General features: G+C 63.5%; 60 protein-coding genes and 1 pseudogene (1 of these 61 running past the window's edge). 19 read left to right on the top strand and 42 right to left on the bottom strand.

Going from position 1 to position 53,168, the window contains the following annotated elements; translation table 11 throughout:
- The 11 genes and pseudogenes from AC1DYC_RS17360 to coxB all read right to left on the bottom strand — a co-directional run.
- Positions 1-774, bottom strand: the 5' portion of a protein-coding gene (locus AC1DYC_RS17360; RefSeq protein WP_477408440.1) for a homoserine kinase. It extends 189 nt beyond the left edge of the window; only the first 774 of its 963 coding nucleotides appear in the window; its start codon is at positions 772-774; its stop codon lies off the left edge, out of view.
- 7 nt (positions 775-781) lie between these two features.
- Complete coding sequence (gene ispH / locus AC1DYC_RS17355) at positions 782-1,792, bottom strand: 4-hydroxy-3-methylbut-2-enyl diphosphate reductase (protein ID WP_477408438.1); 1,011 nt, start codon at positions 1,790-1,792, stop codon at positions 782-784.
- A 73-nt stretch (positions 1,793-1,865) separates the two neighbouring features.
- A complete protein-coding gene (locus AC1DYC_RS17350) occupies positions 1,866-2,618 on the bottom strand; it encodes an SURF1 family protein (protein WP_477408436.1) in 753 nt (250 codons plus the stop codon).
- Positions 2,615-3,001, bottom strand: a complete 387-nt coding sequence (locus AC1DYC_RS17345) for a DUF983 domain-containing protein (RefSeq protein ID WP_477302787.1) — start codon at positions 2,999-3,001, stop codon at positions 2,615-2,617. The genes AC1DYC_RS17350 and AC1DYC_RS17345 overlap by 4 nt, the downstream gene beginning before the upstream one ends.
- Before the next feature lie 3 nt (positions 3,002-3,004).
- Positions 3,005-3,121 (bottom strand): annotated as a pseudogene (locus tag AC1DYC_RS17340) (L,D-transpeptidase family protein); the annotation flags it as partial.
- A gap of 84 nt (positions 3,122-3,205) precedes the next feature.
- Positions 3,206-4,087, bottom strand: coding sequence for a cytochrome c oxidase subunit 3 (locus AC1DYC_RS17335; RefSeq protein WP_477408434.1), 882 nt, complete (start codon positions 4,085-4,087; stop codon positions 3,206-3,208).
- 1 nt (position 4,088) lies between these two features.
- On the bottom strand, positions 4,089-4,715 hold the full coding sequence (locus tag AC1DYC_RS17330) for a cytochrome c oxidase assembly protein (RefSeq protein WP_477302790.1): 627 nt from the start codon (positions 4,713-4,715) through the stop codon (positions 4,089-4,091).
- Positions 4,716-4,723: 8 nt separating this feature from the next.
- Positions 4,724-4,879 (bottom strand): hypothetical protein, encoded by a 156-nt coding sequence (locus AC1DYC_RS17325; protein ID WP_477289353.1) that lies wholly within the window; start codon positions 4,877-4,879, stop codon positions 4,724-4,726.
- Between the two features lie 2 nt (positions 4,880-4,881).
- Positions 4,882-5,826 (bottom strand): heme o synthase, encoded by a 945-nt coding sequence (locus tag AC1DYC_RS17320; RefSeq protein ID WP_477408432.1) that lies wholly within the window; start codon positions 5,824-5,826, stop codon positions 4,882-4,884.
- A gap of 70 nt (positions 5,827-5,896) precedes the next feature.
- Positions 5,897-7,549: a cytochrome c oxidase subunit I gene (ctaD, locus tag AC1DYC_RS17315; RefSeq protein ID WP_352584617.1), complete on the bottom strand. Its 1,653-nt coding sequence runs from the start codon at positions 7,547-7,549 to the stop codon at positions 5,897-5,899.
- Positions 7,550-7,587: 38 nt separating this feature from the next.
- Entirely contained in the window at positions 7,588-8,484 is an 897-nt protein-coding gene (gene coxB / locus AC1DYC_RS17310; RefSeq protein ID WP_477408430.1) for a cytochrome c oxidase subunit II, read from the bottom strand.
- 363 nt (positions 8,485-8,847) lie between these two features.
- Between coxB and AC1DYC_RS17305 the strand changes: the two genes are divergently transcribed.
- From AC1DYC_RS17305 to AC1DYC_RS17285, 5 genes are all read left to right on the top strand, one after another.
- A complete protein-coding gene (locus AC1DYC_RS17305; protein WP_477302796.1) occupies positions 8,848-9,396 on the top strand; it encodes an invasion associated locus B family protein in 549 nt (182 codons plus the stop codon).
- A 73-nt stretch (positions 9,397-9,469) separates the two neighbouring features.
- Positions 9,470-9,937, top strand: a complete 468-nt coding sequence (locus AC1DYC_RS17300; RefSeq protein ID WP_477408428.1) for a YbjN domain-containing protein — start codon at positions 9,470-9,472, stop codon at positions 9,935-9,937.
- A 105-nt stretch (positions 9,938-10,042) separates the two neighbouring features.
- Complete coding sequence (gene tldD / locus AC1DYC_RS17295; RefSeq protein WP_477408426.1) at positions 10,043-11,455, top strand: metalloprotease TldD; 1,413 nt, start codon at positions 10,043-10,045, stop codon at positions 11,453-11,455.
- A 66-nt stretch (positions 11,456-11,521) separates the two neighbouring features.
- Positions 11,522-12,223: an NAD-dependent deacylase gene (locus AC1DYC_RS17290; RefSeq protein WP_477408424.1), complete on the top strand. Its 702-nt coding sequence runs from the start codon at positions 11,522-11,524 to the stop codon at positions 12,221-12,223.
- Positions 12,224-12,367: 144 nt separating this feature from the next.
- A complete protein-coding gene (locus tag AC1DYC_RS17285; RefSeq protein WP_477408422.1) occupies positions 12,368-13,021 on the top strand; it encodes a transglutaminase-like cysteine peptidase in 654 nt (217 codons plus the stop codon).
- Between the two features lie 82 nt (positions 13,022-13,103).
- Here AC1DYC_RS17285 and AC1DYC_RS17280 read toward each other — a convergent pair whose 3' ends face one another.
- Positions 13,104-14,339 carry a class I SAM-dependent RNA methyltransferase gene (locus tag AC1DYC_RS17280; RefSeq protein WP_477408420.1) on the bottom strand — a complete coding sequence of 412 codons (1,236 nt, stop codon included), beginning with the start codon at positions 14,337-14,339 and terminating at the stop codon, positions 13,104-13,106.
- Positions 14,336-15,100 carry a TlyA family RNA methyltransferase gene (locus AC1DYC_RS17275; RefSeq protein WP_477408418.1) on the bottom strand — a complete coding sequence of 255 codons (765 nt, stop codon included), beginning with the start codon at positions 15,098-15,100 and terminating at the stop codon, positions 14,336-14,338. The genes AC1DYC_RS17280 and AC1DYC_RS17275 overlap by 4 nt, the downstream gene beginning before the upstream one ends.
- Positions 15,101-15,241: 141 nt before the next feature.
- Between AC1DYC_RS17275 and AC1DYC_RS17270 the strand changes: the two genes are divergently transcribed.
- Positions 15,242-15,643 (top strand): GFA family protein, encoded by a 402-nt coding sequence (locus AC1DYC_RS17270; protein WP_477408416.1) that lies wholly within the window; start codon positions 15,242-15,244, stop codon positions 15,641-15,643.
- 120 nt (positions 15,644-15,763) lie between these two features.
- Here AC1DYC_RS17270 and AC1DYC_RS17265 read toward each other — a convergent pair whose 3' ends face one another.
- The 8 genes from AC1DYC_RS17265 to AC1DYC_RS17230 all read right to left on the bottom strand — a co-directional run bounded on the left by AC1DYC_RS17265 (position 15,764) and on the right by AC1DYC_RS17230 (position 22,420).
- Positions 15,764-16,048 (bottom strand): hypothetical protein, encoded by a 285-nt coding sequence (locus AC1DYC_RS17265; RefSeq protein ID WP_477408414.1) that lies wholly within the window; start codon positions 16,046-16,048, stop codon positions 15,764-15,766.
- Between the two features lie 173 nt (positions 16,049-16,221).
- Positions 16,222-18,135: a 1-deoxy-D-xylulose-5-phosphate synthase gene (gene dxs, locus AC1DYC_RS17260; RefSeq protein WP_477408412.1), complete on the bottom strand. Its 1,914-nt coding sequence runs from the start codon at positions 18,133-18,135 to the stop codon at positions 16,222-16,224.
- A gap of 109 nt (positions 18,136-18,244) precedes the next feature.
- Entirely contained in the window at positions 18,245-19,165 is a 921-nt protein-coding gene (locus tag AC1DYC_RS17255; RefSeq protein ID WP_477408410.1) for a pirin family protein, read from the bottom strand.
- A 10-nt stretch (positions 19,166-19,175) separates the two neighbouring features.
- Positions 19,176-19,442, bottom strand: a complete 267-nt coding sequence (locus AC1DYC_RS17250; RefSeq protein WP_112563862.1) for a DUF2277 domain-containing protein — start codon at positions 19,440-19,442, stop codon at positions 19,176-19,178.
- A gap of 45 nt (positions 19,443-19,487) precedes the next feature.
- The gene (locus AC1DYC_RS17245) at positions 19,488-19,739 is read right to left on the bottom strand and encodes an exodeoxyribonuclease VII small subunit (protein WP_142866766.1); all 252 of its coding nucleotides are present in this window, start codon (positions 19,737-19,739) and stop codon (positions 19,488-19,490) included.
- Between the two features lie 3 nt (positions 19,740-19,742).
- Positions 19,743-20,669, bottom strand: coding sequence for a histone deacetylase family protein (locus tag AC1DYC_RS17240; protein WP_477408408.1), 927 nt, complete (start codon positions 20,667-20,669; stop codon positions 19,743-19,745).
- Between the two features lie 71 nt (positions 20,670-20,740).
- The gene (locus tag AC1DYC_RS17235; RefSeq protein WP_477408406.1) at positions 20,741-21,718 is read right to left on the bottom strand and encodes a hypothetical protein; all 978 of its coding nucleotides are present in this window, start codon (positions 21,716-21,718) and stop codon (positions 20,741-20,743) included.
- A gap of 93 nt (positions 21,719-21,811) precedes the next feature.
- Complete coding sequence (locus AC1DYC_RS17230) at positions 21,812-22,420, bottom strand: TetR/AcrR family transcriptional regulator (RefSeq protein ID WP_477408404.1); 609 nt, start codon at positions 22,418-22,420, stop codon at positions 21,812-21,814.
- 120 nt (positions 22,421-22,540) lie between these two features.
- Here AC1DYC_RS17230 and AC1DYC_RS17225 point away from each other — a divergent pair, with 120 nt between their 5' ends.
- Positions 22,541-23,764: an MFS transporter gene (locus tag AC1DYC_RS17225; RefSeq protein ID WP_477408402.1), complete on the top strand. Its 1,224-nt coding sequence runs from the start codon at positions 22,541-22,543 to the stop codon at positions 23,762-23,764.
- Positions 23,765-23,828: 64 nt separating this feature from the next.
- Here the strand turns inward: AC1DYC_RS17225 and AC1DYC_RS17220 are convergent, their stop codons facing one another.
- The 3 genes from AC1DYC_RS17220 to aroC all read right to left on the bottom strand — a co-directional run bounded on the left by AC1DYC_RS17220 (position 23,829) and on the right by aroC (position 26,554).
- A complete protein-coding gene (locus AC1DYC_RS17220; RefSeq protein ID WP_477408400.1) occupies positions 23,829-24,245 on the bottom strand; it encodes a hypothetical protein in 417 nt (138 codons plus the stop codon).
- 18 nt (positions 24,246-24,263) lie between these two features.
- A complete protein-coding gene (ribB, locus tag AC1DYC_RS17215) occupies positions 24,264-25,364 on the bottom strand; it encodes a 3,4-dihydroxy-2-butanone-4-phosphate synthase (protein ID WP_477408398.1) in 1,101 nt (366 codons plus the stop codon).
- Positions 25,365-25,438: 74 nt separating this feature from the next.
- Entirely contained in the window at positions 25,439-26,554 is a 1,116-nt protein-coding gene (aroC, locus tag AC1DYC_RS17210) for a chorismate synthase (RefSeq protein WP_477408396.1), read from the bottom strand.
- A 184-nt stretch (positions 26,555-26,738) separates the two neighbouring features.
- On the opposite strand from aroC, the gene AC1DYC_RS17205 reads away from it, so the two are divergent.
- A complete protein-coding gene (locus tag AC1DYC_RS17205) occupies positions 26,739-26,993 on the top strand; it encodes a DUF1344 domain-containing protein (protein ID WP_023747552.1) in 255 nt (84 codons plus the stop codon).
- Between the two features lie 113 nt (positions 26,994-27,106).
- Here AC1DYC_RS17205 and AC1DYC_RS17200 read toward each other — a convergent pair whose 3' ends face one another.
- The 3 genes from AC1DYC_RS17200 to mddA form a co-directional block, all read right to left on the bottom strand.
- A complete protein-coding gene (locus tag AC1DYC_RS17200; RefSeq protein WP_477302832.1) occupies positions 27,107-27,694 on the bottom strand; it encodes a histidine phosphatase family protein in 588 nt (195 codons plus the stop codon).
- 40 nt (positions 27,695-27,734) lie between these two features.
- Positions 27,735-28,553 (bottom strand): enoyl-ACP reductase FabI, encoded by an 819-nt coding sequence (fabI, locus tag AC1DYC_RS17195; protein ID WP_477263358.1) that lies wholly within the window; start codon positions 28,551-28,553, stop codon positions 27,735-27,737.
- A 226-nt stretch (positions 28,554-28,779) separates the two neighbouring features.
- Entirely contained in the window at positions 28,780-29,514 is a 735-nt protein-coding gene (gene mddA / locus AC1DYC_RS17190) for a methanethiol S-methyltransferase (protein WP_477408394.1), read from the bottom strand.
- Positions 29,515-29,702: 188 nt separating this feature from the next.
- Here mddA and AC1DYC_RS17185 point away from each other — a divergent pair, with 188 nt between their 5' ends.
- Positions 29,703-30,338 (top strand): TetR/AcrR family transcriptional regulator, encoded by a 636-nt coding sequence (locus AC1DYC_RS17185; protein WP_477408392.1) that lies wholly within the window; start codon positions 29,703-29,705, stop codon positions 30,336-30,338.
- A gap of 19 nt (positions 30,339-30,357) precedes the next feature.
- On the opposite strand, the gene AC1DYC_RS17180 is transcribed toward AC1DYC_RS17185, so the two are convergent.
- Positions 30,358-31,284 carry a DnaJ C-terminal domain-containing protein gene (locus AC1DYC_RS17180; protein WP_477408390.1) on the bottom strand — a complete coding sequence of 309 codons (927 nt, stop codon included), beginning with the start codon at positions 31,282-31,284 and terminating at the stop codon, positions 30,358-30,360.
- Between the two features lie 123 nt (positions 31,285-31,407).
- Positions 31,408-31,869 (bottom strand): RT0821/Lpp0805 family surface protein, encoded by a 462-nt coding sequence (locus AC1DYC_RS17175; RefSeq protein WP_477408388.1) that lies wholly within the window; start codon positions 31,867-31,869, stop codon positions 31,408-31,410.
- 40 nt (positions 31,870-31,909) lie between these two features.
- Between AC1DYC_RS17175 and pdxH the strand changes: the two genes are divergently transcribed.
- From pdxH to AC1DYC_RS17160, 3 genes are read left to right on the top strand one after another with little or no spacing between them, the layout of a single operon-like run.
- Positions 31,910-32,527: a pyridoxamine 5'-phosphate oxidase gene (gene pdxH / locus AC1DYC_RS17170; protein WP_477408386.1), complete on the top strand. Its 618-nt coding sequence runs from the start codon at positions 31,910-31,912 to the stop codon at positions 32,525-32,527.
- 55 nt (positions 32,528-32,582) lie between these two features.
- On the top strand, positions 32,583-32,882 hold the full coding sequence (locus tag AC1DYC_RS17165; protein WP_477408384.1) for a LysE family translocator: 300 nt from the start codon (positions 32,583-32,585) through the stop codon (positions 32,880-32,882).
- A complete protein-coding gene (locus AC1DYC_RS17160) occupies positions 32,861-33,181 on the top strand; it encodes a LysE family translocator (RefSeq protein ID WP_477408382.1) in 321 nt (106 codons plus the stop codon). Before AC1DYC_RS17165 ends, AC1DYC_RS17160 begins: the two co-directional genes overlap by 22 nt.
- Positions 33,182-33,223: 42 nt before the next feature.
- On the opposite strand, the gene AC1DYC_RS17155 is transcribed toward AC1DYC_RS17160, so the two are convergent.
- The 6 genes from AC1DYC_RS17155 to AC1DYC_RS17130 all read right to left on the bottom strand — a co-directional run bounded on the left by AC1DYC_RS17155 (position 33,224) and on the right by AC1DYC_RS17130 (position 39,155).
- The gene (locus AC1DYC_RS17155; protein ID WP_477408380.1) at positions 33,224-33,793 is read right to left on the bottom strand and encodes a hypothetical protein; all 570 of its coding nucleotides are present in this window, start codon (positions 33,791-33,793) and stop codon (positions 33,224-33,226) included.
- A complete protein-coding gene (locus AC1DYC_RS17150; RefSeq protein WP_477408378.1) occupies positions 33,790-34,386 on the bottom strand; it encodes a hypothetical protein in 597 nt (198 codons plus the stop codon). The genes AC1DYC_RS17155 and AC1DYC_RS17150 overlap by 4 nt, the downstream gene beginning before the upstream one ends.
- Complete coding sequence (locus tag AC1DYC_RS17145; RefSeq protein WP_477408376.1) at positions 34,383-34,967, bottom strand: hypothetical protein; 585 nt, start codon at positions 34,965-34,967, stop codon at positions 34,383-34,385. Before AC1DYC_RS17145 ends, AC1DYC_RS17150 begins: the two co-directional genes overlap by 4 nt.
- Positions 34,960-36,285, bottom strand: a complete 1,326-nt coding sequence (locus AC1DYC_RS17140; RefSeq protein WP_477408374.1) for a hypothetical protein — start codon at positions 36,283-36,285, stop codon at positions 34,960-34,962. The genes AC1DYC_RS17145 and AC1DYC_RS17140 overlap by 8 nt, the downstream gene beginning before the upstream one ends.
- 315 nt (positions 36,286-36,600) lie before the next feature.
- A complete protein-coding gene (locus AC1DYC_RS17135) occupies positions 36,601-37,353 on the bottom strand; it encodes a crotonase/enoyl-CoA hydratase family protein (protein ID WP_477408986.1) in 753 nt (250 codons plus the stop codon).
- Between the two features lie 32 nt (positions 37,354-37,385).
- A complete protein-coding gene (locus AC1DYC_RS17130; protein ID WP_477408372.1) occupies positions 37,386-39,155 on the bottom strand; it encodes an acyl-CoA dehydrogenase in 1,770 nt (589 codons plus the stop codon).
- Between the two features lie 194 nt (positions 39,156-39,349).
- Between AC1DYC_RS17130 and AC1DYC_RS17125 the strand changes: the two genes are divergently transcribed.
- Together AC1DYC_RS17125 and AC1DYC_RS17120 are read left to right on the top strand one after the other, a co-directional pair.
- A complete protein-coding gene (locus AC1DYC_RS17125) occupies positions 39,350-39,586 on the top strand; it encodes a hypothetical protein (RefSeq protein WP_477408370.1) in 237 nt (78 codons plus the stop codon).
- 183 nt (positions 39,587-39,769) lie between these two features.
- The gene (locus AC1DYC_RS17120) at positions 39,770-40,885 is read left to right on the top strand and encodes a glycoside hydrolase family 25 protein (RefSeq protein WP_477408984.1); all 1,116 of its coding nucleotides are present in this window, start codon (positions 39,770-39,772) and stop codon (positions 40,883-40,885) included.
- A 12-nt stretch (positions 40,886-40,897) separates the two neighbouring features.
- Here AC1DYC_RS17120 and purD read toward each other — a convergent pair whose 3' ends face one another.
- Together purD and AC1DYC_RS17110 are read right to left on the bottom strand one after the other, a co-directional pair.
- Positions 40,898-42,184, bottom strand: coding sequence for a phosphoribosylamine--glycine ligase (gene purD / locus AC1DYC_RS17115; RefSeq protein ID WP_477408368.1), 1,287 nt, complete (start codon positions 42,182-42,184; stop codon positions 40,898-40,900).
- A gap of 131 nt (positions 42,185-42,315) precedes the next feature.
- Positions 42,316-43,110, bottom strand: coding sequence for a phytanoyl-CoA dioxygenase family protein (locus tag AC1DYC_RS17110; protein ID WP_477408366.1), 795 nt, complete (start codon positions 43,108-43,110; stop codon positions 42,316-42,318).
- Positions 43,111-43,201: 91 nt separating this feature from the next.
- Here AC1DYC_RS17110 and AC1DYC_RS17105 point away from each other — a divergent pair, with 91 nt between their 5' ends.
- Both AC1DYC_RS17105 and ubiA read left to right on the top strand, forming a co-directional pair.
- On the top strand, positions 43,202-44,113 hold the full coding sequence (locus AC1DYC_RS17105) for a LysR family transcriptional regulator (RefSeq protein WP_477408364.1): 912 nt from the start codon (positions 43,202-43,204) through the stop codon (positions 44,111-44,113).
- Positions 44,114-44,164: 51 nt separating this feature from the next.
- The gene (ubiA, locus tag AC1DYC_RS17100) at positions 44,165-45,148 is read left to right on the top strand and encodes a 4-hydroxybenzoate octaprenyltransferase (protein ID WP_477408982.1); all 984 of its coding nucleotides are present in this window, start codon (positions 44,165-44,167) and stop codon (positions 45,146-45,148) included.
- A gap of 253 nt (positions 45,149-45,401) precedes the next feature.
- On the opposite strand, the gene AC1DYC_RS17095 is transcribed toward ubiA, so the two are convergent.
- From AC1DYC_RS17095 to AC1DYC_RS17085, 3 genes are all read right to left on the bottom strand, one after another.
- A complete protein-coding gene (locus AC1DYC_RS17095) occupies positions 45,402-45,968 on the bottom strand; it encodes a DUF6101 family protein (protein WP_477302870.1) in 567 nt (188 codons plus the stop codon).
- A 186-nt stretch (positions 45,969-46,154) separates the two neighbouring features.
- Positions 46,155-47,585 carry an FAD-binding oxidoreductase gene (locus AC1DYC_RS17090; RefSeq protein ID WP_477408362.1) on the bottom strand — a complete coding sequence of 477 codons (1,431 nt, stop codon included), beginning with the start codon at positions 47,583-47,585 and terminating at the stop codon, positions 46,155-46,157.
- Positions 47,586-47,603: 18 nt separating this feature from the next.
- A complete protein-coding gene (locus AC1DYC_RS17085) occupies positions 47,604-48,569 on the bottom strand; it encodes an L-threonylcarbamoyladenylate synthase (RefSeq protein ID WP_477408360.1) in 966 nt (321 codons plus the stop codon).
- A gap of 159 nt (positions 48,570-48,728) precedes the next feature.
- On the opposite strand from AC1DYC_RS17085, the gene AC1DYC_RS17080 reads away from it, so the two are divergent.
- Positions 48,729-49,202 (top strand): hypothetical protein, encoded by a 474-nt coding sequence (locus tag AC1DYC_RS17080; protein ID WP_477408358.1) that lies wholly within the window; start codon positions 48,729-48,731, stop codon positions 49,200-49,202.
- Between the two features lie 128 nt (positions 49,203-49,330).
- Positions 49,331-49,723: a hypothetical protein gene (locus AC1DYC_RS17075; protein ID WP_477408356.1), complete on the top strand. Its 393-nt coding sequence runs from the start codon at positions 49,331-49,333 to the stop codon at positions 49,721-49,723.
- Between the two features lie 121 nt (positions 49,724-49,844).
- On the opposite strand, the gene AC1DYC_RS17070 is transcribed toward AC1DYC_RS17075, so the two are convergent.
- Together AC1DYC_RS17070 and glyS are read right to left on the bottom strand one after the other, a co-directional pair.
- Entirely contained in the window at positions 49,845-50,207 is a 363-nt protein-coding gene (locus AC1DYC_RS17070) for an ATPase (modular protein) (RefSeq protein ID WP_477408354.1), read from the bottom strand.
- 118 nt (positions 50,208-50,325) lie between these two features.
- The gene (gene glyS, locus AC1DYC_RS17065) at positions 50,326-52,767 is read right to left on the bottom strand and encodes a glycine--tRNA ligase subunit beta (RefSeq protein ID WP_477408352.1); all 2,442 of its coding nucleotides are present in this window, start codon (positions 52,765-52,767) and stop codon (positions 50,326-50,328) included.
- A gap of 237 nt (positions 52,768-53,004) precedes the next feature.
- On the opposite strand from glyS, the gene AC1DYC_RS17060 reads away from it, so the two are divergent.
- Positions 53,005-53,168 (top strand): helix-turn-helix domain-containing protein (locus tag AC1DYC_RS17060; RefSeq protein ID WP_477408980.1); only part of this gene is annotated, 164 nt, incomplete at its 3' end.

Below are 53,168 nucleotides of genomic sequence, written 5' to 3'. Positions count from 1 at the left end.
ACTCAAGGGCCGTACGCTCTGGTAGCCCGCCAGCAGCGCCGTGCCCTTGGTGAGATTGAAGGAGAAATCCTTCTCGAAACACCAGGCGTTGAGGCAGGTGGCGACGTCATAGGCGTAGAGGTCGTTGCAGGCGAAATAGAAGTCGATGAGACCGGAGAGTTTCTCGCCGAGGAAGAAGACATTGTCCGGGAACAGGTCGGCGTGGATGATACCGGCAGGCAGGCCTTGCGGCCAATGGCGTTCGAAATCGGCGAAATCGGCGTCGACCTCGGCCGCCAGGCCCGGCTCGACCTCGTCGGCACGGTCGCGCGCGGCGTTCCACAATTTGCGCCAGCCGTCGATGGCCAGCGCATTGTCTCGGCTCATCGCAAAATCCTGGCCGGCGAGATGCAGGGCGGCCAGCGCCTTGCCGACCTCCGCGCAATGCGCCGCTGTCGGCCGCCGCAACGACAGGCCCTCAAGGAAGGTGATGATGACCGCCGGGCGGCCGGCCAGCGTGCCGATGACGGCCCCGTCATGCGCGGTCACCGGCAGCGGACAGGAAATGCCTTTGCGGGCGAGATGGCCCATCAGGCCGAGGAAGAACGGCAGGTCGGCTTTGTCGACACGCTTCTCGTAGAGCGTCAGTATGTAGGAGCCGCTCGATGTGTGGAGCAGAAAGTTGGAATTCTCAGTGCCTTCGGCGATGCCCTTGTAGGACAGTAATTCGCCGACCGGATAGACCTTGAGGAACGCGCCGAGTTCGCCCTCGTTGACATCGGTGTAGACCGCCATGGGCTGTTCACGCGGCTCCGTTGACGAAGGCCATGTCGGCCCGCGTCAGTTCGACATCGCGCAGAACCCGCATGACTGGAAAATCCTCCGTTTCGGTCGCCGTGATCGCGAGATCGATGGTCACCTCGAAGCGCTGGCGGAAAGCGTCGATGATCTCATCGACGATGATCTCCGGCGCCGACGCGCCGGCAGACAGGCCGAGCGTCGAAATGTTGGTGATGTCATTCCATGGAATTTCGGAAGCGCGCTGTACGAGAAGCGACATGGTGGCGCCGGCGCGCTCCGCCACTTCGACAAGACGGCGCGAATTGGAGGAATTGGGCGCACCGACGATCAGATAGAGGTCGGCGCCGGCGGCGGTTTCCTTGACCGCTTCCTGGCGGTTGGTGGTGGCGTAGCAGATCGATTCGGCGGCCGGCGCATGCAATTGCGGGAAGCGCTCCTGCAGCGCCCGGATGATGCCGGCTGTGTCCTCGACCGACAGCGTCGTCTGGGTGACGAAGCCGAGCGCTTCGGGGTTCGCGGGCGCAAAGGTCGCTGCGTCGGCTTCGGTCTCGATCAGCGTGACGGCGCCGTCCGCCAGCTGGCCCATCGTGCCGATCACTTCCGGGTGTCCGGCATGGCCGATCAGCAGCACATGGCGGCCGAGCCGCTGGTGGCGCATCGCCTGCTTGTGCACCTTCGACACCAGCGGACAGGTGGCATCGAGATAAAAGAGTTCGCGCGCCTGGGCGTCGGCCGGCACCGATTTCGGCACGCCATGGGCCGAGAAGACTACCGGCGACTTGCGATGCTCGGGCGGGATCTCGGACAGTTCCTCGATGAACACCGCGCCCAGGCTTTGCAGGCCCTCGACGACATAGCGGTTGTGCACGATCTCGTGGCGGACATAGACCGGCTTGCCATATTTCTTCAACGCCAGCACGACGATCTGGATGGCGCGGTCGACGCCGGCGCAAAAGCCGCGCGGCTGGCAGAGCCGGATCGTCAAAGGAGGCTTGGTCTTGGTGTGAAGCATCTAATCCGGGCCGGTTGTTCAGAAGGCGAAATGAGGTGTGCAGCCCTGCCCTGTCAAGGGTGGTAGGGATCAATCAGGCTTTTGCCGGACGGCGCAGCCTGATGATCAGAACCGCGGCAAGAGCCGCCGCAAGCCCATACCAGGTGAAGGCATATTGCAAATGAGAGTTCGGCAGGTCGATGATGGTGACGCCGCCGACCGGCAGCCCGCCTGGATTCGGCGACTTGTCGGCGTCGATGAAGATCGGCACCAGCACGGCACCGGCGGGCAGGCCCGCACTTGCCGCCATGGCGTCGCGGTCCTTCCAGTAGAAGATGTTCTTGGCCACATTATTGTCGGGCAGCATCATCGACGGCTTGGCCGGCAGCGGGTTGCGCGCCAGCCCGGTGACCGTCACCTTGCCCGCCACCTGCCCTTGCGAGCGCCTGGTGGCGTCCTTGAGGTCATAGGGCACGAAGCCGCGGTTGATCAGCACGAAGCGGCCATCGTCGAGCGCCAGCGGCGTGTAGACATTGAAGCCGGCGTCGCCGTCCCACGTCGCGTAGAAATGCCGCTCGCCTGAATGCAGGAACGTGCCGCTGACGGTGACCGGCGTGTAGTCGACATCGCCGGTGGTGGCGAATTCCTTCTCGACGTCCGCCAGCGGCCTTGGCGCCGAGTGGGTGCGCTGGTCGATCGTCGCCAGCAGCCCTTCCTTCCAGTGCAGGCGCTGCACCTGCCAGGTGCCTAGCCCGAGCAGAATGACGAACAGCACCAGGCCAAGGCCGAGCAGCAACGCCGTCTTCGGCCGCGAACGGCCGGTGGTCTTGGCCACCGCCTTGCTCATTGCTCGCGGTCCAGCCGGCCTTCAGCCGCCTTGTTGGCATATTGCAGCGTCAGCAGCACGCCCTTGATCAGCCTGAGTGCCGTCAGACACAGCGCCACCGCCAGCGGTATCCAGATGATGAAATGCAGCCAGAGCGGCGGGCTCAGCGTCACCTCCACCCACAGTGCCAGCCCGACGATGATGAAGCCGATGATCAGGATGACGAACACCGCCGGACCGTCGCCGGCATCGGCGTAGGAATAGTCGAGTCCGCAATTCATGCAGTGCTTGCCGACGGTCAGGAAGCCGGAAAACAGCCGCCCCTCGCCGCAACGCGGACAGCGGCCGTGCAGGCCGGCCGAAATCGGCTCGATGGGTGGCCAGATCGCCTTGTCTTCGCTCATGTTCTACGGCTCGATTTCAATCGGCGTTCCATCCGGCACCATGGTCCAGATTTCATCCATGTCGGAGTCGGTAACCCCAATGCAGCCATCGGTCCAGTCGACCAATTGAAGCAGCCAGCCTTATGGGCGCCAAAAAGAAAAAAGGCGACCGCATTGCCGCGGCCGCCTCCTCGTTTCTTGGGGGCTGCTCCCCGATGAAAGCCGTCAGTGGCCTTCGATCAGCGCGCCGGCCGATCCCCAGACATAGATCGCGCTGAACAGGAACAGCCAGACCACGTCGACGAAGTGCCAGTACCAGGCAGCCGCCTCGAAGCCGAAATGCTGCTTCGGCGTGAAGTCGCCCTTCATGGCGCGGATCAGGCAGACCAAGAGGAAGATGGTGCCGATGATGACGTGGAAGCCGTGGAAGCCGGTCGCCATGAAGAAGGTCGCGCCGTAGATGGAGTCCTTGAAGCCGAACGGAGCGTGCATGTACTCGTAGGCCTGCACCATGGTGAACAGCATGCCGAGGCCGACGGTCAGCACCAGGCCGTTGATCAGGCCCTTGCGGTCGCCATGGATGAGCGAATGATGCGCCCAGGTCACCGTGGTGCCCGACAGAAGCAGGATGATGGTGTTGTAGAGCGGCAGGTGGAAGGGATCGAGGACTTCGAGACCCTTCGGCGGCCAGACGCCACCGGTAAAGGCGGTGCGGGCATATTGCTGCGCTTCGCTCGGGAACAGGCTGGCGTCGAAATAGGCCCAGAACCAGGCGACGAAGAACATCACTTCCGAAGCGATGAACATGATCATGCCGTAGCGTAGATGCAGCGACACGACGCGCGTGTGGTGGCCCTCATGCGCTTCCTTGATGGTGTCCGACCACCAGGCGAACATGGTGTAGAGGACGATGACCAGGCCGATGAAGAACAGCCACGGATTGGCGATGTTGTGGCCGAAGATCGGGAAATCGCCGTTCTTGAGATACTGCATCAGGGCGACGCCGCCGACGGCGGTGACCAGCGCGCCGATGGACCCCAGGAAGGGCCATGGGCTCGGGTTGACGAGATGGTAGTCGTGTTGTGGTTTTGCGTGCGCGTCTGCCATATCAACCCCCGAGATTTGCTTCGGTATCGGAAACTTTGGTGGTGCTGTCCGGCGCCGATGAAGCGACCGGTTTGTTCTTTTCGACCGGGAACATGGTGTAGGACAGGGTGATCGTCTTCAAGTCCTTCAGTTCCGGCACGTTGACGATGTCTGGATCGACATAGAACACGACCGGCATGTCCAGCGTCTCGCCGGGCTTCAGTGTCGTGTCGGTGAAGCAGAAACACTCGACCTTGTTGAAATAGGGACCCGCCAGTTCCGGCTGCACGTTGAAGGTGGCGCGGCCGGTGACGGCGCGGTCGAACTTGTTGGTGGCGCTGTAATGCGCCTGCGTCGTCTCGCCGATCTTGATGGTGACCGAGCGGGCGACCGGCTGGAACTGCCAGGGAATGCCATTGGTGTTGGCGTCGAAGCGCACCGTGATGTCGCGGTCGAGGATGCGGCCGGCATATTGCTTCTCGGCGCGCTGCGTGGTGCCGCCATAGCCGGTGGCCTGGCAGAACATCTTGTAGAGCGGCACCGCGGCGTAGGCCATGCCGATCATGCCGCCGAAGAAGGCGACGCAGACGGCGGCGACAACGCGGTTGGTGTTCTTCTTCCTGGGGTCGGTCACGGTCGGGCGGGTCATCATCGGCCTCACATCGATCCGCTATGGCCGAATTTGACGATGGTGATGACGTAGAAGACGACAACCAGCGCCGCCAGCGCCAGGCCGATGGCCGCCGAACGGTTGCGCTGCGCCTTCTTCTGGCTTTCGGTCAGCGTGACCAGTTCAAGCTTCTTGTCGATCATGGTCATGCCCCACCGATGGCCAGAGCGCGACCGACGACGCAGTCGGCCAGATAGATGGCGAAGATGGCGAAGAGGTAGAGCAGCGAATAGGCAAACAGCGCCTTGGCCGGCTTCATGACGCGGTCGTCGTCCGTCATGCGCAGCACCTTCCAGGCATACCAGACAAAGCCGGCGCCGAGCGCCAGCGAAGCGATGCCGTAGCCCGCGGTGGTGAAACCGAGCACCCAGGGCAGCACGCCGATCGGCGCAAGGATCAGCGCATAGGCAAAGATCTGGCGGCGGGTCGAGGCCTGGCCGGCGACATTGGGCATCATCGGGATGCCGGCCTTGGCGTAGTCGTCGGACTTGAACAGCGCCAGCGCCCAGAAATGCGGCGGCGTCCACAGGAAGATGATCAGGAAAAGGACGAGGCTTTCGAGGCTGACCGTTCCGGTCACCGCCGCCCAGCCGATGACCGGCGGAATGGCACCGGCGGCACCGCCAATGACGATGTTTTGCGGCGTCGAGCGCTTCAGCCACATCGTGTAGACGACGGCATAGAAGAAGATCGTGAAGGAGAGCAGCGCCGCCGACAGCCAGTTGACCAGCACGCCAAGCGTCATCACCGACAGCACCGACAGCACAAGGCCGAAACTCAGGGCTTCGCCGGGCAGGATGCGGCCGGACGGAACCGGGCGGCCGGCGGTCCGGCTCATCACGGCGTCAATGTCGGCGTCGTACCACATGTTGAGCGCGCCCGAGGCGCCGGCGCCGATGGCGATGGCCAGGATGGCGACCATCGCGATCAGCGGGTTGACGGTCACGGGCGCCGCCACCATGCCGACAAAGGCCGTGAACACCACCAGCGACATGACGCGCGGCTTCAGCAGGGCGAAAAAATCGCCCGCCGTGGCTTCCGAAATTCGAAAGCCCGCTTCGTCAATCAATGGGTCGTTGACCAGGGCCATGCGTAGTTGAGTCCAATCATTCCGTTGGCCAAAACCGCCGGCGGGCCGGCGGTTTCGTATTCAGGCTGCCTTACTTGATCTTCGGCAGCTGTTCCCACTGGTGGAAGGGCGGCGGCGAAGGCAGCTGCCATTCGAGCGTCGTTGCACCCTCGCCCCATGGATTGGCGCCGGCCACCCGCTTCTTCTGGAAGGCTTCGAAGACGCCGTAGAGGAAGATCACCACGCCGACGGCCGAGATGTAGGAGCCGTAGGACGACACCATGTTCCAGCCGGCAAACGCGTCGGGATAGTCGATGGTGCGGCGCGGCATGCCGGCGAGGCCGAGGAAATGCTGCGGGAAGAAGATCAAATTGACGCCGACGAAGGTGACCCAGAAGTGGGTGTTGGCGATCACCGGCGAGTACATGTAGCCGGTCATCTTCGGGAACCAGTAGTACCAGCCGGCAAAGATGGCGAAGACCGCGCCCAGCGACAGCACGTAGTGGAAGTGGGCGATGACGAAATAAGTGTCATGCAGCGAGCGGTCGAGGCCGGCATTGGCGAGCTGGACGCCGGTGACGCCGCCGACCGTGAACAGGAAGATGAAGCCCAGCGCCCACAGCATCGGCGTCTTGAACGAAATCGACCCGCCCCACATCGTCGCGATCCAGGAGAAGATCTTCACGCCCGTCGGCACCGCGATGACCATGGTGGCGAAGACGAAGTAGCGCTGCGTGTCGAGCGACAGGCCGGTCGTGTACATGTGGTGCGCCCAGACGATGAAGCCGACGGCGCCGATTGCGACCATGGCGTAGGCCATGCCGAGATAGCCGAACACCGGCTTCTTCGAGAAGGTCGAGACGATGTGGCTGATGATGCCGAAGCCCGGCAGGATCAGAATGTACACTTCGGGATGACCGAAGAACCAGAACAGGTGCTGGAACAGCAGCGGGTCGCCGCCGCCATCCGGGGTGAAGAAGGTGGTGCCGAAATTACGGTCGGTAAGCAGCATGGTGATGCCGCCGGCCAGAACCGGAAGCGACAACAGCAGCAGGAAGGCGGTGACCAGAACCGACCAGGCAAACAGCGGCATCTTGTGCAGCGTCATGCCCGGCGCGCGCATGTTGAAGATGGTGGTGATGAAGTTGATGGCGCCGAGGATCGACGAGGCGCCGGCAATGTGGATCGACAGGATCGCCAGATCCATGGCCGGCCCGGGCTGGCCGGAGGTCGACAGCGGCGGATAGAGCGTCCAGCCGCCGCCGACGCCGTAGGCGCCGGGAGCGCTCGGCATAAAGGCCGAGGCGATGAGCAGGATGAAGGCCGGCGGCAGCAGCCAGAACGAGATGTTGTTCATGCGCGGGAAGGCCATGTCCGGTGCGCCGATCATGATCGGCACCATCCAGTTGGCGAAGCCGCCGATGAGCGCCGGCATGACCATGAAGAAGATCATGATCAGGGCGTGCGCGGTGCCGAAGGCGTTGTACATGCTTTTGCCGCCGTCGATGGCGGCATCGCCGTTCATGCCGTAGACCATCTGCGCCAGACCGGTGAAGATCTGGATGCCGGGCTCCTGCAGCTCCATGCGAATGACGACCGAAAGCGCGCCGCCGACGATGCCGGCGAAGATCGCGAAGATCAGATAGAGCGTGCCGATGTCCTTGTGGTTGGTGGAGTACACCCACCGGACCCAGCCATGATAGGGCTTGTGGTCGTGATCGTCGTGAGCTGCAGCTTCTGCCATGGTCGGCTCCGTTCCCTAATTCTTGCTAACCCGCGGCATCAATTGCCGGCGGCCGCTACCTTGTTGGTACCGTCGACCTCGGCCATCAGCGCCTTGTTGGCGCCGGGAAGGTCGGTCTTGGCTGCTGCCAGCCAGGTCTTGTACTGCGCGTCGGAGACGACGCGGATGGCGATCGGCATGAAGGCATGGTCCTTGCCGCAGAGCTGCGAGCACTGGCCGTAATAGAGGCCTTCCTTTTCCGCCTTGAACCAGGTCTCGTTGGTGCGGCCGGGAACCGCGTCCATCTTGATGCCGAAGGCCGGCATGGCGAAGGAATGGATGACGTCGGTTGCGGTGATCAGGACACGGGTCATGGTGTTGACCGGCACGACCAGCTCGTTATCGACCGCCAGCAGGCGCGGATAGACCTTGCGGTCTTCCTTGCCGATAGCGGCGCGGTCAGCGTCCTGCAGAATGGCCGAGTTGAAGGAGAGCGTGTTTTCGGTCTGGTACTCATAGTCCCAGTTCCACTGATTGCCCGTCGCCTTGACGGTCAGCTTGGCTTCTTCCGGCGGCGTGTATTGCGCGGTCAGAAGCTGGAACGAGGGGATGGCGATGAACAGCAGGACGACGACCGGACCAACGGTCCAGATCACTTCGATCAGCGTGTTGTGGCTGGTCTTGGACGGAACCGGATTGACGCTGGCGCGGAACCTGAAGATGCACCAGGCAAGCAGCGCCAGAACCAGGACGGTGATCGGGACGACGAACCACATCGTGTAGTTCCCGAACCACTCGATCTGCCGCATCATGTCGGTCGCCGGCGGCTGAAAGCTCATCTCCCATGGCTGCGGCTGGGCCGCATGAGCGGAGGCACTGGCGAAAAATGCGGCTGCAGCGCCTGCTGTTGCCATCAATTTGGCGCTTGCTGGGAATTTTCTCATCGCCCTCATCATCTCCCGGTTCCTCGCGATCGCGCGCAAGAATATCGAACAATGCCGGGATGGGAATCCCGGACAGTCCCAAGGGTGGTTCAAACCATACTCTATTTCCCTCCGCAAGAAAGGAGCGGGCAAAACCGTGCGGCATTTTTGCGCGCAAGCGCGACCGCACCGTTTCAGCGGCCTTTTGCCCCGCGCGGATGATCGACAGATGAGCTATGCGGGCTTGCGGCCGGAATGCGCCCGACGGTCGCAATTCGGGCGAATTTGCTAGGGAAAAGCGCATTATTGCGCTTGCCGGGGCTGACCGGCGGTCGCCCTATCCTTTACTTGGCCTTGGCGCGGCTTAAAGTGCCGTGATTCGCTAATGGAGCCGTCATGACCTCTTGGCTTTCGAGAAACTCCTGGCTTTCGAGAAGCGGGGCGAAGGTCATCTTTCTCGCCGCCCTGATCGGTATCGGCTCGTCCGCAGCCGGCATCGCCAATGCAGCGCAGCCGAGCGGCACGGTCAAGTCGACGCACGGCGCGTGGTCGATCATCTGCGACACGCCGGCCGGCGCGACGTCGGAACAGTGCGTGATGATGCAGAACGTCGTCGCCGAGGATCGCCCGGAAATGGGACTTTCGGTCGTCGTGCTGCGCACAGCCGACAACAAGGCCGAGATCCTGCGCGTGCTGGCGCCGCTCGGCGTGCTTTTGCCCAACGGGCTTGGCCTCAATGTCGACGGCAAGGATATCGGCCGCGCCTATTTCGTGCGCTGCTTCCAGGACGGCTGCTATGCCGAGGTCATTCTCGAAAAGCCGCTGCTCGACACGCTGAAGACCGGCACGTCGGCCACCTTCATCGTCTTCCAGACGCCGGAAGAAGGCATCGGCATCCCCGTCGACCTCAAGGGCTTCGCCGACGGTTTTGCCGCCCTGCCCTGAGCTTGATGCTTGCGAAAAGGCTGGTGCTGACGCAGAATTCCCACGGGTTTGATTTTTGGCTGTGGGGGTCGTCATGCGTGCTTTTTCTCTGCTTCTGTCCACCGGTCTGATCCTGTCCGGCACAATTTCCGTGGCCTTTGCCGAGGATACCGAAATCATCACGGCGCCAGACCCGGCGGTTATTCTCGAGATTGCGAAGGGCTATGGCTCGGCCAAGATGGACAAGGACGACGGCGGCGATCCGATGATCTCCGGCCGGCTCCAGGGCATGAAATATGTCGTCTACTTCTATGGCTGCGAAAACCACGAGAAGTGCAAGTCACTCCAGTTTTCCTCCGGCTATACCGATCCCTTCACGGCCGACCAGGCCAATGAATGGAACAAGAAATATCGCTGGGTAAAGGCCTTCTCCGGTGACGGGTCGAACTTCAAGATGGATGTCATGTTCAGGGGCGGCGTTACCCGCTCCTACCTTGAGGAGCAGTTCTCGAACTGGGACTCCATGACCAGCGACATCAAGGAATTCGTGAACGAGAAGTAGGGCCCGCGAAAAGCTAGCCGGCTGCGGATCTTCATTGCGGATTGTGCAGGCGCGTGTTCGCGCCTACATCGTGGCAACACCATTCCTCCTGTGAACGGACCTGCCATGAACAGCCTGATCGGCCAATTCGACATTTCAGACGACCGCATCAAGCGCATCGTCGCCGACACCCTAAACGGCGCCGATGACGGTGAGCTGTTCCTCGAATACAGCGAGAGCGAAGCGCTGATGTTCGACAATGGCAAGCTGAAGACCGCCAATTTCAACACCGACCAGGGTTTTGGCCTGCGTGCGGTGGCCGGCGAGGCCAGCGGCTACGCCCACTCCAGCGACCTGTCCGAGGCGTCACTGCTGCGCGCGGCGGACGCGGTGTCGACCGTCAAGGGCGGCTATTCCGGCACGCTTGCGGTGGCCCCAGCCCGCACAAACCGCCATCTCTACGGCGACGAGAACCCGATCCCCTCGCCTTCCTTCGAGGTCAAGGCCAAGCTGTTGCAGGAGATCGACGCCTGGCTGCGGGCCGAGGATCCGCGCGTGCGCCAGGTGACAGCTTCGCTCGCCGCGTCCTGGCAGCATGTCGAGATCGTGCGTGCCGAAGGCCAGATGGTGCGTGACATCCGCCCGCTGGTCCGCATCAACGTGTCCGTCGTGGTCGGCGATGGCGACCGCCAGGAAAGCGGCTCCTACGGCATGGGCGGGCGCAAGGCGTTCGGCGAGTTCCTGGTCGAGGACAGCTGGAAGCATGCGGCCAAAGAGGCGCTCAGGCAGGCGCTGGTCAATCTCGAAGCCATCCCGGCGCCGGCCGGCACGTTCGACATCGTTTTGTCCAGCGGCTGGCCGGGCGTGATGCTGCACGAAGCCGTGGGCCATGGGCTGGAAGGCGATTTCAACCGCAAGAAGACCTCGGCCTTCGCCGGCCTGCTCGGCCAGCAGGTGGCGGCCAAGGGCGTCACCGTGGTCGATGATGGCACCATGCCCGAGCGGCGCGGCTCGCTCACCGTCGATGATGAAGGCACGCCGTCGGCCCGCAACGTGCTGATCGAGGACGGCAAGCTCGTCGGCTACATGCAGGACCGCCAGAACGCGCGGCTGATGGGCATGAAGGCCACGGGCAATGGCCGGCGCGAAGGCTACGCGCACCAGCCGATGCCGCGCATGACCAACACCTACATGACATCAGGCGACATGGAGCCGGACGAGATCATCGCCTCGGTCAAAAACGGCATCTATGCCGTCTCCTTCGGCGGCGGCCAGGTCGACATCACCTCGGGCAAGTTCGTGTTCGGCTGCACCGAGGCCTACATGATCGAGAACGGCAAGGTGACGCAGCCGATCAAGGGCGCAATGCTGATCGGCAACGGGCCGGACGCCATGCACCGTGTGTCGATGATCGGCAACGACATGAAGCTCGACAACGGCATCGGCATGTGCGGCAAGGCCGGACAGGGCGTGCCGGTCGGCGTCGGCCAACCGCATCTCAGGATGAACCAGATGACGGTCGGCGGCACCAGGGTTTGAGGACGGCTGCGCGTTCCGGTAGCATCGCTGTCCAAACGATGTTTTCCGGGTGCCGGCGGCCGCAACATGTCCAAGATCGTCATTCTGACAGGGGCCGGCATTTCGGCGGAATCGGGCGTCGCCACCTTCCGCGATCCCGACGGCGTCTGGGCGAAATTCAACCTCGAAGACGTTGCGACGCCGCAAGGCTTTGCCCGTGACCCGGCCAAGGTGCAGGATTTCTACAATATGCGCCGGCGGCAGATGGGCAGCGTCGAGCCCAACGCCGCCCATATCGCGCTCGCCCGGCTCGAGCGCGAACTGCCTGGTGGCGTCCTGCTCGTCACGCAGAACATTGACGATCTGCATGAGCGCGCCGGATCGCAAAAGCTGATCCATATGCATGGTGCGCTTGGCCGCGCGCTGTGCCAGGCCTGCGGACAAAGCAGCGCCTGGGCCGACGACATCGCCGTCCAGTCGAAATGCCCTGCCTGCGGCGCAGAGAGCCGGTTGCGGCCTGACGTGGTCTGGTTCGGTGAAATGCCCTACCGCATGGAAGAGATAGGCGCAGCACTTGCCGACTGCGACCTGTTTGCCGCGATCGGCACCAGCGGCAGCGTCTATCCGGCGGCAGGCTTTGTCGAGGAGGCGCGCGCCGCCGGGGCGCTTACGGTCGAGCTCAACCTGAAATGCGCCGGCTGGGCCTCGCGTTTCGACGAGCAGTTGGAGGGACCGGCGACGCAAGTGGTACCGGCTTTCGTGGAGCGTATTTTGTCAGGGACGGGCTGACGCTTGCGTTTCGAATCCCTCTGGGCACCTTGAAGTGAACACAATTCCATTAGGAAATTAGTAACTGTTCAACTGCCTGGGCTGCCGTTCCCGCACAACCGCAGTACCTGCTTCCTCGTTGCGGTGTTGGTGTTGGTGATGGCAATGCGACGTTCCCCGGGCGTCCTGACTCTCTTCCTTGGCTTCATTTCGTTGATTGGCGCGACAGCGCTGCTGGCTGGCCCGGCGGCGGCACAGACGACATGGTTCAAGGCGCGGTCGACGCAACCTGCCGCCGCTGTCGGCGGAAGCACCAGCGTTCCCTACGGTTGGGTCGATTTCTGCCACCGCCGGCCAAAAGAGTGCAAGGTGCCCGCGTTGCCGGCCGCTGACATCAAGCTGACCCCGCAGAAGCTGAGCATCCTCAAGCGGGTCAATCTGAAGGCGAACAGGTCCATCAAGCCGGTCAGCAACTTCGATCACTGGGGCACGATGGAGGACCACTGGGACTATCCGGTGGACGGCAAGGGCGACTGCAAGATCTACGCGCTCTACAAGCGCAAGCTGCTTCTGCAAGCGGGGTTCCCGCGGCAGGCACTGCTGATGACGGTGGTGCGCGACCTCAACAATGAAGGCCACACCATCCTGACGGTGAAGACCGACAAGGGCGATCTTGTGCTGGACAATCTGGTCGATGAGATCAGGCCCTGGAACGCCACGGGCTATTACTTCCTGAAACGCCAGTCGCAGCAGAACCCAAACACCTGGGTGTCGATCAACCAACGCGGCGGCACATCGAAGCGACTGTCGCCGAGCTAGGCTTTGTTTTTTCGCAATTCCCAAGGGAAAGCGCTGTGCGCTTTTCCCGGGAAAACCGCTTCACACTTTTCCTGGAATTGCTCTAGCGCCGCCGCTTCGGCTTCTCCAGCAGCGCCACGGCCTCGACATGCGGCGACCACAGGAACTGGTCGATCGGCGTGACGCTTTTCAAGCTGTAGCCGCCATCCATGAGGATGCGTAGATCCCGGGCCAGCGTCACCGGATTGCAGGAGACGGCGGCGACGAACGGCACGTCCGAGCGGGCGATCTGCTTCGACTGGTCCTCGGCGCCGGCGCGCGGCGGGTCGAAGACGACGCCGTCGAAGGCATTCAGCTCCTTGAACGTCAGCGGGCGCCGGAACAGGTCGCGGCGTTCGCCGGTTACCCGCTTGAGGCCGGTCGCGAAGCGTGATCCGCGGTCGAGCGCTGAAAGGGCGGCCGCATCGCCTTCGACCGCATGGACCTCGGATTTCGCCGCCAGCCGGAGCGCGAAGCTGCCGCAGCCGGCGAAAAGATCGGCGACTTTCTTGGCGCGTTTCAGATGTCCGCCAACGATATCGGCCATCGCCTGCTCGGCGGCTTCGGTTGCCTGCAGAAAGGCGCCGGGCGGCACGGCGACAGCGACGGTGCCGAACATGACCACCGGTTTTTTCGGCTCGATGACGATCTCGTCGTCGATCGAAAGCCGGGCAAATCCATTGGCCATGACGAAATTGGAAGCGACCCGACGCTGGTTCTCGCCCAGCTTGCCAGACTCATAGACCGCGACGTCAAGGCCCGAACCCGTAACTGTGACCGCCATGCGGAACGATTTGGAGGTGGCGCAAACCAGGTCGGCGACCGATCGCAAGCGATCGAGCGCGGCAACGATCTCCGGCAGCGAGATCGGACACTCGTCGATGGGGATGATGTCCGGCGACAGATGGCGATGGAAGCCAAGCAACATGCCCGTGTCGGCGCGCCGGGCGGCAAGCACGACGCGGCGGCGCGTGTGTGGCGCACATGGCACCAAGGCGCCGATGTTGCCGGCAATGCCCTTCAGCGCGTGCACAACCTTGTCGCGCTTCCATTGCTGGTAAGCGTCGGCTTGCAGATGCTGGACGGCGCAGCCGCCGCATTCGGTGAAATGCCGGCAGGCCGGCTCTATGCGCAGCGGCGACGTCTCCAGCACCGCCATTAGCGTGGCGCGATCCCGCTCGCGCGCCGCGGTGACGATTTCGCTAGGCAATGTGAAGGGAATGAACAACTCGCCGGTTTCCGTCTCGGCGACGCCGTCGCCTTGCGAGCCCAATCTCTTGATGGTGAAGCGCGTGCTCATCGGTCCTTGATCCCACCGAGCAGGAATTCGCGGTTGCCGTCGCCGCCTTCTATCGGCGACATGTGCAGGCCCAGCGTGCGCCAACCTGGAATGTTTTCGAGCCATTCCTGCAGCAGGCCGGCAACGCGGGCGGCATCGAAAGGATCCTTCAGCAGGCCGCCCTTGCCGATCGCCTCGCGGCCAGCCTCGAACTGCGGCTTGACCAGAAACACCGCACGAGCTCCCGGCCTGGCAATGGCGAGCGCCGGTGGCATCGCCAGTTTCAGCGAAATGAAGCTGACGTCGGAAACGATGAAATCCGGGATACGGCCGCCGAGATCGGCGACGGTGAGTTCGCGGGCATTCAATCCCTCGATCACGGTAACGCGCGGATCGCTCGAGACTTCGGGATGCATCTGGCCGTGGCCGACATCGATCGCCGTAACGTGGGCCGCTCCCCGCTCAAGCAGCACCTGCGTGAAGCCGCCGGTCGAGGCGCCGATATCAAGGGCTTCGCTACCCGCGGGATCGAGACTGAAATGGTCGAGCCCGGCAATCAGCTTCAGCGCCGCGCGCGAGACATAGCCCTGCGCCGGGTCGTCGATGGCGATGAGACATTGCGGCAGAACCGTCTGGCCGGGCTTGCGGGCGACCACGCCGTCGACCGTCACGGTACCACGCTCGACCGCATCGCGGGCGCGAGAGCGGCTCGCAAACAGGCCGCGCTGGACGAGCAATTCGTCGAGCCGCTGGCGTGTGCTGGCTGGCAGAGGGGAGTTCATTGGCCTTCATGGCGAAAGCCGGTCGCGAAGGCAAGGACATTGGGGGACGAGAGAAGCTGGCCGGCCGCCGCCAGTTGATAATCGCACGCGGTCCGGCAAGATGCCTGGGCGGGATGGCTCGGGCAATGCGGAGGAGAACGAATGCTGACGGGAACCTGCCATTGCGGCGCTGCCCACTGGACCCTGGAGGGCGACCCCGGCCCGATCACCGCCTGCAACTGCACGCTTTGCCGCCGCTATGGCACGCTGTGGGCCTATGATTTTGTCGATGAGCGCATCCGGGTTGCGGGACCTCTGCGTTCCTACACCCGCGCTGGGAAAGACGAGCCGTCGCTGGAGATCCTGTTTTGCCCGACCTGTGCCTGTGTGCTCGCCTGGCGCGGAATGCGCACCGGCTCCAGCGGCCGCACGCGGATCGCCGTCAATGTCAGGCTGGCGCCGCCGGAGGCGGTCGCCGACCTGCCGATCGATCATTTCGACGGTCTCGATACCTACGATGACCTGCCACGCGATGGCCGCTGCGTGCGCGATATGTGGTTTTAAGCATGATCCCGAAAAGTGGGAACCGGTTTTCTCAGACAAACGGGAACCGTTTTGTCCGGAGATCATGCTCAAGCAAAAGAGATAGAGCCCCATCCCGATCCCATCGGGATGGAACAGGCTCTAGAAAATAGTGCGCGAAACCGGCCGTTCGACGGCGGGCACCAAGCCGTCACCCGCATCGCCCGAGGCCTGCTTGCGCGGCGGCTCGACAGGCGCGACAGGAGCGTCCGACACGACGACGAACTGCGGCACCTGCTTGTAGGAGAAGCCGCCCCTGATGTTGCCCATCTTACCGGCGACGATCTCGACCACCGCCTGTTCGAGCTTGCGGTCGTAGCGCGTTTCGGCCACGGCCGGCGCGGCGATGACAGCCAAAAAGGCCACGCCGCACAGAAGCGTTCGCATTGTTTTTAACTCCCTGCCTTGGTCGCGTTTTAGCAGGGCGGCGTTGAAAAACGGCCAAAAGACACGGTAAGCGAAACGCCAAAGGGGAGCGTTAACAGAATGTTACGGAAGGAAGCCGGCAAACCGCTTCAAAGGCTTGAGATTTTGATTCAGGCGCGGTGCGCGAGATTTGTTCAGGCGCGCTGCGCGCGGGCGGAATGGCCGAGCGCCACAAACACCGTGCGCACGATGCCGGCGGCATCGAGCCCGGCGTCGGCATACATTTTTTCCGGTTTGGCGTGGTCGGTGAACTCGTCCGGCAGCACCAGCGGCCGCACTTTCAGGCCGCTTTCCAGCAGGCCTTCATGGGCGAGGAACTGCAGCACATGGCTGGCGAAGCCGCCGACAGCGCCCTCTTCCACCGTCACCAGCACTTCGTGCGAGCGGGCAAGACGGCGGATCAGATCCTCGTCGAGCGGCTTGGCGAAGCGGGCGTCGGCAACCGTCGTCGAAAGCCCAGCCGCGCCGAGTTCCTCGGCGGCGATCAGGCAATCCTGCAAGCGCGTGCCGAAGGACAACAGCGCCACCTTGGTGCCTTCCTTGACAATGCGGCCCTTGCCGATTTCGAGCAGCGAGCCGCGCTCCGGCATGTCGACGCCGACGCCATTGCCGCGCGGATAGCGGAAGGCGATCGGGCCTTCGTCATAATAGGCGGCGGTGCGCACCATGTGGCGAAGCTCCGCCTCGTCGGCGGCCGCCATCACCACAAAGCCCGGCAGCGTCGCCAAAAACGTGGTGTCGAAGGCGCCGCAATGGGTGGCGCCGTCGGCGCCGACAAAGCCGGCGCGGTCGATCGGGAAGCGCACCGGCAGTTTCTGGATCGCCACGTCGTGGACGACCTGGTCGTAGGCGCGCTGTAGGAAGGTCGAATAGATGGCGGCGAAGGGCTTGTAACCTTCGGTGGCGAGGCCGGCGGCAAAGGTCACCGCGTGCTGCTCGGCGATGCCGACATCGAAGGTCCGGGTCGGAAACGCTTCGCCGAACAGGTCAAGGCCGGTGCCGTTCGGCATGGCGGCGGTGACGGCGACGATGCGGTCGTCCAGCCGCGCTTCCTGGATCAGGCTTTCGGCGAACACCTTTGTGTAGGCCGGCGCGTTGGCCGGCGCCTTGGTCTGCGCGCCGGTGATGACGTCGAACTTGTTGACGCCATGATATTTGTCGGGCGCGGCCTCGGCCGGGCCGTAACCCTTGCCCTTCTGAGTCACGACATGGATCAGCACCGGGCCGTCGGCATGGTCGCGGACATTCTTCAAGACCGGGATCAGATGTTCGAGATTGTGCCCGTCGATCGGCCCGATATGGTAGAAGCCAAGCTCCTCGAACAGCGTGCCGCCGGTGACGTAGCCGCGCGCATGTTCGACCGCCCGCGTGATGGCGCGATCGGCGCGCTTGCCGAGATAGGAGGTCAGTTTCTTGCCGAAATCGCGCAGGCCGAGATAGGTCTTCCCTGAAGCGAGCCGCGCCAGATAGGCGCTCATGGCGCCGGTCGGCGGTGCGATCGACATGTCGTTGTCGTTGAGGATGACGATCAGGCGGGCATCGAGCGCGCCGGCATTGTTCAATGCCTCGAAGGCCATGCCGGCCGACATGGCGCCGTCGCCAATGACGGCAATGACATTGTTGTTGCCGCCGGAGAGGTCGCGCGCCATGGCCATGCCGAGGCCGGCGGAAATCGAGGTCGAGGAGTGCGCGGCGCCGAACGGGTCGTATTCGCTCTCGGCGCGCCGGGTGAAGCCGGACAGGCCGCCCTCCTGGCGCAGCGTGCGGATGCGGTCGCGGCGGCCGGTCAGGATCTTGTGCGGGTAGGCCTGGTGGCCGACATCCCAGATCACCCGGTCTTCCGGCGTGTTGAAAACATAGTGCAGCGCCACGGTCAGTTCGACGACACCGAGGCCGGCGCCGAGATGCCCGCCCGTATGCGAGACGGCATCGATCAGCTCGGCACGCAGCTCCGAGGCCAGCTGCGGCAGCTCGCTTTCGTCAAGCTTCTTCAGGTCGGCGGGAATGCGGACCTTGTCGAGAAGCGGCGTGTGCAGCGTTGCGTTCACTGTTTAGGAGCCTGCCCAGCTATTTTCGTTCATGCGCGTTGATCATGGGCGAAATATGCCTGCGCCGCCCGAATGTAAATGCGTGTCAGTGACGCGGGTGAAGCTGGCGTTAATTGCCCGGTAACGGAATGAACTCTTCCTCATCTCCAGGAACGATATCGAAGCGGCCCGTCTTCCATTCTTGCTTGGCCTGTTCGATACGCTCCTTCGACGACGAGACGAAGTTCCACCAGATGTGGCGTGGGGAGCCGAGCGATGCCCCACCGAACAACATGAAATGGGCGCCGCGTTCGGATGAGACGACGAGTTCGTCGCCGGGCCGGAACACCAGCAGACGCTCGGCCGGAAAGCGGTCGCCCGATATCGAGACATCGCCGTCCAGCGTGTAGATGGCGCGTTCCTCGGCGTCGGCGGGAATTTTCACACTGGCGCCGGGCGCCAGGCGCAGATCGGCGTAGAGTGTCTCGGTGTCGGCTCTTACCGGCGAGCGCAAACCAGAGAAATCGCCGATCACCACGCGACCGCTGACGCCTTCGGCGTCGATTTCGGGCAGATGGAGCGCCGCGGTGTTCTCGAACACCGGCGCCACCTCCTCCTTACCGTCGGGCAGCGCCAGCCAGGTCTGCAGGCCGGAGACCGACATCGGCGCGCCGCGCAGTTCGTTGGGCGTGCGCTCGGAATGAACGATGCCGCGGCCGGCGGTCATCAAATTCACATCGCCGGGCTGGATGACCATCTCGGTGCCGAGCGAGTCGCGGTGCCTGATCTTGCCGTCGAACAGATAGGTGACGGTGGAAAGCCCGATATGCGGGTGCGGCCGGACATCGAGCGCCTGGCCGGCGCGCAATATGGCCGGACCCATGCGATCGAAGAAGATGAAGGGACCGACCAGGCGCCGCCTTGCCGTCGGCAGAGCGCGGCGAACCTGAAAACCGTCAATGTCCTTGGCGTTCGGAATGACCATCAGCTCGATCTGGTCGCTGGCGAAGGCGTCACCAGGCTCAGGATCCCTGCCGGGGAAAAAACTCATCTGGATATCCTCAGGCGAAGCGCAGCGCCGATTTGGCTTTTGCCTTGGCCGCCACCTCTTCGCGATTGCGCGGATGATGGTTGGTTTCGAGCGAATGCAACAATTCATGCGCCGATTCAGCGATCGCCTCGACGGCGCGGTCGAAGGCCGCCTGGTTGCGCTGCGAAGGGCGCGTCGTCCCGCTCAATTTGCGCACGAACTGAAGGGCGGCGTCGCGGATCTCGTCATGGGTTGCCGGCGGATCGAAGTTGAACAGGGTCTTGATGTTTCTGCACATGCTTGAACTCCTTACCTGCTTTCTCTGCCCGCCCCGTTTGACAAATTACTCCGCGTCGAGCGGCTCGGTTCCCACCGGCTTGCCGTCACGCGACAGCCTGATCTTCTCGACCTTGTCTTCGGCCGACTTCAGCAGCCGGTCGCAATGGGCCTTCAGCGCCTCGCCGCGTTCATAGATCCTGATCGACTGATCGAGCGGCACGTCGCCGCGTTCGAGATCATCGACGATCTTTTCCAGCGCGTCGAGTGCCTGCTCGAAGCTCATCGCCTTGACGTCTTCATTTGCTTCGCCAGCCATGCTTTATCCCTTCATCAGCCGCCCGACATGGGCGGCGACCGAAAATGCCAATCCCTGCAGATCGTAGCCGCCCTCGAGCAAGCTGACGAGCCGGTTGCCGCTGTGGCGCCCGGCGCGTTCCAGCAACTGGCCGGTCGCCCAGTCGAAATCGTCTTCGCTGAGGTTGATCTCGGCCAGCGGGTCGCGATGGTGGGCGTCGAAACCGGCGGAAATAATGATCAGGTCTGGCGCAAAATTGTCGAGCGCCGGCAGGACGCGCGACAGCAAGGCATCGCGGAACATGTCCGAGCCGGTCTGCGGCGCCAGCGGCGCGTTGACGATGTTTCCGGCGCCGGTTTCGGTCTTGGCGCCGGTGCCGGGATAGAGCGGCATCTGGTGCGTCGAACAATAGAGCACCGAGGGATCGTCCCAGAAGATGTCCTGCGTGCCGTTGCCGTGATGGACGTCCCAGTCGACGATGGCGACGCGCTCGGCGCCATGTTTCTTCTGGGCATAGCGGGCCGCGATGGCCGCGGTGTTGAACAGGCAGAACCCCATCGCCGTGGTCTTTTCGGCATGATGGCCGGGCGGACGCGCGGCAACAAAGGCGTTGGCGACGCGGCCTTCGAAGACGTCGTCGACGGCGGCATTTGCCGCGCCAATGGCGGTGACCACCGCCTGCCAGCTTTTCGGGCTGGCGCTGGTGTCGGCGTCGATTGCGGCGATGCCGCTTTCAGGGATCGCAGCGCGGACGCGGGCGACGAAATCCTCGGGGTGGGCATAAAGGATGGTGGCCTCGTCGCCTTGCTGCGCCGTGACCCGATCGAGCGCGGCAAAAGCCTCGTCGTCGAGCACGCGCTCGATGGCGCGCAAGCGGTCGGGTCGCTCCGGATGACCGGGCGGCGTCAGGTGTTCGAGGAAGATCGGATGGGTGTAGAGCCTTGTGACCATGACCCGATATAGGCGCGCCCGGCCGCTTTGACCATGGTTTGACGCCGCGCCGCCCCGACGTTCAACAGGGTTTAGGTGCTCGGCTGCGTCCAGCGCGAGCCGCCGAATGAGGCCAGCGCCTTGTCCCTGAGCTCCCGGAACTTGGACGACGCCTCGGCCAGCCGCTGGTCCCATTCGGCGTTCGGCACCTGGCCTTCAATGGTCTTGAAATAGACCTGCATCAGGCAGGCGATGGCGAAGGGTTCGATGAATGCCGCCTTGAAGGCCCAGGCCAGCAGGATCGCCAGCACGAAGGCCCAGCCGCCGAGCTGCCCCGGAATGAACCACATGATGGCGGCGGCCGGCGCCAGCATCAAAAGGAAGATGACGAAGGAGACGCCCCACATGATGACCGCCAGCCAGACGGCGTTCTTGACCATGGTCTTGCCGTTCTGGGCATAGAGCACGACGCCTTGCCTGGCTGTCTCGAAGGGCGTGGATGAATTAATGCGGATGTTGTAGCCGAGGATGATCTCGTCGACATAGGTCAGCGACAGGCGGATCACCGTGTTGATGAACGAGACAAGGCCGCCGAGCCCCGGAATGGGCAGGAAGGCGGCTATGCCGCCGATCAGGCCGGTGATGGCGCGGATGGCGCCCTTGACCAACTGGTCGACCACGAAAAGGATGTTGGCCTCGGCGAAACGCTCCTTCACCACATCCTTGGCGTAGGCGATCTGGTCCTGGCCATTGGGGATGTCACGGCCGTCGATCAGATGGACCATGACGGCGATATGGCCGGCCTTGACGACGTAGAGGATGTATTCGCGGACCCAGTAGAGCGCGATCGAAACGACGCCGATGCCGACGATGCCGCCCCAGAGCGCGAAGGACAGCGGCCCGTCAGGATCGGTGGAGATGTGGCCGACGCCATAGCCGACCGAGGCGCCGCTGCCGGTCGCCACGATATAGGCGAGCGTGATGCCGAAATAGACGATCATACGAAAGACGATGAAGGGCCATGTCCTGATCATGATGGACACCGACCTGCCTATATCGAAATCCCACATGCCCGAATCTCCCCTCAGAGAATGGACGGCGAGGATGATCCTGGGCCCGGAATTGTCAACATCGGCAAATGCCGGGTATCGGCCGGTGTGATTTCAGACCGGCTGTGAACCCTGCTTTTTCAGCAACCCTTCGAGCAGCTGCTTGAAGGCGGCCACCACGGCCTTTGACGTCGCTTCGGGGTCGTTGGAATTGGCGATCCGCTGCGCTGCCTGGCTGCTGGCGCCGTTGATCAGACGCGCGGCGGTCTCGGGGTCGACGCCAGGGACGACCACCCCCTCCTGCTGAAGACTGGTCAGATGATCGGTCATTGAACCGACGCAGGCATTGGCGTTCGGCCATTGCGCCGGATCGCCGAGCACGGCTGGGCCATCGCGGAACATGATGCGCTGGATTTCCGGCTCCAGCGCCATTTCGATATAGGTTGTGCATTCGTCGACGAAACGCTGCCAGCGGGTCGGCGCCTTCGACGCGATCTCATTGATGCGGACCGCCATCTCGGCATCGATTTCGGCGATGACCGCCTGCAGCAACCCCTTCTTGTCGCCGAAATGGTGATAGAGCGCGCCGCGCGTCAGTCCGGCCGAGGCGGTGAAGTCGTCCATCGACGCCTCGGCATAGCCGATCGTGCCGAAGGCACTGCGCGCCGCCGTAATCAGCTTGGCACGCGTCTCGGCAATCATTTCCTTGCGGGGTCTGTGCATGGCTCTGGACCTACTTACATACGCATCGTATGCCAATTGACATACGCGACGTATGACCTATCTTACAATCATACGCATCGTATGTAATTGTCGAATTGGCCTTTGTCGAGGAACCAAGCCATGCAAAACCCCTACGCCGAAATCTTTCGCGCCCCCGGAGCCAAGGGCTTTGCGGCCGCCGGCTTCCTGGCCCGCCTGCCGATCGCCATGGCGCCGATCGGCATCGTGGCGATGCTGTCGCAAACGCGCGGCGAATACTGGCTGGCGGGTGCGGTCGCGGCGGCCTTCGCGCTGAGCAACGCTTTTGTGGCGCCGCAGATCTCACGGCTGGTCGACCGCCTTGGCCAGACGCGGGTCGTGGTGCCCACCACCATCGTCACCGTGCTCGCCTTCGCGGTGCTGATCGCGGCGGCCAATCAGGACTGGCCCATATGGACGCTGTTCGTGTCGGCGCTGGCGGCTGCCGCCATGCCCAGCATGCCGGCCATGGTGCGCGCGCGCTGGACCGAGATTTTTCGCGGCCGGCCGCAGATGAACACCGCTTTCGCCTTCGAGTCGGCTGCGGACGAACTCGTCTACATCGCAGGCGCATCGCTGTCGGTGGGCTTGAGCGCCGCCCTCTTCCCCGAAGCTGGTGTTCTGGTGAGCACGCTGTTCCTCGCTATCGGCTCGACAGCCTTCATCCTGCAGCGTTCGACCGAACCGCAAGTCCGGCCGGTGGATCATGTCACGAGCGGCTCGGCAATCCGGCTGCGGCCGGTGCAGATCATCACCTTTGCCCTGATCTTCATTGGCGCGACCTTTGCGACGACGGAAGTGAGCACGGTGGCGATCACCAAGGAACTCGGCCAGCCGGGCGCCGCCAGCCTGGTCATCGGCGTCTATGCGCTGGGATCGTTCGTGCTCGGCCTCGTCGTCGGCGCGCTCAATCTGAAGGCGCCGCTGCAACGCCAGTTGGCCATTGCGGTCGCCTTGGTCGCGCTCGGCACGCTGCTGCCGCTCACCGCCGACTCAGTGCCGCTCTTGGCGCTGACCGTGTTCATCAGCGGCGTGGCGATCTCGCCGACCTTCATCACTGCCTTCGGCCTGATCGAGCGGCACGTGCCCGAAGCGATGCTGACCGAAGGCATTACCTGGGTGATGACCGGCATAGGCATCGGCATGGCGCTGGGATCGTTTGCCGCCGGCGCGGTGGTCGATGAATTCGGCGCCCGGAACGGGTTCTGGGTCTCGGTGGCTGCAGGGGTTATCGCATTGCTCACGGTGTTGATTGGCCAGCGCAGCCTGGCCACCCACACGTGCGACCTCGAAGAATGCGACGCGACCGCCGTTCCCGCGGAATAAACGCACAGGCGTCCGGTTCGGAATGCGGGCCGGACGCTGCTTCTTCGAAAAGAGCCTGACCTGCCTAAGACTGTTCAAACCGCTTGCGAATCTCGTCCCCATCGAGAACGACAACAGGACTTCCCAGTGTCTCGACCATATCCGGGTCCAGGTGGGGTAGGGTTTCGGCACGCCCAACCATCGGCGGGCATTCTCCAGCGCAATAAACGACCGAGTTGGTGACGCGCAGGATTTTCCACAGGGCCTCGTAGAGGCGCGGATCGTCCGCTGGCCGCGCGACGGTGAAGCCGGAACATTGCGAGGCATCGCCGGGGTCGAAATTGAGATAGAGGTCGGCCGACGAAGCATCGTCATAGGTAACGACCCAGAACTCAGCCTCACGCCTGGTGATGAACTGCGCGAAGGCATCCTCGACGATCGCCGTGGGGAAGAAGCTCTCTTCGCCACCTTCAAAGCAATTGAGGTATGCCTCGAAGCTCATCCGACTGCCCCCAGTACCCTAGATAATCTCGGTCTTGGCGATGTGAATGCCAAAGCCTTCGAGGCCGACATAGTGGCGCTCGCGCGAGGCGATCAAATTGATCGAGGAAATGCCGAGATCTTTCAAAATCTGCGCGCCGAGGCCGATTTCGCGCCATTCGTTCTCGCGGCGGCGGGCCTCTTCATGGTCCTCGCGGTCTGCGCTCAGCGGCCGCTTGCGCTCCTGATGGGCGACGCCGACCGAGCCCTCCCTGAGATAGACGATGACGCCGCGCTTGCGTTCGCCCATCGCCTTCATGATGCCATCGAGCCTGTGGCTGGTGCCGAACACGTCGGTCACCACATCCTCCGAATGCAGCCGCACCGGCACGTCCTCGCCGTCCCTGATGTCGCCGAAAACGATGGCGACATGGTGCATGGAGTCCCAGGGCAGCGTGTAGGTGAAGACCTGCGCCTTGCCGCCGAGCGTATCGATCTCGGAACAGGCAACGCGCTCGACCAGCGTTTCCTTGCGCTGCCGGTAGGCGATGAGGTCGGCGACGGAGACCTGCTTGAGGCCGTGTTCTTCCGCGAAGGCCGCCACCTGCGGACCGCGCTTGACGGTGCCGTCGTCATTGACGAGTTCGGAAATGACGCCAACCGGCGGCAGGCCGGCGAGCTTGCACAGGTCAACCGCGGCTTCTGTATGGCCCGAGCGCATCAGCACGCCGCCTTCGCGCGCGATCAGCGGGAAGATATGGCCGGGACGGACGAAGTCGGAGCCGCCGACATTGCCGTTGGCAAGGTTGCGCACGGTCAGCGTGCGGTCCTCGGCCGAAATGCCGGTGGTTGTGCCATGCTTGAAATCGACGCTGACGGTGAAGGCGGTGGTGTGGGCGGAATCATTGTCGGCCACCATCGGCGACAGATTCAGCCGCTTCGCCTCCTCGCGCGGCATCGGCGTGCAGACGATGCCGGAGGTGTGGCGGATGATGAAGGCCATCTTTTCCGGCGAGCAATGCACGGCGGCAACGATCAGGTCGCCCTCATTCTCGCGCCCGTCATCGTCCATGACGACGACGATCTCACCGCGCTCGAATGCGCGGAGGGCTTCGACGATTTTCTTCTGATCGTATGGCATTGGCTCGCTTCGCTCGCAGGGAATAGGGATTGGGCAGTAGGGATTAGGGAAGGAAAGTCGGGCTGGCCTGCTGCCTAATCCCTACTGCCTACTCCCTTTCCCGTCTGTCCTCGATGCCGCAGATAATGATCGGCGATCGCGCAGGCAACCATGGCCTCGCCGATCGGCACCGCGCGAATGCCGACGCAGGGGTCGTGGCGGCCCTTGGTCATGACATCGACGTCGTTGCCGTCCTTGTCGATGGATTTGCGCGGCGTCAGGATCGACGAGGTCGGCTTGACGGCGAAACGGGCGATAATCGCCTGGCCGGTCGAGATGCCGCCCAAAATGCCGCCGGCATTGTTGGAAAGGAAGACAGGCTTGCCGTCATTGCCCATGCGCATCTCGTCGGCGTTCTGTTCGCCGGTGATGCGGGCAGCCTCGAAACCATTGCCGATCTCGACGCCCTTGACGGCGTTGATCGACATCAGGCCGGACGCAATGTCCTGGTCGAGCTTGGCATAGATCGGCGCGCCGAGGCCGGCCGGCACGCCGTCGGCGACGATCTCGATCACCGCGCCGACCGAGGAGCCGGACTTGCGGATGCCGTCGAGATATTGCGTGAAGACCGGAACCGAGGCCGGATCCGGGGTGAAGAACGGGTTTTCGGCGTCGCCAATGAAATTCCAGTTCCAGTTGGCGCGGTCGATCGATTTTTCGCCCATCGAGACCAGCGCGCCGCGTACAACCATGCCGGGCACCACCTTGCGGGCAAGCGCGCCGGCTGCCACGCGCGCTGCCGTCTCACGCGCCGAGGAGCGGCCGCCGCCGCGATGGTCGCGCACGCCGTATTTGACATCATAGGTGTAGTCGGCATGGCCCGGCCGGTACTGGCGGGCGATCTCGCCATAGTCCTTGGAGCGCTGGTCGACATTCTCGATCAGCATCGAGACCGGCGTGCCGGTGGTGATCATCGTCTCGCCGTCCTCGTCGAGGATGAAGCCTGACAGCACCTTCACTTCATCCGGTTCGCGGCGCTGCGTCACAAAACGTGACTGGCCGGGACGGCGCTTGTCGAGTTCGGCCTGGATTTCGGCCCGCGTGAAACGGATGCCGGGCGGGCAGCCGTCGACGACACAGCCGAGCGCGGCGCCATGGCTTTCGCCCCAGGTGGTGACGCGGAACAGATGGCCGAACGTGTTGTGAGACATGGATTTTAGCCCTGCCCGGCATGAGAGCCGGCTTAAGCCTGCCTTCTATTGGCGTTTTCCACAGGGGTCAAACTGTGATCTGGCGGTTTTAGTTTTGACACATTCGGTTGGTTTCTGCTCTCTTCCATCCGCCCGTTGAAAGCTCGCCGCTACCTGTGCAGGCGCAATGACAAAGAGGACGACGATGCGTACCCTGATTGGCGCTGCTGCCGCCATGTTGCTGATTTCCACTGCCGCCTATGCCGGCCAGACCGAAGGCCTGATCAAAAAGGTCGACAAGGACGCACTGACGTTGACGCTGGAGGACGGCAAGTCCTACAAGCTCAATGCCGAAACCGATCTCGACTCGCTGAAGCCCGGCATGGATATCGTGATCGCCTATGACGTGACGAATGGCGAGAACGTCGTCACCGACATGGAACTGCCCGATACCGAGTAGGACTATCACCGAACAGCTTTTGGCGGCTCCAAGGAGCCCAGCTACACAAACAGGACGGATGTCCTGTTTGTTAGGTCCTTAGACATTCGAAATTCAGGCTTCTGGCTTCTGACCTAGAGCCACTCCAGACGTCCGCCCTGCAGCCTGAGCAGGCGGTCCTGCCATACTTCCAGATTCGCCGCCTCGTCTTCGGAAACGCCCTCGACCATCCTGAACAGGGTCCGTATGACCCCGCCATGGGTGACGCAGACGGTCGGGCGGTCCAGCGCGTCGAACCAGGGTTTTACCCGCTCGAGCAGCATTTGATAGCTTTCGGCGCCTTCGCCCGGCGGCTGAAAATTCCATTTGTCCCGCGCGCGAGACTTTTTTGCGCCGGGAGACTGCGTCTCAAGCTCGGCAAAGGTAAAACTCTGCCAATCGCCGAAATTGACTTCGATCAGCCTGGTGTCGGTTCGATAGGCGAGCGGATCGAGCTTCATCGCGGCGCGGATGCGCTCCATCGTTTCACGCGTCCGCCTCATCGGGCTGGCAACGAAATCGAAATCCCTGACATCGCTTATCAGCTCGGCCAGCCGATGCCCGTTCGCGGTCGCCTGCTGGCGGCCAACCGCATTGAGATCGGTATCCGCCTGTCCCTGCAGGCGGGCCTCGGCGTTCCACGCCGTCTGGCCGTGGCGCGCGATATAAACCAGCGGGTACATCAGGTCTTCCGGGGTCAGGACTGACGACGGTTGGCGGGTGCTATTCCTTGACGGTCGAAATATCCGGCGCGTCGACCGCCTTCATGCCGACGACGTGATAGCCGGAATCGACATGGTGCACTTCGCCGGTGACGCCACGCGACAGGTCAGACAGGAAATAGACGCCGGAATCGCCGACTTCTTCCTGGGTGACGGTCTGCTTCAGCGGCGAATTGTATTCGTTCCACTTCAGGATGTAGCGGAAATCGCCGATGCCGGAAGCAGCCAAGGTCTTGATCGGGCCGGCCGAGATGGCGTTGACGCGGATCTTCTTGCCGCCGAGATCGACGGCGAGATAACGCACGCTGGCTTCGAGCGCGGCCTTGGCGACACCCATTACGTTGTAGTGCGGCATCACCTTTTCGGCGCCGTAATAGGTCAGCGTGAGCAGCGAGCCGCCATCGGTCATCAGCGCCTCGGCGCGCTTGGCGATGGTGGTGAAGGAATAGACCGAAATGTCCATGGTGCGCAGGAAATTGTCGCGCGTCGTCTCGACATAGCGGCCGGTCAGCTCGTCCTTGTCGGAAAAGGCGATGGCGTGGACGAGGAAGTCGAGCTTGCCCCAGTGCTTGGCGACATTGGCAAACACCTCGTCGAGGCTCGCCGGATCGGTGACGTCGCAATGGCCGGCGACAAAGGCGCCCAGTTCCGCAGCCAGCGGCTCGACGCGCTTCTTGAACGCTTCGCCCTGGTAGGTCAGCGCGATCTCGGCGCCATGGTCGACGCAGGCCTTGGCGATGCCGTAGGCGATCGATCTGTTGTTGGCGACGCCCAGTATAAGCCCGCGCTTGCCGGCCATAAGGCCCTGTCCACCCGCCATGTCAGCGCTCTCCGAAAGATTTTCTGCTTTGGAGTGCCTATCGCACAGGCAGAAAGGCGCATCAAGCGCAGACGGGGCGCGCGTTCAATTCAGACACCGGGCAAACAACAATTGGGGGTATGTAAAGTGTTTGTGAGCTTCAAATGGCTCACTGCGGTCAGCGCGCCTCGACGGCCCAGGCCCGCGACCGACCAGCCGAATCGGCCGGTCGGCACCGGATGCGACCCTATTCCGTCACTTTGCGCCAGGGAATGAGCATTCCCACCTGCTTGCGGTAGCGGCGGTACTGATCGCCGAACATCGCGATGAGATCGCGTTCCTCGAGGAAGATGCCGAGCAGGATGTAGCCGGTGCTGCCGGTTGCGAAGAGGAGGTGGCCCCATGTCATGGACGGCGTCGCCCAGAAGGCCAGCAGAAAGCCGACATAGATCGGGTGCCGGACCCATTTGTAGAAAAGCGGCGTCCTGAACACAGGCTGCGGCAGTTCCGTCTTGCGCAAGGCCGCGAAGACCTGGCGCAGGCCAAACAGTTCGAAATGGTTGATCAGGTAGGTGCTGATCAGCAAGACAGCCCAGCCGAGCCAGAACACGCCATGGAGGACGGCAACCCAGAACGGGTTCTCGACCGTCCAGACGGCGCCGAGGATCGGCCGCCATTGCCAGTAGAGCAGCAGCAGGATCAGGCTGGCCAAGAGCACATAGGTGCTGCGTTCGGCCGCGTGCGGGACAATGCGCGTCCACCAGCGCTTGAACACCGGCCGCGCCATGATGCTGTGCTGGGCCGCGAAAAGACCGAGCAGCAGCGCGTTGACGATGACAGCTTCAACCGGGCTTCCCACGATCCCTGAATCGATCGATTTCGGCACGGCAATGTTGCCCACGAAACCAACAGCATAGAGAAACGAGCCAAGAAATATCAGGTATGCGGCAACGCCGTAGATAAGGGTGATTACGCCCGCCATGACTGCCCCTCCATGCAAGCATCAAAAAATTCGGTCGGTCGACCGAATTCATGGTCAAAAACCATAAATTTAATAGCGAGTCAACTTGATCGGTCGCTCGACCGAGATATGGTGGCGAGACGTCCAGCCCGGACAGGAGAACCTATGACCCGCCCAGATTGTGCTGAATCCGACGGCAGGCACACGGCATGACGGACGCTGCTGAAGCCGTTGCACCGCCTCAGAGCAAGCCAAAGCGCGACACGCGCGCCGAATTGATTTCGGCGGCCGAACTGTGCCTCTATCGGGGTGGCTATGCGGATCTGTCGACGCGCCGCGTTGCCGAGATCGCCGGCGTTCCGCTCAGCCAGATCCACTATCATTTCGGTTCCAAGGAACGGCTGTTCCTGGCCCTGCTCGACCATCTGAACGAGGGGCTGTTGAAACGCCAGGCGGAGACCTTTGCAGCACCGATGCCGCTCTGGCAGCGTTGGGAGCGCGCCTGTGATTTCCTTGATGACGATCTGGCCTCCGGCTATGTCCGGATCCTGCACGAGATGATCGCCGCAAGCCTGTCGAGCCCCGAAATCGCCAAAGCGGTGCGCCGCGACCTGCGCGGCTGGTTCGAACTGCTGGCGGAATTGGCTAGGGAGGCCGAACAGCGGTTCGGCAGCCTCGGGCCATTCTCCGCCGCCGAAGTGACCAGCCTGGTCAGCGCCGCCTTCCTTGGCAGCGAGACGATGATCCTGCTGGAGATCGAGAGCCCGCATGTCCCGGTGCGACAGGCGTTGCGCCGCTTCGGCGAAACCATCCGCCGGATGGAGGAAGCGGCGCCCGGCAGCTAGCAGGCGAGATGAACTCGCGTCAGCCTTTGCGGCCGCGCATCAGCGCTTCGAGGTCGGGGTCGCCGCCTTCGGGCAGCATGATGCGGACATGGGCGTAGAGATCGCCATGGCCGCCGGCCTTTTCCGGCAAGCCCCTGCCCTTGAGACGCAGAACCTTGTCCGAACTCGACCAGGCCGGGACATTGACCGCCAGCCTGCCGGTGGGCGTCTCGACCGGTACCTTGGCGCCCAGCACCGCATCGGCCAGCGCCACATCGAGGTCGGCATGCAAGTCGCGGCCTTCGATGCGATAGCGCGGATGCCTGCGGATATGGATCTTGACCAGCGCGTCGCCCGGCTGTCCCGAGCCCTGCTCGCCCTGGCCCTTCAGCCGGATGGTCTGACCTTCCTCGACATAGGCCGGCAGCTTGACCGCCATCTTGCGCCCGTCAGGGAACATGGCGGTGACCTTCTCGGCGGTCGCGATCTCCTCGATGGTGACGTCGAGCGTCACGTTGAGGTCCGCTGCCTGCGCCGGCTGGCGGCGATCACCCGCGCCGGCACCGCGCGCGCCGGAAAAGGCGTCGCCAAAGATTTGGCTGAAGATGTCGCTGTTGCCGTCGAACGGATCGCCGCCCGGACGCCCTGAGCGGAATTCGAAGCGCGAGCCGCCGGCGCCCTGCTGGCGGCGAAAGCCGCCAAACGGATCGCCACCGGCAGCACCTTCAAAACCCTGGAATTTCGGCTTGCCGTCCGCGTCGATCTCGCCGCGGTCGAACGCCGCACGGTTCTTCTCGTCGCCGATGACCTCATAGGCCTGGTTGGCGGCGGCAAAGCGGTCCTTCGCCTTGGGATCATTCGGGTTCTGGTCCGGATGATGCTTCTTGGCGAGTTTGCGGTAGGCCGATTTAATGTCCTTGGCCGATGCGTTCTTGGCAACGCCCAGCACCTCATAGGGGTCGCGCATGCGTCCTGCCCTGGAAAAAGAGTGAATCCACGTTGCCCCCTATATGCGCTCGCATAGGAAGAAATTCCAGTAGCGCAGAGGCTTTATCGACGGCTGAAATTGCGGCGCCTGCAATGCCCGGGATCAGAGCGGTTTGAAGTCCTGCATGTGCCAGCCGCCGGCGCCGGCCATGCACAGTTCCCCCTTGAACAAGGCGACGCCATCGAAGCTTTCACGCGAGGCGGTGAAGCTGCGGCAGGTCTGGCCGTTGTCCTGCAACTCGGCGAGTTCGGTGATGGAGCCGCGCGATCCGGTGCCGGCATTCGCCCACGGCACGGCCTGGCCGCGAAGCTCCTCAATGTCGGCTGAAGAGACCGCATTACCGATGGTGGTCTGGTCGGAGGCGCTGTCAGCGTCGGCCGACGTAGCCTTGGCCGGCGCGCTCGAGGTGACGATGGAACGGTCGACCTCGGCTTTTTCCAGGCTGAAGCCGCCGGCGCCACAGGCGGCAAGCGGCAAGGCGACGATCACGATCACGACTTTCGAACTGGCCGAAGCGATAGCGCTCCATTGCCCGCTGTCAAAAGCTTGCGCGATACGCGACAATCGGCAACCTCCTGAAGCTCGAGACAATTTGAGAAAAACTATGAGTGACACTGAGTTAACAAGTGGTGACTTTACCGAGGCCGCGGAGCCGTTCCGGCTCTTTGCCACATGGCTGGAGGACGCCACCAAGAGCGAGATCAACGACGCCAACGGCGTGGCGCTGGCAACCGTCGATGCCGACGGCATGCCGGATGTGCGTATGGTTCTGCTCAAGGGGTTCGATGAAAGCGGCTTTGTCTTCTACACGAATTTCGAGAGCGCCAAGGGCCGCGAGATTCTTGGCAGCATGAAGGCGGCTATGTGCTTTCACTGGAAATCGCTGCGCCGCCAGGTGCGTATTCGCGGGCCGGTGGAGATCGTCAGCGACGCCGAAGCGGACGCCTATTACGCGACGCGGCCGCGCGGCAGCCGCATCGGCGCCTGGGCCTCGAAACAGTCGCGGCCGCTGGAAAGCCGCTTTGCGCTGGAGAAGGCGGTGGCCGAATACACGGCGCGCTACCCGATCGGCGAAATTCCCAGGCCCAAGCACTGGTCGGGCTTCCGCATCGTACCGCAGGCCATCGAGTTCTGGCACGACCGGCCGTTCCGGCTGCACGACCGCCTGGTCTTTTCACGCAACGCCGAAGGCGGCTGGGACAAGACGCGGCTTTATCCCTGACGCTTGTGAAATGGCGCGGGTATCCTAGCTGATCTGGCTGCAAAGGGAGAATCCAATGAGCCTGTTCCTGGCCTTTCTCGGTGTCTCTTTCATCGTGCTTGCGACGCCCGGACCCGACACCGCCATCACCATCCGCAACACGCTGCTTGGCGGGCGTGCGGCCGGCGTCTTCACCGCGCTCGGCATCTCCAGCGGCCAGACGATCTGGGCGCTGGCCACCAGCGCCGGCATCGTCGCCCTGCTGGTCGCTTCGGAGCCGCTCTTCCTTGCGGTCAAGTATGCGGGTGCCGCCTATCTCGTCTATCTCGGCTTCAAGGCGCTGCACGAAGCGCTTTGGCCGTCCCACGGCGGCTGACGGCGGCCGCCGCCTATCGCCAGGGGCTGATCAGCGATCTCGGCAATCCCAAAATGGCAGTGTTTTTCGCCAGCCTGCTGCCGCAATTCGTACCGCCCGGCGGGGAAAGCTTTGCGGCGCTGCTCGGTCTCGGTGTGGTGTTCGCCGTTATGACCTTCACCTGGCTGGCGCTCTACGCAACGGTTGTCGCCAAGGCGGGGGATTTCCTGCGCCGGCCATCGATCCGCCGCGCCATCGAAGGCGTGACCGGAATTGTGCTGATCGGCTTGGGCATCCGCATCGCGACCGAACACCGGTAGCGCCTCATCCCGTCCAGGCGGCGCCAGTGACAATGTGGGAGATCAATCCTTTTCCAGCTGGAACAGCAGGAAATGCGGTCGTTCGCTGCCGAGCCCGACCGCCGGCCTGATCGATTTGGTCGCCGCCTTCGGCACCAAAAAGGTTTCGCGCAGATTGAGCGTGTCGCCGGTCTTGGCGCCGGAGAAGATCGCCGAAATGCAGGTCTGCACATTGTCCGGCGTTCTCAGCGAGACAATGGACGTCGGCGACCAGCGCCGTCCCTCGGCATCGATCAACATCACCTTGCAGCCAAGCCATAGGTTCTGCAGGTCGGGATCGCCCACGGTCACCGAAAAATCTGCCAGCACCGGTACGGAATCAGGCGGCAGGTTCTTCATGCCGAAGGCGCCGCGCAGATCGGTCAGTTTCCAGTCGCTGCCGCCGAAATGCGCGCTCTGGCCCCAGGCGACGCGGCGCTCAAACAAATCATTGTCGGCCAGCAACGCCTTGACACTGTCATAGGCCTCCACGGCCAGGGTCAAAGGAATCAGCACAAGCAGCGCCCAAAGGCTGCGGCGCCGCCACTTTTTCTCGCCAACGCCACTGTCCGGAACCATACTCTGCGCCGTCATTTCGTTTGCCCATCAATCGGCTGCAACAGATCGAGCGTGTCGACGGTTCCGGCAGGCATCCCATCGGCCGAGGCAGCGACCGGCCCAAGCGAAATCTCAGCCTGCGAATCGAGCGCCGCCAGCAGCTTGCTCGAGACGAGTACCGTCGCGTTGCCGACCTCCTCCGGGCTCACCTCGAAGACCAGTCTGGCCTTCCTCGGCAGGCCGGGATCGACAGTGACCGGGAGAAAGCCGTTGTTGACGAAGGACAGCCGCTCGGTGTGGTCGTAAGTCAGCCCCGACGGTCCGCGCCAGGATGCGACCGCAACTGAGGTCGATCTCTCCGTGGCCGCGAACTCGACCGTCACCACCGCCCACACGCCGCCGGTGGTCAGCACCTTCGTCTCGCCGAACCGATCCGTCTTGAGCTTGCGCGCAAACTCCAGCTTTTCGGCGCGAACCTCGAAGCTGCGACCGACGATGGTATCTCCGACCTTGCCGCGTACCGGGATAGGACCGATCAGCTCGCCATAATGCGGCTTCGACATCTGCAGGCCGTAGCAGAGGGCCACAGCGACAAGCAGCAAAACGAGATTGGCCAGTCTGCGCATCATGGCTGGCCTCCAGTGTCGGGCGCAACAGGAACAGTCAGCGTGCCGACCGGGCTCGGATTGAACCAGCCGGGCAGGCCGTAGAGGTTGTCGCGCTGTTTGTAGATCTTGTTCATGACCTTGAGGTCGAGGCTTACCGGTGCGGCAGCACCTTCCGGCAGATCCCAGATATAGGCCATGCGCTCCGGCATGCCGGGATGCAGTTCCGGCGACAGCGTCTCGTCGCGCGTCAGCACGATGTACGGTTTTGTCGCCGGGTCGAGCGGCGGCCGGCTTGCCTGGAGAAGATCGAAGTAGTCCTTGGTGGATTTCGCCGTGCGGTTGGTCAGGTCGACCTCGAACACCAGCGCCTTCGTGCCGGGTTTGCGCAGCGTGCCATAGACATATTTCTCACCGCTGACATAGGCTTTCACCGGCCGCAGCAGCCATTGCCCGGTTTCGATCGGGCCGGCCGGAGCCAGAACCGGCACTTGCGCATGCCTTGCCCCGAAGGCGCCGAGCACACCAGCAACGGCAATCGCCGCCGCTGTGCCGATGCCGGCGGCAGCCCATGCTTTCAGCTTGGAGCGGGCGGTCTCAAGCATCTTGCGCCGCTCCCGCAGGGCCGACCGGCTGCGTCATCTCGCCGGTCTGGCGCTTGGGCAGCGCGAAGGCGGTTTCGAGGATCGCGGCAAGGAAGCAAATACGCAGCGGCTCCACCAGAATGCCGGTCGAAGAATCCTGGAAGGCGCTGCCGAACAGCAGCGACACGCCCTCGGACAGCACCTGCCAGGTATCGAGGTCATGCGGGCCGATGAGGCGCGTCGCGCCGAGCCACGCCCAGGCCGCCAACCAATCGATCAGCCGATAGCCGACGATCAGCGTGACGATGAGCACGAGGCCGGAACTCAGCGTCAGGCGCACGCCGTTGGCGATCGGCAGATAGCGCGAGCGATAGCCCGAGATGAAGTGCTCGACGAAGTCGCGCATGAATCTCGGAATGGTGCGGTAGCGGGCGCCGAGGCGCTCGACCCGTTCGTGCACGCGCATGAGTTCCTTGTCGTCGCGCACGTCGTAGCCATAGATCAGCGCCGTCATGACCAGCCAGATCACCGGCAAGAGCATGAAGAAGAACAGCGCGATGAGTTTTGTCGACGTATCGATGGAGGTGACCTCGACCGGAACCATCGGATCGGCAAAGGCTTTTGCGACAGGGTTGGCCACACCGTCGGCTGCGGCCTGCAGGACGGAAAAAATGTTGCGGCTCATGATCCAGCCGACGATGTCGTCCTTCCAGCGCGAGATGACGTAGAGACCGACGAAGATCCAGTTGGTTTCGCAGATCACCACGACGATCTGCCAGAAGGACTTTGCCCCGCCGCGTTTCTGCATCGCCTGGGCCAGACGCCTGACCAGCCAGGAGATGACAACGGAAAACACCAGCCAGCGCGAATCCAGCACATCCAGCACATTGCCCGCACCTTCGCCGAACGGCGCCATGTCGAGGGTGACGCGCGAATATTGCCGCACCGTATCGCCGAGAAAGCCCCAGGCGGCGTAGTAGGCGAAGAAGGGCAAGAGCGCGACGCTGACCATGCGTGCCAACCGCGTGGTGCCGCTGCTGGCTTCGCCGCCCGTCTCACCGGATGTCTGCCGGTGCGCGGCCTCCTGCGCCGCACGGATCGCCGGCAGGGCGGGAAGCAGCGTCTGGAACATAGCGACAGTGACGACAAGCTGCGTGAGCGCCACCAGTGTCAGCAGTGCCAAGCCCGCCATGTGGTTGAGGAAGGCGGTGCGCGCGGCGATCTGCATGAACAGATCGCTGCCCACAATGCCGAGCAGCACCATGGCGACCAGTTGCGGCCAGAAGCGCCACCAGAGCCTGAACGTCAGGCCAAGCGGCCTTGCAAAATCGGCAAGCATCGGACGCTCAATCCGTCAATGCAGGCCCCTTGGCATCTCGGAAGGTTGCTTTGCTTGCAGCGACGTTGCGGGCCATGTCCTCTCCACCGACTAGAGCTGTTTACCGTTTCGCGGAAACGGCAAACCGCTCTATCTCTTAGCTTTGACGCAATTCCGGACGGAAAACGGCTTCGCACTTTTCCTGGAATTGCTCTGGACCCCCGCCCGCCGGACTAGTGAGATAGGATGTGAAAACTGCGGTGTACAGGTCAAAAACACGCGCCTGACGTGTGCTTCGTTCGCACCTGACACACCCTGCCAGTGTCGTGAGATCAGCTACGCCTTCTTTCGGGTCATGAAGGCGGTGAGCGCGGCGCGCGCCTCGTCTGACTTCAGCCGTTCAAAGAAATGCTCGCTCTCCAGCTTGATGCGGGCGAGAAGTTCCTCGCGTGGCGCGCGCATCAGATCGCGGGCGATCTTCAGCGCCTGCGGCGGCTTGGCGGCGATGGCGCCGGCAGCAGCCAGTACAGCGGCTTCGAGAGCACCTTCCTCTACCACTTCGTAGATCAGCCCGGCGGCCTTGGCGCGCTCGGCGGAAAAGCCTTCGCCGAGGCCAAGCAGCGCGAAGGCGCCCTGACGGCCGAGGATGAGCGGCGCCAGCAGGCTGGAACCCGCCTCCGGCACCAGGCCGAGGTCGACGAAGGGCGTGCGGAACACCGTGCGCGGCGTGGCAAAGGTCAGGTCGCAATGCAGGTTGAGCGTGGTGCCGATGCCGACCGCAATGCCGTCGACGCCCGAGACCATCGGCTTCTCGGTTTTGGCCAGCGCCATCAGGAAGTCCCATACTTCGTTGCCGCCCTCGCCGCCGGTGGCGATGACCAGGAAATCGGCAAGGTCGTTGCCGGAAGAGAAGGCGCCTGAAACACCGAGGAAGACATGGACGCGGATCGCCGGGTCGGCGTCGCCTTCGGCCAACGCCTTGGACATCGTCGCGTACATGGCGCGCGTCAGCGCGTTCTTCTTGTCCGGGCGGTTCATGCGGATGATCTGAATGGCGCCCTGGCGCTCGACGAGAATATGGTCTGTCACGGTCATTTTTCCCTGGTAAGCGCTTTCAGTATTCAGGCTGATATCAGCGTCTTGCCGGCGGCGGCGAGGCTTTCGGCGCCATCGATGACGCGTTCCTTCAAGGCGCTGACTTCGCCAAGCAGGTTTTCGGCGAAGAAACGGCAAAGGGCGATGCGGCTTTGCTCGGCAAGCCCGCCGCGCGCCAGATAGGCGCCGCCGGCGGCAAGCGAGATCAGCCTGAGATAGGGTGTGGCACCCGCCTGCGCTTCGTCCAGACGGCCTTCGGCCAACAGCCTCTGCAGGAAGCGTGTCGCTTCGGTCAGATCATCGAACGCGCGGTCGAGGGTCTCGGCGGTGCGGCCGAACCCTTGCAGGTTCAAGGTCCGCACTTGATCGGCGACTGCCTTCAGCTCGGCGATGTATCCATGCACGTGCTCGCCGCCGCCGAGCGGCAGTTTGCGTGCCACCAGGTCGATCGCCTGGATGCCGTTGGTGCCCTCATAGATCGGCGCAATGCGCGCATCGCGATAGAGCGCCGCAGCACCCGTCTCCTCGATGAAACCCATGCCGCCATGCACCTGGACACCGAGCGAGGCGACATCGACGCCGACATCAGTGGAGAAGGCCTTGGCCAGCGGCGTCAACAGATTGGCGCGGTCGCGCCAATGCGTCGCTTGATCGCCCGACGAGACCCGCGCCAGGTCGATGGCGTGGGCGCAGGAATAGGAGATGGCGCGGGCAATCTGGGTCAGCGCCTTCATGGTCAGCAGATTGCGCTGGACGTCGGGGTGATGGACGATCGGCGCCATGCCGGCGCCTGCATAATCCGACGCCTTGCCCTGGCGGCGCTCATTGGCATAGGCGATCGCCTTCTGCGTCGCGGCTTCGGCCACCGCGACGCCCTGCATGCCGACGCACAGCCTGGCGTTGTTCATCATGGTGAACATGCAGGCGAGACCCTTGTTCTCCTCGCCGATCAGCCACCCGATGGCGCCGGGCGCAGCACCCTGGAAACCATCGCCATAGATCATGGTGCAGGTCGGCGAGGCATGGATGCCGAGCTTGTGCTCGAGGCCGGAACAGAAGACGTCGTTGCGGGCGCCGAGCGACCCGTCGTCATTGACCAGGAATTTCGGCACCAGGAACAGCGAAATGCCGCGCGTGCCGGCCGGCGCATCCGGCAGCCGCGCCAGCACCAGATGGACGATGTTGTCGGTGAAATCGTGCTCGCCATAGGTGATGAAGATTTTCTGGCCGAAAATGCGATAGGTGCCGTCGCCGGCAGGTTCGGCGCGGGTACGCAAGGCAGCGAGATCGGAACCGGCCTGCGGCTCGGTCAGGTTCATCGTCCCCATCCATTCACCGGAGACGAGCTTTGCCAGATACTTTGCCTTGAGCGCCTCCGACGCATGCTTGTCCAGCGCTTCGACCGCGCCCATGGTCAGCGTCGGGCCGATGCCGAAGGCCATGGCGGCGGAGTTCCACATTTCGAGCGCGGCGACGCCGAGCATGGTGGGCAGGCCCTGGCCGCCGAATTCTTCCGGCCCCGACAGCGCGTTCCAGCCGCCGTCGATCCAGCTGCGGTAAAGCGCCTTCCAGCCGGGCGGCGTGGTCACTGCTGCATCCTTAAGCACCGCGCCGTGCTCGTCGCCGATCTTGTAGAGCGGCGCGACCTCATCGCTGGCGAAGCAGCCGGCCTCGAACAGGATGGCGTCGACAAGGTCTTCGCCGAGATCGCCGAAAGCGCCGCTGACGAGCGCCGGCTTGAGGCCGGCAACGTGCTTCAGCGTGAACGAAATATCCTCGACCGGCGCCTTGTACATGCCGCTTTCTCCTCCGCTGCTCGCCCTCCTCGATCCTAGGACTCGGGGCGACGCAAAACCATCCGCCTTTGGGCGGCCTCCGACCTTCTTTTTACGTAAACGTCAAACTTTGTCACGCGGATTTTGCAATCTTTGTCGGCCGCGTTAGACTCCGCGCAGCCGACCGCCGACGCCAGAGCGAACCGGAACCTGCCATGCTTGCCAGACCCGAGACATACCGTTGCATCGAATGCGGTCTGCCGTATCAGGCAAGCGGCTTCTGGTACTATCATGGCGAGCTTGAAAGAGGCCCGGCCTACTGGACCGATCGCGGCATACTGTGCTCGCCCACATGCTCGCTCGCACATCACCGCAAGCGCGAGGCCGAAGGTACGCTTCCGCGGGAGCCGGCGCCTGATCCACTCGAGGTTCCGCTGGTAACGCGGCGCTGACCAGCGGAGCTGGCAATCTCCCCCCTCGTGGGGAGATCGGACGTCTCGCCGGCTTTCGCCAGTGCCACCCTGAAAGCACTTCCTTAACCATAGCAGTTCACCATCGGTGTTTGGTCAGCGGGGATCCCCTGTTTGAAAACGCCGGCGCATCTTCTTCGCCGCTCAGCGATCGCTCTCGCGGCGATGATGGCGCTGATATCGGCGGTTAAAGCTTCCGACTTCTCGGAGCCATGGCGAGATGGCGACCGCGCGCTTGTCGTCGATGCCTATGAATACAATTCCATCGATTGGGCGCAGCTCGCCACCGACAAGCGCGTTGTCGGCTTCATCAACAAGGCCTCGGACGGACTGCCGCCGCCCTATTTCTGCTACGGCGACGAGATTGCGGTCAAACTCTGCAAGACGCTGTGGAAACGCTATGCGGTGACGCGCGAGCTGTTCCAGACGCGCAAGGTGGTGGCCAAGGCGCTTGGCCTGAAATGGGGCGCCTATCATCTTGCTCGGCCCGGCAATCCGGTCGAGCAGGCCAACAATTTCATCGATTTCGCCGAACCGGCGCCCGACGATCTCATGGCCCTCGACCTCGAAGGCAATGACCCCTCGCAATGGATGTCGCTCGACGATGCCGAGGAATTCGTGCGCCAGGTGCACCGGCGGCTTGGCCGCTTCCCGATCCTCTACACCAATGGCAAGACCGCGCAGTTCATCGCCGACAACCGCTATCAATATCGGCTCTTGTCGCGGCTGCCGCTCTGGTATGCGCGCTACAAGCCCGACATCGACGTGCATTTTCCGATGGGCAACTGGCAGGGCTATGCGTTGTGGCAGTTTTCAGCGCAGGCCAATTGCGGCCGCTTGCGCTGCCCTTATCGCGTCGCCGGCACGCCCAACGACATCGATGTCAACGTCGCGCCGATGGATGCGGCGGCACTGCGCCAGCAATGGCCGTTTGGCGGCCTGATCAATGTGCCGGCCGACTACCTCGCCTCGATCCCGGTGCCGGTTTCGCGCGCGGCGGGGCTGGCCGGCAAGGTCACCATCACCTATGCCGATGTGGCGACGCCGCCGACGGTCGAGGAGATGGTGACGGTGCTCGGCGCGCGCTGGCAGACATTCCGCGCCGCCTTCCGCATGCCGGTGGTCAAGACGGTGCCGCGCCGCGCCCGCTTCGGCATTGCCGAATACGTCGCCTGGAAGCGGACGGCCTATCGCTCGGAGGCCCTGCTCGAGGCCGCCTTCTCGCAGGCCGCCGACCCGGTCAGCACCGCTTCGACAACGCTCGACCGCGACCAGCGCTGATGCCTGCCGATATTAACCGGCCGCGCCGGCCTTTTCACGCGCCACCGCCTGCCAGCCTATGTCGCGGCGGCAAAAGCCTTGCGGCCAGTCGATGCGGTCGAGCGCAGCGTAGGCGCGGGCCTGCGCTTCGCCGACCGTCTTGCCTGTCGCCGTGATGTTGAGCACGCGCCCGCCATTGGCGACCAGCGCGCCGCCATTGATGGCGGTGCCGGCATGGAAAATCTCAACGCCGTCGCCGGCGGCTTCGTCAAGGCCGCGGATGACCGAACCCTTTTCCGGCGTGCTGGGGTAACCCCGCGCCGCCATCACCACGGTGAGTGCGGCCTCGTCGCGCCAGCGCACTGAGCTGTGCGCCAACTGGCCATCGACGGCAGCGTTGAGCAGCACCAAAAGATCGTCCTTCAGCCGCATCATCAGCACCTGGCATTCGGGATCACCGAAGCGGGTGTTGTATTCGATCAGCTTCGGCCCTTTGTCGGTGATCATCAGCCCGGCAAAGAGAATGCCGGCAAACGGCGCGCCAAGCTCGGCCATGCCGCGCATGGTCGGCTCGATAATTTCGCGCATGGTGCGCTCGACCATCTCGGGGCTCATCACCGGCGCCGGCGAATAGGCGCCCATGCCGCCGGTGTTGGGGCCGACATCGCCGTCACCAACGCGCTTGTGATCCTGCGCGGTGCCGAAGGGCAGCGCTGTGGTGCCGTCGCACAGACAGAAGAAGCTCGCCTCCTCGCCGGTCATGAATTCCTCGACCACGACTTCGGCGCCGGCATCGCCAAAGGCGCCGTCGAAACAGGCGTCCAATGCGGCTCGTGCTTCGTCCAGCGTCATGGCAATGGTGACGCCCTTGCCGGCGGCAAGCCCGTCGGCCTTGATGACGATCGGCGCACCGACCTTTTCGACATAGGCCTTGGCCGCGGCCAGATCGGTGAAGCGGCCATAGGCGGCGGTCGGGATGTCGTATTTCGCGCAGAGGTCCTTGGTAAAACCTTTCGAGCCTTCGAGCCTTGCCGCCCGCTTCGACGGGCCGAAGACGCGGATGCCCTGATCGCGCAGATCGTCGGCAATGCCGGCGACGAGCGGCCCTTCCGGCCCGACGACGACGAGGTCGATCGCGTTGTTCTTGCAGAAGGTGGCGACGGCGGCATGATCGGCGATGTCGAGTTTGACCAGCTCGGCCTCTTTGGCGACGCCCGGATTGCCGGGCGCGGCATAGAGCTTGGTCAAGAGTGGCGAAGCCGCGAGCTTCCAGGCCAGGGCATGTTCGCGGCCGCCGGAGCCGATCAACAAAACGCGCATGCCGATGTCCCTTGTCATTTCACGACAGGGACTGCGCTATTGCGCCAGGCGCGGCGGGTCAAGAGCTTTGCCTTGCACGATGCCGGTTGCGCACGGGAACGTCGCGCGCACCGGCAACCGAAGTGGACCGCTCAGCTCTGGTAGATGACCGGAAACCAGTCCTCGCGCAGTTTCTGGCCGGGCTTCATGTCATGGCCGGGATAGGGCGGCGAGGTGCGGCCGGGGCGCTCGACATAGCGCGCATCGTCGCCGACCCAGCGCAGCGACAGAGCCCGGCGCCGCGCCGACGTCAGATTGCCGCGCGCGCCGTGCGCGGTGCGGAAGTCGAACAATATGGCATCGCCCGGCTCCATCTCCCATTCCAGCACCTTCAGCGACGGGTCGTTGTCGGGATCGGGCACCGGCCGATAGTCACCCTCGCCGGCGTAGAAATTGTCATCGTTCAGCCAGCGCACCGGCAGAACCATCCTGTCCCATTTGTGCGAGCCGGCGATCAGCCGCAGCGTGGCTTCCTTGACCGGATCGATCGGGATCCAGAAGCTGACGGTCTGGCTGCCGTCGACGAAGTAATAGGGGATGTCCTGGTGCCAGGGCGTCGGCTTCTGCGTGCCGGGCTCCTTGACCAGCACATGATCGTGGAAGAACTGGGCGCTGCGCGACTGCATCGCTGCCGCCGCGAGTTCCGCGGCCGGGGAATTGCGCACCACATCGACGAATTCCGGGATGCGCTCCCAGTTGCAGTAATCGTCGAAGAAGCTGCCCTTGCCATTGGCGATATCGGACGCGGTGGCGCTGCGATTCTGCATGTTGCGTTCGATACCGGCGGCGATGGTATCGACCCAGTCCTTGAACACACCGCGGACACAGACCGCGCCGTCACGCTGGTAATCGGCAATCGCTGCGGCATCGATATATCTGGCGGCCATCTCATGTCTCCCCTGTTTCGATGACCGACTATCGCAGCCGGAGCACATCGCGTAAAATAATAACTTCTCATCTCTCTTATAGCTTTAGCCTATGAACCTGACCCTTGCCCAACTGCGCTATCTCGTTGCTGTCGCCCGGCATGGCAGCGTCACCGCGGCCGCCCGGATGCTGAACGTCTCGCAGCCTTCGATTTCGGTGGCGATCGACAATGTCGAGGCGACGCTCGGCCAGAAACTGTTCGTGCGCCAGCGCGGCAGCGGCATCGCGCTGACCTCGTTCGGCCGCGGCGCGGTGGCAAAGGCAAAGCAGGTGCTGGCCGAGGCGGACGAACTGGTTGGGCTGGGGACGCGTGACGCCGATGTCGGCGGCGAGCTGGTGCTCGGCTGCTTCGAGGATCTGGCGCCCTATTTCGCGCCGGCGCTGATCCGCGCGTTTTCGCAGCGCTGTCCGGCGGTCACTGTGGTTGTGCGCGACGAGACCTTCGAGACGCTGGGCCGGCGGCTCGGCGATTCCGCCATCGATCTGGGCCTGACCTACGATCTCGGCCTGCCCTCTCACTTCGCCCGCATCCTGCTGCATGAGCTGCGGCCGCATGCGCTGCTGCCGCAAGGCCACGCCCTGGCCAGTCAGGCCAGCGTCAGCCTGGCGGAACTGGCGACCTATCCACTTGTTACCACGGACCAGCCGCATAGCTGGCAGCATATGCTGGACCTGTTCCTCAGCCGCGGCCTGTCGCCGGTCTCGCAATCGACGACCAGTTCATTCGAACTGCAGCGCAGCATGGTCGCCAACGGCTTCGGCGTCGCGGTGAGCTACACCAGGCCCTATGGCGACAGGAGTTATGACGGCCTGCCGCTGGTCTGCAAGCCGCTGTCCGATCCGCTGCCGATGCAGCGCATCATCCTCACCCATGACACAAGGCAAAGACTGTCAATGGCGGCGCTGGCCTTCATCGAGGTGGCGAAGGAATGGTTCGCCAGCCACGATGTTTTCACCGCCTGAGCGACAATGCGGCCGCTTGACGGCGCTCGCTGCTGCTGCCACTCCAGCACGATGGAAACCATCCAGTCGAAAGCCGCACAGGGCCGCGTCGCCGACGCGCCGAGCGGGCATTGGGTCTACAAGATACTGCCGCGCTGGCTGTGGCCCTACGCGCAGCTTGCGCGCTGGGACCGGCCGATCGGCTGGCAATTGCTGCTGTGGCCCTGCTGGTGGTCGGCGGCACTAGCGGCCAGCGCCTATCCGCGCCCCACCGACCCGCTGCTGACGCTGCTGCCGTCGCCGTGGTTCCTGTTCCTGTTCTTTGTCGGCGCCGTGGCCATGCGTGGCGCCGGCTGCACCTACAACGACATTGTCGACCAGGACATCGACAATAAGGTCGAGCGCACGCGCTCGCGGCCGCTGCCGGCCGGCAAGGTGACGCGCCGCCAGGCCTGGGCGTTCCTGGTCATCCAGGCGTTGCTGGGCCTCGTCGTGCTGTTGCAGTTCAACGACTTCGCCATTCCGCTCGGCATCGTCTCTTTGGTGATCGTCGCCGTCTACCCCTTCATGAAGCGCTTCACCAACTGGCCGCAATTCGTGCTTGGGCTGGCCTTCTCCTGGGGCGCGCTGATGGGCTGGGCGGTCGAGTTCGGCGACCTCGATGGCCCGGCCATCATGCTCTATATCGGCTCGATCCTGTGGGTGATCGGCTACGACACGATCTATGCGCACCAGGACAAGGAAGACGACGCCATTGTCGGCGTACGCTCGACGGCGCGGCTGTTCGGCGACAACACCAAGACCTGGCTGGTCGGGCTCTATGGCGGCACGCTGGTCTGCTTTGCCATCGCCTTTGCCGCGGCGCAAGCGCCGGTGGTGGCGCTGGCCGGGCTAATCGCCGCCGGCGCGCATATGGCGCGGCAGATAGCGGTTCTGGATATCGACGATCCCGACCAGTGCCTGCGGCTGTTCAAGTCGAACAACCAGGTCGGCTGGCTGATCTTCCTCGGCCTGATTGGCGGCTCGCTATGGGTGGCGCTGAAGCCGCTGGTGTAGCCTCCTCTTCTCCTTCTCCCCCTGTGGGAGAAGGTGGATAGGCGCGATAGCGCCGAGACGGATGAGGGGTGCTGGAAGGAATGAGGCGTTGGCGTTCCCTGGAACACCCCTCATCCGACCGAGCTTCGCTCGGCCACCTTCTCCCACAAGGGGAGAAGGTAAAGCGTCGGCGCCCGGCCCTTCGCAGGCTCAGGGCGTTCGAAGCTCGAAAAGCCAAGCAATTGGCTTTTCGTCCGCTATCGCGGACCGCTTCTCACTCTCTCGAAATGATCTCTTCGCCGTCGATAACCAGTCGCAGGCCGAGATCGCCGGCTCTGCGGCGGGCGAGGAAGCGTGGGCGGCGCGTGGTCGAGACCCGGCCCTTGCGGCGATCCTTGGCCGGCAGCGCCTTGATGGCGGCGCCCAGCGATTCTTCCAGCGTGCGGGCAACGCCGTCGGATTCGATCAGCAGCATCTGCAGGCGGTAGGCATCGGCCCAGGCGCGCCAGTCGGCGGCGACGTCGTCGAGGTCGTCGGCCACCAGCAACGGCACCGACAGCATCGGATCGTGGTGCAGGAGTTCCAGGGTTACCGTGACATTGCCTTCCGGATCCTCCATCGCGCGGGCGGCGACGCCGCGAAACGCGTTTGCGGGCAGCGCGATGATCGCCGGCACGCCGCTCATCTCGAGCGTGCGGCGGATGACGGCGCCACGTTGATCGATGGTGAAGGTAACGTCGCCATAGTCGTCGCGCGTGGCATAACTCACCACTTGCGGCAGGCGGAATGGGTCAAGGCGCATGTTGCGCCCGGCCCAGACGGGCTTCAGTACACTGTTCATCTACTGCCTTCCTGTGTTTCTCCTGAGAGCCCGTTTTCACGGATCCCACCGGGCCAGTTTTCCCGGCCTCGTTGTGTGAAACAGTAGCGCGGGCTCCTTACCGCCCGGCTTAAGAAAGTCAGTTAAATTTTGCTGATCTCAGTGGATGGTTATCGGAATAAGACCAACCCCAAGATGTTGAAAGGATCAGATAACCTTACCGGGATTCATGATCCCGGCAGGATCGAAGGCGGCCTTCACCCGGCGCATCAAATCGATCGCCATCGGCGGCGCGGTGGCGATCAGTTCGTCGCGCTTCAATTGGCCGATGCCGTGCTCGGCCGAGATCGAGCCGTGGAAGGAGCGCACGACATCATGCACGGCATGATTCATGGCGTGATAGAGGCCGAGAAAAGCTTCATCGTCACCCCCCTGCGGCCGCGAGATGTTGTAGTGGAGATTGCCGTCGCCCATATGGCCGAAGCAGACGACGCGTGCCTCAGGGCTAACCGAGGCGACAGCGCCCGCAGCCTTGGCGATGAAGGCCGGTATGGACGCCACCGGCACCGAAATGTCATGCTTGATCGAAGCGCCTTCGGGCTTTTGCGAATCCGGCAGCACCTCGCGGAAATTCCAGAAGGCGTCGCCCTGCGCCAGGCTTGCCGCGATCACCGCGTCACCGACGATGCCTTGCTCGAGGCCCTCCGACAGCACCTCCTCGATCAGCCCCCTGGCGTCCTCGGCCGAGCGGCCTGACGAAACCTGCATCAGCACATACCAGGGCCAGTCCTCGGCCAGCGGCCGGGTGACGCCCTGCGCATGGCGCAGCGTGAAGTCATAAGGGCGCTGGCCGATCAGCTCGAAGGCGGTGAGTGCCGCCCCTGCCCGGTCCATCGCCAGGCTGAACAGTGAGAGCGCTGCTTCCGGCGACGACAGGCCGGCAAAGGCGACTTCGCGCCCCTTGTGCTTGGGAAACAGTTTCAGCACCGCGGCGGTGATGATGCCGAGCGTGCCTTCGGCGCCGACGAACAGGTTCTTCAGATCGTAGCCGGTGTTGTCCTTCTTCAATTTGCGCAGATCGTCGAACACCTCGCCGGTGGGTAGCACCACTTCGACGCCGAGGCAGAGTTCGCGCGCATTGCCATAGGCAAGCACCCCGGTGCCGCCGGCATTGGAAGAGAGATTGCCGCCGATCTGGCAGGACCCTTGTGCCGCAAGCGACAGCGGAAACAGCCGATCGGCGGCATCGGCCGCTTCCTGCAGCGTCTGCAGGATGACGCCGGCCTCGACGGTCACGGTGTTGGAGAAGACGTCGATTTCGCGGATGCGGTTCAGCCGCGACAGCGACAACACGATCTCGCGGCCGGAGGCATCGGGCACCTGCGCGCCGACCAGCCCGGTGTTGCCGCTCTGCGGCACGACCGGCGTTCCCGTCTCGCTCGCCAGCCGCATGATCCGGCTGACCTCGTCGACGCTGCCGGGACGCAGCACCAGCCCGGTCCTGCCGTGCCACAGCCCGCGCCGCTCGGTGAGGTAGGGCACGATATCGGCCTGGTCGCGCAGCGCGTATTTGTCGCCGACGATTGCGGCGAAGCGGTCGATGAGGGCGGGATCGAGATCGAAGGGGGCGTCGTTCATGGGCAGAAACTATGGCGCTCAGTCGAGCTTGTCACGTGGGGCAGCGGCACGAAACAGCCGATCGTTGATCGCCTCGCCCAGCCCATCGAACGGGATCGGCTCGACGGCGATCGTCGCCGCGCCGCTACGGTCGAGCTCCTGCAGGTAGGCGAAGAGGTTGCTGGCGGCTTCGCGGAGGTCACCTGATGCGGACAAGTTCCGCAAGGCGACGGCTGCCTGCCAGCCTTCGGCGCGGTCGCCGCCAAAGGCCAGCAAGGCCTCGCCTTCCGCCACGCTTTGCGCATTGAGCCGCACCGGTGCGCCCGGCGCATAATGCGATGCCAGCATGCCCGGGGCCTCGATGCCGGCCGTGGCGCCACGCAGCAACCTGGTGCCGACGGCCGCCTCGATGTCGGCCGCGGCAATGCCGCCCGGCCGCAGCAGCCGCACAGTGTTGCCTTCGACCTTGACGATGGTCGATTCCAGCCCGACCGGAGTGGCGCCGCCATCGACCACCAGCCGGATTTTGGCGCCGAGATCGGCCGCCACGGCCTCAGCCGTCGTGGCGCTGATCTTGCCCGAAGAGTTCGCGCTGGGCGCCGCTAGCGGCCGGCCGAGCCTGGCGATCAGCTCGCCACCGAACCCCCTGGGCATGCGTAGCGCGATCGTATCCAGCCCGGCGGTGACCAGCGGATGGATGCCGTTGCCCGGTCGTAGCGGCAGCACCAGTGTCAGCGGTCCCGGCCAGAACGCCTCGGCCAATCGTTCCGACAGCGGGTCGAAAAGTGCAATGCGCTCGGCCATCGCCAGATCGGCGACATGGGCGATCAGCGGGTTGAAGCGCGGTCGACCCTTGGCTTCGAAGATGCGGGCGACGCCGACGCCATTGGTGGCATCGCCGGCCAATCCGTAGACGGTCTCCGTCGGAATGGCGACGACATCGCCACCCTCAAGCAGCGCCAGCGCCCGCTCCATCGCTTCGCCGACGGGTAGTATCTCAGCCACTCTGTTCACCTCACAGGCGCCGGACCTAGTACGGCGTTGATTTTCGGGCAAGCCGGCGTTGGTGAATTATCAATGCCTAAAATGTTATCTTTCCCTGCAAGCCGGCATCAATCCAGTGGGTCTAAGGCTACCGGCTTGTTGGGCAAGGGGACGGTTTCGATGTCTATGCGTGTGCTTGGAGCGCTTGGTTTCACTCTGGCGGCGATGACCGGTGGGGCACAAGCCTCGTCGATCGTCTTTCTCGGCGTCTCGACCTCGACGCCGTCGGTCATCAAGGTTGGCGGAGCCGAACCGATGAAGGTCGCTTCGTCGCCATCGATCGTGGCGCTCGGCGATGCCCAGCCCGACGTGACGTATGAAAAGGTCGCGGCAATTCCCGAGAAGCCCAGGCATGGCAACCAGAACCCGATGATCATTCGCGGCGGCGTCGTCGGCGGCGCCTTCGCCGCGCCGGCGCCGGCCAAGCCAACCGCCACCGCTACCGCGGCACCCACAGCGGATACGAAGCCTGGGGCAGAGACCGCTCCGGCCGGAACGGCGACGGCATCGAACGGCAAGCCCGAGTCGCAACCGGCGACGCCACAGCCGGCGGCAACCCCACAGCCGCCGATCCCCGGCGACAAAGTCAAGTAAGCCATTGCGCCATTGCGCTTGACGCCGATCGGCGCCCCGACGCACGATCGTCTTGTTGGCGGCGGCCCCAATTTCGCCCATCGGTTTTGGCATGAGCGCGCCGGGTTTTAAGTGAGCAAGGGGTTATCATGAACAAGGCGAAATCATTGACCGTTGCCGGCCTGTTGCTGGCGTCTTTTCTGGGCATCGGCAGCGCGCAGGCCGGTGACGACATGCTGGGATCGTATGTCGCGCGCATTTCCGATCGCGACCACCATGCCAGCGACGGCTATGAATTGAGCAGCGCGGCGCAGATGGTGCGGCAGGACCGCGCCAACTGGCACAAGTTCCACCGCCGCGATGCCGATGACCAGGGCGACGACTGGTTCAGCAGCAACGACGATCGCGCCTATCTGGAACGCATGCTGAAGCGCGGCGGCGCCATGAGCTCCTCGACACGGCGCGCCATCGTCAACGGCGAGCCGCTGATCCAGGTCGATGTCTATTCAGACAGAGTGCATGTCAGCATTTTGGAGGACTGACAAAGTCAGCCTCGGGAGGACCGACAAAGTCAGCCTCGGGAGGATTGGCTTCGTCAACCTCGAAACAAAAGGGCGGCTGATGAACGCCGCCCTTCTCGTTTGATGTCGGTCGCCTGAAAGCTCAGGCCGCTTCTTCCTTGTCGTCATCGGAGTCGTCTTCGGACTCTTCCTTGTCGTCGTCCTTGTCGTCGTCCTCGTCGTCGGATTCCTCGGTCTCGTCAGCGGCGCCGGCTTCGGCCTTCACGCTGTCGTCGTCTTCATCTTCGTCGTCTTCCTCGTCGTCGGAAGAAGCGGTGGTTTCGTCGCCTTCTTCATCGCCCGATTCGTCGCTGTCTTCGTCATCGCCTTCCTCGTCATCCGACAGGTCGGCGGCCTCGACCGCCGTGGCGGCGGCATGGTCGAGACTATTTTCGGAAGCGGATTCAAGCGCCTCGGCAGGGGCCGAGTTTTCTTCTGTCACTTCGATGTCGTGAGCGGAATTCATGGAAGCCTCCGTGGGGTTGGGAACATGTCCTTTTTGCCACGGAGAGATCATCGTCATATGACTGTAAGCCGGCTCGAACGGCCGGCCGGGCAGAATTTTTTGGCGTTTCGCTCGCCCTTTAGCCAGCTATTCTGGAGAAGTCCGCGACCTGATCGGTGGCTGCGCGAATGCGGGCCAGCAGCGCCAGGCGGTTGGCGCGCACCGCCTGGTCCTCATCATTCACGAGAACACGTTCAAAGAATGAATCAACCGGTTCACGCAACACGCTAAGCGCCAGCATGGCAGCGGAAAAGTCTTCGTTTTGAATCGCTTCGCCGGCTTGCTTCTCAGCCTGATTCACAGCCGCAAACAGCGACTTTTCGGCGTCCTCGCGAAACAGCGCCGGCTCAACAGTCTCGGCGACGAGCGTTTTCTTCTTCTCCTCGGCCGCCAGAATGTTGGCCGCGCGCTTGGTGCCGGCGAGCAGGTTCTTGCCGTCCTCGGTATCGAGGAAGGAGCCGAGTGCTTCGACGCGGCGGACGATCTGGAGCAGATCATCGGACTGCGGCGTGATGACCGCGTCGATGAGATCGTGGCGGGCGCCCTGATCGCGGAGATAGACCTTCAGACGATCGTGGAAGAAGGCGAGGAGGTCAGCGATGAATGGCGACAGCGATGCCTCCAGTTCCATCATGCGCTGGCCGTCGAAGAACTCTCGTTCCTGATCGGCGGAGCCAAAAGTTTGTGAATATGCCTTGGCCAGCCCACCCTTCAGCAAGTCGGAAATCAAGCTTGCTTCCGGCAACAGCTGACTTGTTCCCTTGTAGTCGCGAATACGGGAATCGAGCATCGCGACCACTCCGCGGCTCTCCGCCCCTTCGCCTTGTTGTTCGTATTCGGCGAGTGCCGAGGAGACCGCTGCTGCAATGGCGACGCCTAAGGAAAGCTTGAGTTTGTTTTCCAGGATGATCCTCACCACCCCCAGTGCGGCCCGGCGTAGCGCATAGGGATCCTTCGAACCGGTCGGCTTTTCATCAATCGCCCAGAACCCGACCAGCGTGTCGAGCTTGTCGGCCAGCGCTACCGCAAGCGACACGGGATCGGTTGGCACGCGGTCGGACGGTCCTTGCGGCTTGTAATGTTCCTCGATGGCTGCCGCCACGGACGCATGCTCGCCCTGCAGCAGCGCATATTTGCGACCCATCGCGCCTTGCAGTTCCGGGAACTCGCCCACTGCTTCGGTGGTGAGATCAGCCTTGGCCAGCACAGCAGCGCGCCCGGCGCGCTCGCGCAGGTATGTCTGCTCAGCGTTCAGATCAGCAGCCGACAGAAGCTTGCCATCGAAGAATTTCGGCTGCTTCGACAAGGTGCCGGCGATCTCTTCCGCCAGCCGCTTGATCCGCTCCACCCGCTCACCCTGCGTGCCGAGCTTGGCGTGGAAGGTGACGTTAAGATGGTCGAGGCGGGCCATGCGCTGGTCGAGCGGCTTTTTCAGATCGAGCCCGAACTTTTCCGCCGATGCCTCGAGCTGCTCCAGATCAGGCAGGTCGCCCTGGTCCGTCTTCCAGAAATAGAGCGCATCCGACAGGCGCGCGCGCACCACCTTGCCGTTGCCGTGGGCGATCTCCTTGCCGCCGTCCTTCGCCTCGATGTTGGCGGTGAGGATGAAGCGGTTGGAGAGGTTTTCGCCATCGCCCTGCGGCCAGGTGACAAAGCATTTCTGGTTGGCGCGAATGGTCAGCCGGACCACTTCAGGCGGAATGGCAAGAAAGGCCTGCTCGAATTCGCCCATCAGCACCACCGGCCATTCGACAAGGCCCGACACTTCTTCCAGCAGCCCTTCGTCCTCGACCAGGTCGAGCCCGTTGGCGAAGGCGAGATTGCGGGCGTCGGCGAGGATGATCTCCTTGCGCCGGTCGCCGTCGAGCACGACCTTGGCCGCTTCCAGCTTGCTCACGTAATCGTCGAAGCGGCGCACGGTGATTTCATCCGGCGCCATGAAACGATGGCCGTAGGTGACGTTGCCCGAGCGGATGCCGTCGATCTCGAAATCGACCACCACCGGCTCCTCGGTCTCCGGGCCGAAGGTGCACAGGATCGTTTGCAGCGGCCGCACCCAGCGCAACGAGCCGGGCTTGGCCGAAGCCGGCCCCCAGCGCATCGATGTCGGCCAGGGGAAGCTGCGGATAATGGCCGGCACCAGATCGGCGATGATCGTCTCGGCGGCCCTGCCCGGCTTCGAAATATGGGCGACGTAGAAATCGCCCTTCTTCGGATCGGAATGGACATGCGCTTCAGTTACCGAGGCAAGGCCTGCCTTGCGCAAAAAGCCCTGCACCGCCTGTTCCGGCGCTGTCGTCGACGGCCCCTTGATCTCCTCGTGGATATCCTTCGAACGCGCGGTCAGGCCTCTGATATCGAGCGTGAGGCGCCGCGGCGTCCAATATTCGCGCGCCGCGTCATAGGTCAGGCCCGCCTCGACCAGACCGTCGGTCAGCATCTTCCTGAGCTCGCCCGCCGCCTTGCGCTGCATGCGGGCGGGAATCTCTTCCGAGCGGAGTTCTAGAAGCAGGTCAGGCATGGTTGGGCTCGCGCGACAATGGTCGGCGGGGCATAGCAACTCGGCTCGCCGCTGTCACCCTCTACCCCGCAAGCCAATCGCATATGGCAGTGCCAGCCCCCTCTCCGTCCGCTGCGCGGCCACCTCTCCCCCATTTCATGGGGGCGAGGAAACGCTGCTGTCCGAACCGGATAGATGGGTAACAGAATGGACCGATTAGATGGGTGACAGTTTTCTCCCTCGCCGGGAGGACCGGCGATGGTTTGGCGAGAGACTGGCATCATGGATGAGCGGCTTCGGTTTGTGGTGGGATGCCTGACCGGCGAGGAGACGATGACGCAGCTGTGTGCGACGTTCGGTATCTCTCGCAAGACTGGCTACAAATGGCTTGAACGCTACCGGAAGTTTGGGCCGGCAGGTCT

The organism is Mesorhizobium sp. P2_E7, from assembly GCF_056403855.1.
Note: the sequence above shows the minus strand (reverse complement) of the source record. Positions and strands in the feature narration are given on the sequence as shown.

What these genes read in the sequence shown, in the direction of transcription:
- AC1DYC_RS17155 (WP_477408380.1), bottom strand. Translation starts at nt 33,793, where the DNA reads ATGACGGCGCAGAGTATGGTTCCGGACAGTGGCGTTGGCGAGAAAAAG.
- ubiA (WP_477408982.1), top strand. Translation starts at nt 44,165, where the DNA reads ATGGAAACCATCCAGTCGAAAGCCGCACAGGGCCGCGTCGCCGACGCG.
- AC1DYC_RS17330 (WP_477302790.1), bottom strand. Translation starts at nt 4,715, where the DNA reads ATGACCCGCCCGACCGTGACCGACCCCAGGAAGAAGAACACCAACCGC.
- pdxH (WP_477408386.1), top strand. Translation starts at nt 31,910, where the DNA reads ATGAGTGACACTGAGTTAACAAGTGGTGACTTTACCGAGGCCGCGGAG.
- AC1DYC_RS17125 (WP_477408370.1), top strand. Translation starts at nt 39,350, where the DNA reads ATGCTTGCCAGACCCGAGACATACCGTTGCATCGAATGCGGTCTGCCG.
- AC1DYC_RS17270 (WP_477408416.1), top strand. Translation starts at nt 15,242, where the DNA reads ATGCTGACGGGAACCTGCCATTGCGGCGCTGCCCACTGGACCCTGGAG.
- AC1DYC_RS17180 (WP_477408390.1), bottom strand. Translation starts at nt 31,284, where the DNA reads ATGCGCGACCCCTATGAGGTGCTGGGCGTTGCCAAGAACGCATCGGCC.
- AC1DYC_RS17255 (WP_477408410.1), bottom strand. Translation starts at nt 19,165, where the DNA reads ATGAGTTTTTTCCCCGGCAGGGATCCTGAGCCTGGTGACGCCTTCGCC.
- AC1DYC_RS17230 (WP_477408404.1), bottom strand. Translation starts at nt 22,420, where the DNA reads ATGCACAGACCCCGCAAGGAAATGATTGCCGAGACGCGTGCCAAGCTG.
- AC1DYC_RS17245 (WP_142866766.1), bottom strand. Translation starts at nt 19,739, where the DNA reads ATGGCTGGCGAAGCAAATGAAGACGTCAAGGCGATGAGCTTCGAGCAG.
- coxB (WP_477408430.1), bottom strand. Translation starts at nt 8,484, where the DNA reads ATGATGAGGGCGATGAGAAAATTCCCAGCAAGCGCCAAATTGATGGCA.
- AC1DYC_RS17345 (WP_477302787.1), bottom strand. Translation starts at nt 3,001, where the DNA reads ATGAGCGAAGACAAGGCGATCTGGCCACCCATCGAGCCGATTTCGGCC.
- AC1DYC_RS17145 (WP_477408376.1), bottom strand. Translation starts at nt 34,967, where the DNA reads ATGCTTGAGACCGCCCGCTCCAAGCTGAAAGCATGGGCTGCCGCCGGC.
- AC1DYC_RS17220 (WP_477408400.1), bottom strand. Translation starts at nt 24,245, where the DNA reads ATGAGCTTCGAGGCATACCTCAATTGCTTTGAAGGTGGCGAAGAGAGC.
- purD (WP_477408368.1), bottom strand. Translation starts at nt 42,184, where the DNA reads ATGCGCGTTTTGTTGATCGGCTCCGGCGGCCGCGAACATGCCCTGGCC.
- AC1DYC_RS17130 (WP_477408372.1), bottom strand. Translation starts at nt 39,155, where the DNA reads ATGTACAAGGCGCCGGTCGAGGATATTTCGTTCACGCTGAAGCACGTT.
- AC1DYC_RS17225 (WP_477408402.1), top strand. Translation starts at nt 22,541, where the DNA reads ATGCAAAACCCCTACGCCGAAATCTTTCGCGCCCCCGGAGCCAAGGGC.
- AC1DYC_RS17280 (WP_477408420.1), bottom strand. Translation starts at nt 14,339, where the DNA reads ATGAGCACGCGCTTCACCATCAAGAGATTGGGCTCGCAAGGCGACGGC.
- AC1DYC_RS17150 (WP_477408378.1), bottom strand. Translation starts at nt 34,386, where the DNA reads ATGATGCGCAGACTGGCCAATCTCGTTTTGCTGCTTGTCGCTGTGGCC.
- AC1DYC_RS17200 (WP_477302832.1), bottom strand. Translation starts at nt 27,694, where the DNA reads ATGTACCCGCTGGTTTATATCGCGCGCCACGGCCAGACGGCGTGGAAC.
- ctaD (WP_352584617.1), bottom strand. Translation starts at nt 7,549, where the DNA reads ATGGCAGAAGCTGCAGCTCACGACGATCACGACCACAAGCCCTATCAT.
- AC1DYC_RS17300 (WP_477408428.1), top strand. Translation starts at nt 9,470, where the DNA reads ATGCGTGCTTTTTCTCTGCTTCTGTCCACCGGTCTGATCCTGTCCGGC.
- AC1DYC_RS17110 (WP_477408366.1), bottom strand. Translation starts at nt 43,110, where the DNA reads ATGGCCGCCAGATATATCGATGCCGCAGCGATTGCCGATTACCAGCGT.
- AC1DYC_RS17240 (WP_477408408.1), bottom strand. Translation starts at nt 20,669, where the DNA reads ATGGTCACAAGGCTCTACACCCATCCGATCTTCCTCGAACACCTGACG.
- AC1DYC_RS17080 (WP_477408358.1), top strand. Translation starts at nt 48,729, where the DNA reads ATGTCTATGCGTGTGCTTGGAGCGCTTGGTTTCACTCTGGCGGCGATG.
- AC1DYC_RS17285 (WP_477408422.1), top strand. Translation starts at nt 12,368, where the DNA reads ATGCGACGTTCCCCGGGCGTCCTGACTCTCTTCCTTGGCTTCATTTCG.
- AC1DYC_RS17205 (WP_023747552.1), top strand. Translation starts at nt 26,739, where the DNA reads ATGCGTACCCTGATTGGCGCTGCTGCCGCCATGTTGCTGATTTCCACT.
- AC1DYC_RS17120 (WP_477408984.1), top strand. Translation starts at nt 39,770, where the DNA reads ATGATGGCGCTGATATCGGCGGTTAAAGCTTCCGACTTCTCGGAGCCA.
- AC1DYC_RS17265 (WP_477408414.1), bottom strand. Translation starts at nt 16,048, where the DNA reads ATGCGAACGCTTCTGTGCGGCGTGGCCTTTTTGGCTGTCATCGCCGCG.
- AC1DYC_RS17275 (WP_477408418.1), bottom strand. Translation starts at nt 15,100, where the DNA reads ATGAACTCCCCTCTGCCAGCCAGCACACGCCAGCGGCTCGACGAATTG.
- ribB (WP_477408398.1), bottom strand. Translation starts at nt 25,364, where the DNA reads ATGCCATACGATCAGAAGAAAATCGTCGAAGCCCTCCGCGCATTCGAG.
- AC1DYC_RS17075 (WP_477408356.1), top strand. Translation starts at nt 49,331, where the DNA reads ATGAACAAGGCGAAATCATTGACCGTTGCCGGCCTGTTGCTGGCGTCT.
- AC1DYC_RS17320 (WP_477408432.1), bottom strand. Translation starts at nt 5,826, where the DNA reads ATGGCCCTGGTCAACGACCCATTGATTGACGAAGCGGGCTTTCGAATT.
- AC1DYC_RS17290 (WP_477408424.1), top strand. Translation starts at nt 11,522, where the DNA reads ATGTCCAAGATCGTCATTCTGACAGGGGCCGGCATTTCGGCGGAATCG.
- AC1DYC_RS17305 (WP_477302796.1), top strand. Translation starts at nt 8,848, where the DNA reads ATGACCTCTTGGCTTTCGAGAAACTCCTGGCTTTCGAGAAGCGGGGCG.
- AC1DYC_RS17070 (WP_477408354.1), bottom strand. Translation starts at nt 50,207, where the DNA reads ATGAATTCCGCTCACGACATCGAAGTGACAGAAGAAAACTCGGCCCCT.
- ispH (WP_477408438.1), bottom strand. Translation starts at nt 1,792, where the DNA reads ATGCTTCACACCAAGACCAAGCCTCCTTTGACGATCCGGCTCTGCCAG.
- aroC (WP_477408396.1), bottom strand. Translation starts at nt 26,554, where the DNA reads ATGTCTCACAACACGTTCGGCCATCTGTTCCGCGTCACCACCTGGGGC.
- mddA (WP_477408394.1), bottom strand. Translation starts at nt 29,514, where the DNA reads ATGGCGGGCGTAATCACCCTTATCTACGGCGTTGCCGCATACCTGATA.
- AC1DYC_RS17105 (WP_477408364.1), top strand. Translation starts at nt 43,202, where the DNA reads ATGAACCTGACCCTTGCCCAACTGCGCTATCTCGTTGCTGTCGCCCGG.
- AC1DYC_RS17235 (WP_477408406.1), bottom strand. Translation starts at nt 21,718, where the DNA reads ATGTGGGATTTCGATATAGGCAGGTCGGTGTCCATCATGATCAGGACA.
- AC1DYC_RS17250 (WP_112563862.1), bottom strand. Translation starts at nt 19,442, where the DNA reads ATGTGCAGAAACATCAAGACCCTGTTCAACTTCGATCCGCCGGCAACC.
- AC1DYC_RS17165 (WP_477408384.1), top strand. Translation starts at nt 32,583, where the DNA reads ATGAGCCTGTTCCTGGCCTTTCTCGGTGTCTCTTTCATCGTGCTTGCG.
- glyS (WP_477408352.1), bottom strand. Translation starts at nt 52,767, where the DNA reads ATGCCTGACCTGCTTCTAGAACTCCGCTCGGAAGAGATTCCCGCCCGC.
- AC1DYC_RS17185 (WP_477408392.1), top strand. Translation starts at nt 29,703, where the DNA reads ATGACGGACGCTGCTGAAGCCGTTGCACCGCCTCAGAGCAAGCCAAAG.
- AC1DYC_RS17350 (WP_477408436.1), bottom strand. Translation starts at nt 2,618, where the DNA reads ATGAGCAAGGCGGTGGCCAAGACCACCGGCCGTTCGCGGCCGAAGACG.
- AC1DYC_RS17090 (WP_477408362.1), bottom strand. Translation starts at nt 47,585, where the DNA reads ATGAACGACGCCCCCTTCGATCTCGATCCCGCCCTCATCGACCGCTTC.
- tldD (WP_477408426.1), top strand. Translation starts at nt 10,043, where the DNA reads ATGAACAGCCTGATCGGCCAATTCGACATTTCAGACGACCGCATCAAG.
- AC1DYC_RS17140 (WP_477408374.1), bottom strand. Translation starts at nt 36,285, where the DNA reads ATGCTTGCCGATTTTGCAAGGCCGCTTGGCCTGACGTTCAGGCTCTGG.
- AC1DYC_RS17335 (WP_477408434.1), bottom strand. Translation starts at nt 4,087, where the DNA reads ATGGCAGACGCGCACGCAAAACCACAACACGACTACCATCTCGTCAAC.
- AC1DYC_RS17325 (WP_477289353.1), bottom strand. Translation starts at nt 4,879, where the DNA reads ATGATCGACAAGAAGCTTGAACTGGTCACGCTGACCGAAAGCCAGAAG.
- fabI (WP_477263358.1), bottom strand. Translation starts at nt 28,553, where the DNA reads ATGGCGGGTGGACAGGGCCTTATGGCCGGCAAGCGCGGGCTTATACTG.
- AC1DYC_RS17095 (WP_477302870.1), bottom strand. Translation starts at nt 45,968, where the DNA reads ATGAACAGTGTACTGAAGCCCGTCTGGGCCGGGCGCAACATGCGCCTT.